General features: G+C 61.8%; 52 protein-coding genes and 2 pseudogenes (2 of these 54 only partly in view). 28 read left to right on the top strand and 26 right to left on the bottom strand.

All coding sequences use genetic code 11. From position 1 onward, the window contains the following. Both BMI86_RS05330 and BMI86_RS05325 read right to left on the bottom strand, forming a co-directional pair. Window positions 1-334, bottom strand: the beginning of a protein-coding gene (locus BMI86_RS05330; RefSeq protein ID WP_078540072.1) for an alpha/beta hydrolase. 569 nt of this gene lie to the left of the window's left edge; only the first 334 of its 903 coding nucleotides appear in the window; it begins with the start codon at window positions 332-334; its stop codon lies off the left edge, out of view. Continuing rightward, on the bottom strand, window positions 331-1038 hold the full coding sequence (locus BMI86_RS05325; protein WP_078540071.1) for a GntR family transcriptional regulator: 708 nt from the start codon (window positions 1036-1038) through the stop codon (window positions 331-333). Before BMI86_RS05325 ends, BMI86_RS05330 begins: the two co-directional genes overlap by 4 nt. Before the next feature lie 102 nt (window positions 1039-1140). On the opposite strand from BMI86_RS05325, the gene ugpC reads away from it, so the two are divergent. Next, window positions 1141-2217, top strand: coding sequence for a sn-glycerol-3-phosphate ABC transporter ATP-binding protein UgpC (ugpC, locus tag BMI86_RS05320; RefSeq protein ID WP_078540070.1), 1077 nt, complete (start codon window positions 1141-1143; stop codon window positions 2215-2217). A gap of 305 nt (window positions 2218-2522) precedes the next feature. Here the strand turns inward: ugpC and BMI86_RS05315 are convergent, their stop codons facing one another. After that, window positions 2523-3230, bottom strand: a complete 708-nt coding sequence (locus BMI86_RS05315; RefSeq protein ID WP_078540069.1) for a GntR family transcriptional regulator — start codon at window positions 3228-3230, stop codon at window positions 2523-2525. A 98-nt stretch (window positions 3231-3328) separates the two neighbouring features. On the opposite strand from BMI86_RS05315, the gene uxaC reads away from it, so the two are divergent. From uxaC to BMI86_RS05260, 11 genes are all read left to right on the top strand, one after another. Beyond that, window positions 3329-4735, top strand: coding sequence for a glucuronate isomerase (gene uxaC / locus BMI86_RS05310; RefSeq protein WP_078540068.1), 1407 nt, complete (start codon window positions 3329-3331; stop codon window positions 4733-4735). A gap of 28 nt (window positions 4736-4763) precedes the next feature. Beyond that, the gene (locus tag BMI86_RS05305) at window positions 4764-5744 is read left to right on the top strand and encodes a TRAP transporter substrate-binding protein (protein WP_078540067.1); all 981 of its coding nucleotides are present in this window, start codon (window positions 4764-4766) and stop codon (window positions 5742-5744) included. A gap of 62 nt (window positions 5745-5806) precedes the next feature. Continuing rightward, window positions 5807-6364 carry a TRAP transporter small permease gene (locus BMI86_RS05300; protein WP_078540066.1) on the top strand — a complete coding sequence of 186 codons (558 nt, stop codon included), beginning with the start codon at window positions 5807-5809 and terminating at the stop codon, window positions 6362-6364. Window positions 6365-6368: 4 nt separating this feature from the next. Continuing rightward, complete coding sequence (locus BMI86_RS05295) at window positions 6369-7649, top strand: TRAP transporter large permease (RefSeq protein WP_078540065.1); 1281 nt, start codon at window positions 6369-6371, stop codon at window positions 7647-7649. Between the two features lie 13 nt (window positions 7650-7662). Then, entirely contained in the window at window positions 7663-7968 is a 306-nt protein-coding gene (locus tag BMI86_RS05290) for a cupin domain-containing protein (protein ID WP_078540064.1), read from the top strand. An 11-nt stretch (window positions 7969-7979) separates the two neighbouring features. Further along, window positions 7980-8804: a 5-dehydro-4-deoxy-D-glucuronate isomerase gene (kduI, locus tag BMI86_RS05285; protein ID WP_078540063.1), complete on the top strand. Its 825-nt coding sequence runs from the start codon at window positions 7980-7982 to the stop codon at window positions 8802-8804. Next, window positions 8801-9544, top strand: a complete 744-nt coding sequence (gene kduD / locus BMI86_RS05280) for a 2-dehydro-3-deoxy-D-gluconate 5-dehydrogenase KduD (protein WP_078540062.1) — start codon at window positions 8801-8803, stop codon at window positions 9542-9544. The genes kduI and kduD overlap by 4 nt, the downstream gene beginning before the upstream one ends. Beyond that, the gene (locus tag BMI86_RS05275) at window positions 9522-10961 is read left to right on the top strand and encodes a mannitol dehydrogenase family protein (RefSeq protein WP_078540438.1); all 1440 of its coding nucleotides are present in this window, start codon (window positions 9522-9524) and stop codon (window positions 10959-10961) included. The genes kduD and BMI86_RS05275 overlap by 23 nt, the downstream gene beginning before the upstream one ends. Continuing rightward, on the top strand, window positions 10958-12142 hold the full coding sequence (gene uxuA / locus BMI86_RS05270; RefSeq protein ID WP_078540061.1) for a mannonate dehydratase: 1185 nt from the start codon (window positions 10958-10960) through the stop codon (window positions 12140-12142). Before BMI86_RS05275 ends, uxuA begins: the two co-directional genes overlap by 4 nt. Then, window positions 12135-13655, top strand: coding sequence for an altronate dehydratase family protein (locus BMI86_RS05265; protein ID WP_078540060.1), 1521 nt, complete (start codon window positions 12135-12137; stop codon window positions 13653-13655). The genes uxuA and BMI86_RS05265 overlap by 8 nt, the downstream gene beginning before the upstream one ends. Further along, window positions 13652-14533: a sugar kinase gene (locus BMI86_RS05260; RefSeq protein ID WP_246831626.1), complete on the top strand. Its 882-nt coding sequence runs from the start codon at window positions 13652-13654 to the stop codon at window positions 14531-14533. The genes BMI86_RS05265 and BMI86_RS05260 overlap by 4 nt, the downstream gene beginning before the upstream one ends. A gap of 234 nt (window positions 14534-14767) precedes the next feature. On the opposite strand, the gene BMI86_RS05255 is transcribed toward BMI86_RS05260, so the two are convergent. Next, window positions 14768-15193, bottom strand: coding sequence for an Rrf2 family transcriptional regulator (locus BMI86_RS05255; RefSeq protein WP_078540059.1), 426 nt, complete (start codon window positions 15191-15193; stop codon window positions 14768-14770). Window positions 15194-15349: 156 nt separating this feature from the next. Here BMI86_RS05255 and hmpA point away from each other — a divergent pair, with 156 nt between their 5' ends. Next, window positions 15350-16531, top strand: a complete 1182-nt coding sequence (gene hmpA / locus BMI86_RS05250; protein WP_078540436.1) for an NO-inducible flavohemoprotein — start codon at window positions 15350-15352, stop codon at window positions 16529-16531. 1262 nt (window positions 16532-17793) lie between these two features. Here hmpA and BMI86_RS21385 read toward each other — a convergent pair. Both BMI86_RS21385 and BMI86_RS05240 read right to left on the bottom strand, forming a co-directional pair. Beyond that, window positions 17794-18048, bottom strand: a pseudogene (locus tag BMI86_RS21385) (transposase); the annotation flags it as partial. Between the two features lie 330 nt (window positions 18049-18378). Next, complete coding sequence (locus BMI86_RS05240) at window positions 18379-19299, bottom strand: LysR family transcriptional regulator (protein ID WP_078540057.1); 921 nt, start codon at window positions 19297-19299, stop codon at window positions 18379-18381. Window positions 19300-19581: 282 nt separating this feature from the next. On the opposite strand from BMI86_RS05240, the gene BMI86_RS05235 reads away from it, so the two are divergent. The 4 genes from BMI86_RS05235 to benD are packed head-to-tail and all read left to right on the top strand — an operon-like array spanning window position 19582 to window position 23272. Continuing rightward, window positions 19582-20934, top strand: coding sequence for a Rieske 2Fe-2S domain-containing protein (locus BMI86_RS05235; protein WP_078540056.1), 1353 nt, complete (start codon window positions 19582-19584; stop codon window positions 20932-20934). Further along, entirely contained in the window at window positions 20931-21431 is a 501-nt protein-coding gene (gene benB / locus BMI86_RS05230; protein WP_078540055.1) for a benzoate 1,2-dioxygenase small subunit, read from the top strand. Before BMI86_RS05235 ends, benB begins: the two co-directional genes overlap by 4 nt. A 12-nt stretch (window positions 21432-21443) precedes the next feature. Further along, window positions 21444-22475 (top strand): benzoate 1,2-dioxygenase electron transfer component BenC, encoded by a 1032-nt coding sequence (gene benC, locus BMI86_RS05225; RefSeq protein WP_078540054.1) that lies wholly within the window; start codon window positions 21444-21446, stop codon window positions 22473-22475. Continuing rightward, window positions 22472-23272 carry a benzoate diol dehydrogenase BenD gene (gene benD, locus BMI86_RS05220; RefSeq protein ID WP_078540053.1) on the top strand — a complete coding sequence of 267 codons (801 nt, stop codon included), beginning with the start codon at window positions 22472-22474 and terminating at the stop codon, window positions 23270-23272. The genes benC and benD overlap by 4 nt, the downstream gene beginning before the upstream one ends. Before the next feature lie 433 nt (window positions 23273-23705). On the opposite strand, the gene BMI86_RS05215 is transcribed toward benD, so the two are convergent. From BMI86_RS05215 to BMI86_RS05195, 5 genes are all read right to left on the bottom strand, one after another. Beyond that, window positions 23706-23915 (bottom strand): hypothetical protein, encoded by a 210-nt coding sequence (locus BMI86_RS05215; protein WP_078540052.1) that lies wholly within the window; start codon window positions 23913-23915, stop codon window positions 23706-23708. Window positions 23916-24067: 152 nt separating this feature from the next. Then, a complete protein-coding gene (locus tag BMI86_RS05210) occupies window positions 24068-29182 on the bottom strand; it encodes a RecQ family ATP-dependent DNA helicase (protein WP_078540051.1) in 5115 nt (1704 codons plus the stop codon). Between the two features lie 392 nt (window positions 29183-29574). After that, window positions 29575-30342, bottom strand: a complete 768-nt coding sequence (locus BMI86_RS20880) for a hypothetical protein (protein ID WP_143594686.1) — start codon at window positions 30340-30342, stop codon at window positions 29575-29577. Then, window positions 30339-31076 carry a metallophosphoesterase gene (locus BMI86_RS05205; protein ID WP_078540050.1) on the bottom strand — a complete coding sequence of 246 codons (738 nt, stop codon included), beginning with the start codon at window positions 31074-31076 and terminating at the stop codon, window positions 30339-30341. The genes BMI86_RS20880 and BMI86_RS05205 overlap by 4 nt, the downstream gene beginning before the upstream one ends. A 1667-nt stretch (window positions 31077-32743) precedes the next feature. Continuing rightward, a complete protein-coding gene (locus tag BMI86_RS05195; protein WP_078540048.1) occupies window positions 32744-33040 on the bottom strand; it encodes a hypothetical protein in 297 nt (98 codons plus the stop codon). A gap of 256 nt (window positions 33041-33296) precedes the next feature. On the opposite strand from BMI86_RS05195, the gene BMI86_RS21380 reads away from it, so the two are divergent. Next, window positions 33297-34202 carry a helix-turn-helix domain-containing protein gene (locus BMI86_RS21380; RefSeq protein ID WP_210402692.1) on the top strand — a complete coding sequence of 302 codons (906 nt, stop codon included), beginning with the start codon at window positions 33297-33299 and terminating at the stop codon, window positions 34200-34202. Between the two features lie 44 nt (window positions 34203-34246). On the opposite strand, the gene BMI86_RS05185 is transcribed toward BMI86_RS21380, so the two are convergent. Together BMI86_RS05185 and BMI86_RS05180 are read right to left on the bottom strand one after the other, a co-directional pair. After that, window positions 34247-34600 carry a hypothetical protein gene (locus BMI86_RS05185; protein WP_078540047.1) on the bottom strand — a complete coding sequence of 118 codons (354 nt, stop codon included), beginning with the start codon at window positions 34598-34600 and terminating at the stop codon, window positions 34247-34249. 7 nt (window positions 34601-34607) lie between these two features. After that, entirely contained in the window at window positions 34608-34802 is a 195-nt protein-coding gene (locus BMI86_RS05180; RefSeq protein WP_078540046.1) for a hypothetical protein, read from the bottom strand. A 301-nt stretch (window positions 34803-35103) separates the two neighbouring features. On the opposite strand from BMI86_RS05180, the gene BMI86_RS05175 reads away from it, so the two are divergent. Together BMI86_RS05175 and BMI86_RS05170 are read left to right on the top strand one after the other, a co-directional pair. Continuing rightward, a complete protein-coding gene (locus BMI86_RS05175) occupies window positions 35104-35328 on the top strand; it encodes a hypothetical protein (RefSeq protein ID WP_078540045.1) in 225 nt (74 codons plus the stop codon). A gap of 100 nt (window positions 35329-35428) precedes the next feature. Beyond that, entirely contained in the window at window positions 35429-35680 is a 252-nt protein-coding gene (locus tag BMI86_RS05170; protein ID WP_078540044.1) for an SMP-30/gluconolactonase/LRE family protein, read from the top strand. 144 nt (window positions 35681-35824) lie between these two features. Here the strand turns inward: BMI86_RS05170 and BMI86_RS05165 are convergent, their stop codons facing one another. The 8 genes from BMI86_RS05165 to BMI86_RS05130 form a co-directional block, all read right to left on the bottom strand. Further along, window positions 35825-36979: a Gfo/Idh/MocA family oxidoreductase gene (locus tag BMI86_RS05165; RefSeq protein WP_078540043.1), complete on the bottom strand. Its 1155-nt coding sequence runs from the start codon at window positions 36977-36979 to the stop codon at window positions 35825-35827. Beyond that, window positions 36976-38040, bottom strand: a complete 1065-nt coding sequence (locus BMI86_RS05160) for a sugar phosphate isomerase/epimerase family protein (protein WP_078540042.1) — start codon at window positions 38038-38040, stop codon at window positions 36976-36978. The genes BMI86_RS05165 and BMI86_RS05160 overlap by 4 nt, the downstream gene beginning before the upstream one ends. A 67-nt stretch (window positions 38041-38107) precedes the next feature. Continuing rightward, window positions 38108-39250: a Gfo/Idh/MocA family oxidoreductase gene (locus BMI86_RS05155; protein ID WP_078540041.1), complete on the bottom strand. Its 1143-nt coding sequence runs from the start codon at window positions 39248-39250 to the stop codon at window positions 38108-38110. A gap of 12 nt (window positions 39251-39262) precedes the next feature. Beyond that, entirely contained in the window at window positions 39263-40024 is a 762-nt protein-coding gene (locus BMI86_RS05150) for a sugar phosphate isomerase/epimerase (RefSeq protein WP_078540040.1), read from the bottom strand. A 34-nt stretch (window positions 40025-40058) separates the two neighbouring features. Next, window positions 40059-41150, bottom strand: a complete 1092-nt coding sequence (locus BMI86_RS05145; protein WP_078540039.1) for an ABC transporter ATP-binding protein — start codon at window positions 41148-41150, stop codon at window positions 40059-40061. A gap of 5 nt (window positions 41151-41155) precedes the next feature. After that, window positions 41156-42043, bottom strand: a complete 888-nt coding sequence (locus tag BMI86_RS05140; protein WP_078540038.1) for a carbohydrate ABC transporter permease — start codon at window positions 42041-42043, stop codon at window positions 41156-41158. Further along, the gene (locus tag BMI86_RS05135) at window positions 42040-42924 is read right to left on the bottom strand and encodes a sugar ABC transporter permease (protein WP_078540037.1); all 885 of its coding nucleotides are present in this window, start codon (window positions 42922-42924) and stop codon (window positions 42040-42042) included. Before BMI86_RS05135 ends, BMI86_RS05140 begins: the two co-directional genes overlap by 4 nt. 104 nt (window positions 42925-43028) lie before the next feature. Then, on the bottom strand, window positions 43029-44273 hold the full coding sequence (locus tag BMI86_RS05130) for an ABC transporter substrate-binding protein (protein WP_078540036.1): 1245 nt from the start codon (window positions 44271-44273) through the stop codon (window positions 43029-43031). Between the two features lie 276 nt (window positions 44274-44549). Between BMI86_RS05130 and BMI86_RS05125 the strand changes: the two genes are divergently transcribed. Both BMI86_RS05125 and BMI86_RS05120 read left to right on the top strand, forming a co-directional pair. Beyond that, window positions 44550-45548 carry a LacI family DNA-binding transcriptional regulator gene (locus BMI86_RS05125; RefSeq protein ID WP_168173787.1) on the top strand — a complete coding sequence of 333 codons (999 nt, stop codon included), beginning with the start codon at window positions 44550-44552 and terminating at the stop codon, window positions 45546-45548. A 264-nt stretch (window positions 45549-45812) separates the two neighbouring features. Next, on the top strand, window positions 45813-46064 hold the full coding sequence (locus BMI86_RS05120) for a UTRA domain-containing protein (protein WP_078540034.1): 252 nt from the start codon (window positions 45813-45815) through the stop codon (window positions 46062-46064). 332 nt (window positions 46065-46396) lie between these two features. Here BMI86_RS05120 and BMI86_RS05115 read toward each other — a convergent pair whose 3' ends face one another. After that, window positions 46397-47530 (bottom strand): Gfo/Idh/MocA family oxidoreductase, encoded by a 1134-nt coding sequence (locus tag BMI86_RS05115; RefSeq protein ID WP_078540033.1) that lies wholly within the window; start codon window positions 47528-47530, stop codon window positions 46397-46399. A gap of 10 nt (window positions 47531-47540) precedes the next feature. Continuing rightward, window positions 47541-48257: a GntR family transcriptional regulator gene (locus tag BMI86_RS05110; protein ID WP_210402134.1), complete on the bottom strand. Its 717-nt coding sequence runs from the start codon at window positions 48255-48257 to the stop codon at window positions 47541-47543. Between the two features lie 92 nt (window positions 48258-48349). Here BMI86_RS05110 and BMI86_RS05105 point away from each other — a divergent pair, with 92 nt between their 5' ends. From BMI86_RS05105 to dctP, 6 genes are all read left to right on the top strand, one after another. After that, window positions 48350-49504 (top strand): LLM class flavin-dependent oxidoreductase, encoded by a 1155-nt coding sequence (locus tag BMI86_RS05105; RefSeq protein ID WP_078540032.1) that lies wholly within the window; start codon window positions 48350-48352, stop codon window positions 49502-49504. Then, window positions 49504-50394 (top strand): aldo/keto reductase, encoded by an 891-nt coding sequence (locus tag BMI86_RS05100; RefSeq protein ID WP_078540031.1) that lies wholly within the window; start codon window positions 49504-49506, stop codon window positions 50392-50394. The genes BMI86_RS05105 and BMI86_RS05100 overlap by 1 nt, the downstream gene beginning before the upstream one ends. Beyond that, window positions 50394-50912 carry a flavin reductase family protein gene (locus BMI86_RS05095; RefSeq protein WP_078540433.1) on the top strand — a complete coding sequence of 173 codons (519 nt, stop codon included), beginning with the start codon at window positions 50394-50396 and terminating at the stop codon, window positions 50910-50912. The genes BMI86_RS05100 and BMI86_RS05095 overlap by 1 nt, the downstream gene beginning before the upstream one ends. A gap of 82 nt (window positions 50913-50994) precedes the next feature. Next, on the top strand, window positions 50995-51582 hold the full coding sequence (locus BMI86_RS05090) for a TRAP transporter small permease subunit (RefSeq protein ID WP_078540030.1): 588 nt from the start codon (window positions 50995-50997) through the stop codon (window positions 51580-51582). Further along, window positions 51582-52871 carry a TRAP transporter large permease gene (locus BMI86_RS05085; RefSeq protein WP_078540029.1) on the top strand — a complete coding sequence of 430 codons (1290 nt, stop codon included), beginning with the start codon at window positions 51582-51584 and terminating at the stop codon, window positions 52869-52871. The genes BMI86_RS05090 and BMI86_RS05085 overlap by 1 nt, the downstream gene beginning before the upstream one ends. 30 nt (window positions 52872-52901) lie before the next feature. Then, window positions 52902-53972: a TRAP transporter substrate-binding protein DctP gene (dctP, locus tag BMI86_RS05080; protein WP_078540028.1), complete on the top strand. Its 1071-nt coding sequence runs from the start codon at window positions 52902-52904 to the stop codon at window positions 53970-53972. Window positions 53973-54041: 69 nt separating this feature from the next. Here the strand turns inward: dctP and BMI86_RS05075 are convergent. The 3 genes and pseudogenes from BMI86_RS05075 to BMI86_RS05065 form a co-directional block, all read right to left on the bottom strand. Further along, window positions 54042-54580: pseudogene (locus BMI86_RS05075) on the bottom strand (IS5 family transposase); the annotation flags it as partial. 185 nt (window positions 54581-54765) lie between these two features. Further along, window positions 54766-55773, bottom strand: a complete 1008-nt coding sequence (locus tag BMI86_RS05070; RefSeq protein ID WP_232621712.1) for an ABC transporter permease — start codon at window positions 55771-55773, stop codon at window positions 54766-54768. Then, window positions 55770-56042 carry the end of a sugar ABC transporter ATP-binding protein gene (locus tag BMI86_RS05065; protein WP_078540027.1) on the bottom strand. 1254 nt of this gene lie beyond the right edge of the window, so only the last 273 of its 1527 coding nucleotides appear in the window; its start codon lies beyond the right edge, outside the window; it ends in the stop codon at window positions 55770-55772. The genes BMI86_RS05070 and BMI86_RS05065 overlap by 4 nt, the downstream gene beginning before the upstream one ends.

The following is a 56042-nucleotide window of genomic DNA, read 5'->3' as shown; positions in this document are numbered from 1 at the left end:
CGAAGGTCAGCACCGGGCAGCCACAGGCAAGCGCGAGCCGGCGCGCTGCGCCTTCGTGGGTTAGCGCAGAGCAAAACGCCCAGCCGCCCCCATGCACATGCAAGATCGCGTGACGCCCGTCGTCGTTCGGCGGCGTCGCAAGCCGCGCGGGCAGGTCACCTATCAGCACCGTGCGCGTCTCCATCGGAGGCAGGTCGGCGTTCCAGCGGGCGTTGGTCATTTCGGCGAGCGCGCGCCCGAGACGCGGCGCCATCAGAGTGGGATCGCCCAGACCGGCATCCTCTTGTGCGAGGCGTTCAAGCACCGGTTCCATCGAGGCGCTGAGGCGTGTCATGACTGCTCTCCGGCATCGCTCGCGCGCAGATCGGGGCCGAAATCCACAATCGTGGTGATGTGGTGATCAAGTAGCTGCCGCAGATGTTCTACGTCGCCTTGGGCAAGAGCCGCGATGATCGGAACATGCCGTTCGGCAGTCTCTTCCAGCGCACGATTGGGTTGCGAATTCAGAATCTTGTAGCGGTGGTTGTGGATCAGGCACCGGCTGAGGATGGGGGTGACGAGCGGCAGATCGGCCGCGGCAAAGAGCCGTGCGTGAAATCCGCGGTCATGGGTCGAAAGCCGGTATTCATCGCCGTCGCGCGCGGCGTTGCGCATCGCGTCCAGCCTTGCGCGCAACTCGCCAAGCAAGGCGGCGTCGGTGCGAGCCATCACCCGGTCGAGATGGTTGCATTCTATTCCGCGGCGGATCTCCAGAAGGGCGCGCGCGTCATCAGCAGCACAGGGGGCCACATGCGTCCCCCGGTTGGGCAGCCGGTTGACCAGCCCTTCTTCGTTTAGCCGCATCAACGCTTCGCGAATCGTGCCTTGGCTGCAGCCGAACCGTTGCGCGAGATCTAGTTCCGTCAACGCGCTTGAGGGCAGCAAGGTGCCTAATACGATTTCCTGCTGCAGAGCCTCGAAAACCTGGTGGCTGCGTCGGCCCGAGGGGCGGACTGCGCCGCCGGTCGACGTGAACGTATCAAAACTTTCCGCGGCCATTCGTCTTTCCCAATTTCGTGGCTTGCCTCAGATTATCAATATCGATAACATGCAAATTATCGATAATGCAAGCGCATTTCGAACGGGAGGAGACAACGCGCCATGGCAGAGATTTCGTTACGCAAGATCGTCAAGGATTACGGGGCCGTGCGGGCGATGCACGGTGTGGATCTGGACGTCGCCGACGGAGAGTTCGTCGCATTTGTCGGGCCTTCGGGCTGCGGCAAGTCCACCTTGCTGAGAATGATCGCGGGGCTCGAAGAAATCTCCGATGGCGAGTTGTCGATCGGCGGTCGCGTCGTCAATGAGCTCGAGCCGCGCGATCGCGATGTGGCGATGGTGTTTCAAGATTACGCGCTCTATCCGCATATGACGATCCGCGCCAATATCGGTTTCGGCCTCAAGATGCGTGGTTTCAAAGCGGCTGAGATCAACGAGCGCGTCGAGCGCGCGGCGGGCATCTTGCAAATTGCTGATTTTCTCGATCGCAAACCCGGTCAACTTTCCGGTGGCCAGAGGCAGCGCGTCGCGATGGGACGCGCTATCGTTCGTGAGCCCTCGGTCTTTCTGTTCGACGAGCCTTTGTCGAACCTCGATGCCAAGCTGCGGGTCGAGATGCGCACCCAGATCAAACGACTTCACGCGATGCTGCGCACGACGATGATCTACGTCACCCATGATCAGACCGAGGCGATGACGCTTGCAGATCGCGTCGTGGTGCTGCGGGGAGGTCATATCGTGCAGCAGGGTGCTCCGATGGAGCTATATTCCAACCCTGAGACACGCTTCGTGGGGGAGTTCATCGGCTCGCCGCAAATGAACATCATGTCGGGAATCCTGGACCGGTCCGGAGATGTTCCGCAGCTGCGTCTGGGCGATCAGGCGATGCCGCTGGGCGCGGTCGCGGCAGCAGACGGGGCGCGCATCGATGTGGGCGTTCGCCCTGAGCATCTGACCCTGGCCGGGCAGGGGGCTGAGATGATCCGGGCCGTGCCCGAAGTGTTCGAGCCGCTCGGATCGGACCTGATGGCGATCTGCAGCTTCAGTGCGCATGAACTGACAGCGCGACTCGATCCGAATTCCCGCCTGACGGCTGGCACGCCGATCCCTCTTAGCTACGCTATGGAGAATTTGCATTACTTCGATGCTGAAACCGGGAAGAGGCTGGCGACTGTTTGAAACTCCGATTTTCGTGTTGGTTGGCTGTCGTGAGAAGTTCGTAACGCATTGAGTTTTAAGGAATTCCCTTGCTCCGATCTATCGGGATGAGAGAGGCGGGTCCGATAGATGGTTTTGACAAGATTGCTCTCTCGCTGTGCGGATCTTCAGGAAGGATGACAGCAAGCGCTTAATTGCCCCTCTGGAGAAAGGGGTGCCCAAGCTTAAGCTTCTTCGAGGCTGCGGCGCCGGCTGATAGCAGCCTCTGTCTTAAATTCGATGGACGACCAAAGGCGGAAGTTCACGGATGCTATAATATCTTGACCTCACTCTTGCCGAGGCGCGACCTCGAAAAGATCAGTGTGATCGTCCTGAATGCGGTCGATCTGGTCGAGGATGCGCGACAGGTGATCGCGCATCGCCTGAGTCGCCCGATCAAGGTCGCGGCTTTCGAGCGCGCTCAGGATCTTCACGTGATCGTCGAACGCATCGCGCGAGGCGAAAGACAGCGACAGCATCCGCACGCGGTCCATGTGCCCCTTGTTCTCGGCGATCAGTTCCCATGTGAAGCCGAGCCCGGCACGGGTGCAGATCTCGCGATGAAACTGATCGTCCAGTTCGTGGAATTTGGTCTTCTCACCCTTTTCCATTGCGGCACGCTGTTGCTCGATCAGATCGCGCAACGCCGCAAGATCCTCATCGGTCAATGCGGCGACCGCGACGCGCACAGTTTCAACCTCGAGCGCGTTGCGAATGAAGCGCGCCTGCAGCACCGCTTCGCGTGAAATCAGCGAGACCGTCGTCGCACGCTGAGGTCGAATCACAAGAAATCCGAGCTTCGACAAACGGTAGAAGGCATCGCGCACCGGCTGGCGCGAAACCCCCATCTGCTTGGCGACCTCCACTTCTGAGAGCTTGGTGCCCGGTGGCAGGGATAGCCCCAGAACCTGTTGGCGCAAATGTTCGAAAACGACATCGGAAACCGACATGCGTGCGTTCTGATCAAGCTGGGTCAAAGGCAGGGGCGCGGGCATCGGAACTCCTCGTTGACGGTCCGGGTATTCTAGCATATTAGTTTATCAGTTCGGTGGTAGTCCACCTAAGAAAATAGCTACAGGGGGAGCGATAGACCATGGCGCTGTTGAATAAAGATCGCCTGCTGCCAGCGGATCCGGGGGTTCGTGCCCTTGCGCGCGATCTCTATGACACGATCAAGGACGCGCCGATCATCTCACCCCACGGCCATACCGATCCGCGCTGGTATGCGCAGGACGAAGCCTTTCCCGATCCCGCCCAGCTTTTCGTGACGCCCGATCACTATGTGTTCCGGATGCTTCACAGCCAAGGCGTGCCGCTGGAAGCGCTTGGCGTGCCGCGCGTCGATGGCGGCGAGACGGAAACCGATGGCCGCAAGATCTGGCGGCTGTTCGCGGAGCATTACCACCTGTTCCGCGCCACGCCCTCGCGGATCTGGCTGGACCATGCGTTCGAGACGATCTTCGGCTTCACCGAGCGGCTCAGCGCCGACACCGCGGACATGTATTACGATCGCATTTCGGAGGCGCTTCAGCGCCCGGAGATGCGCCCGCGCGCTTTGTTCGATCAGTTCAATATCGAGGTGATCGCGACTACCGAAAGCCCGCTCGACGATCTGAAATGGCACCGGATGATCCGCGAAAGCGGGTGGGGCGGGCGCGTGATCACCGCCTATCGCCCCGATCCGGTGGTCGATCCCGATTTCGAAGGCTTCGCGCAGAATGTCGAGACGTTCTGTCAGCTTGGCGGGCAGTCGGGCACATCCTTCGCGGCCTATCTGGACGCCCATCGCGACCGGCGCGCCTATTTCGCCTCTTTCGGGGCGACCTCGACCGACCACGGTCATCCGAGTGCCGCGACGCTCAATCTGGATCGCGCCGCGGTAGAGGCGCTCTATGACAAGGTGCTCGCGGGGAAAGCGGACGCGGCGGAGCGCGAGGCATTCCGCGCCCAGATGCTGACCGAGATGGCGAAGCTGTCCTGCGAGGACGGTCTGGTGATGCAGATCCATCCCGGCTCGTCGCGCAACCATTCCGACCCTATCCTAGCCCGCTTCGGGCGCGACAAGGGCTGCGATATCCCGACGCGCACCGATTATGTCGCAGCCCTCAAACCGCTTCTCGATGCGGTGGGGCAGGACCCCGAGCTGCGCGTCATTCTGTTCACGCTCGACGAGACGACTTATGCGCGCGAACTGGCGCCGCTGGCGGGTGTCTATCCCTGTCTGCGCCTTGGTCCCGCGTGGTGGTTCCATGACAGTTTCGAGGGCATGTGGCGCTACCGCGAGATGACCACCGAAACCGCGGGTTTCTACAACACGGTCGGCTTCAACGACGACACCCGTGCCTATTTGTCGATCCCCGCGCGCCATGACGTCGCGCGCCGGGTCGATGCCGGATTCCTTGCCAACTTGGTCGCCACCGGGCGGCTGACGGAGGAGGAAGCTTCTGAGGTCATTCATGACCTCACACACAGGCTTGCACGCCAAGCCTACAAGCTCTGATTGAGCACTTTCTGGGAGGAGAGAAGTAATGAAGAAGACACTGACACCTATCGCTGCGCTGCTGATTTCGGCCGCCAGCGTCACGACCGCGTCGGCCTGCGACATGACCCTGCGCTCGTCGGACACCCACCCCGACGGCTACCCGACCGTCGAGGCGGTGAAATCGATGGCCAAGGAGGTCGAGGCGAAGACCGATGGCCGGATCTGCATCGAGGTCTACCCGTCCGCGCAGCTGGGCGAGGAGAAGGATACGATCGAGCAGACCCAGCTGGGCGTGATCGACATGGTGCGCGCCTCGTTCGGCACGTTCAACGACATCGTTCCGGAAACGCAGCTGTTCTCGCTGCCCTACCTGTTCCGTTCGGTCGAACATCAGCACCACGTTCTCGACGGCCCGATCGGCGCCGAAGTCGGCAAGGCGTTCGAGGCACATGATCTGGTGCAGCTGGCCAATTACGACGCCGGTTCGCGCAGCTTCTACAACTCCGAGCATCCGATCAAATCGATCGACGATCTTCAGGGCATGAAGTTCCGCGTCATGCAAAACGACGTGTTCGTCGACATGATGAAGGCGATCGGGGCCAATGCCACGCCGATGCCCTATGGCGAGGTCTACTCCTCGATCCAGACCGGCGTCATCGACGGTGCGGAGAACAACTGGCCCTCCTATGACAGCTCGGGCCATTACGAGGTCGCGCCCTATTACACGCAGGACCAGCACCTCATGGTTCCGGAACTGGTGGCGATGTCGCTCACGACCTGGAACAAGCTGAGCCCCGAAGACCAGAAGGTCATCAAGGCTGCTGCGAAGAACTCGGAAACGCTCGAGCGCAAGCTCTGGGCCGAGCAGGAAAAGAAATCCGAGGACAAGGTCGAAGCGGCTGGCGTCAAAGTCGTGAAGGACATCGACAAGCAGCCCTTCATCGACGCGATGAAGCCGGTCTACGACAAATACGTGACCACGCCCGAAGCGAAGGATCTGGTGGCACGCATTCAAGCGACCGAGTGATCTGACCCATCGACCCCCGCCCATAGGGGCGGGGGCACATTCTTTCCGTGGAGTTCCCTCCGATGCGCAACGTTGTGGAGAAACTAGCCGTCTGGACCGGCTGGTTGGGCCGCGCTGCCCTATGGCTATCAGGGATCGGGCTGGTGCTGATGACGGCTTTCGTCTTCGCCCAGGTCTTTTACCGCTACGTCCTCGGCTCAAGCCTGTTCTGGGCCGAACCGGCCAGTGTGATCCTGATGGGTTGGTTCATCTTTCTCGGCGCGGCTGTCGGCATCCGGGAGGGCTACCACCTCAGCTTCGACGTGCTGCTTTTCGTGCTGCCCGAAAAGGTGCGCCTGACCTTCTTCTCGATCTCGGACCTCGTTGTCGCGGCTTTCGGTTTCGGGATGCTCAAATACGGCTGGGAGCTGGCTGACAAGATGGCCGCCACGACGATTTCGGGGCTCGGCGTTTCCGGGGCCTTCCGCTTCGTGCCGGTCGCGGCGGGCGGAGCGCTGCTGATGATCTTCTGCGCCGAGCGCATCCTGCGCCGGCTCGCGGGTCTGTCTACGTCGCGGTTCGGCGACGATCACGACGCGGCGGAGCTCGAGGGCGAAGCTGTAACTGGCGAAGGGAACTGAGCTCATGGAACTCTGGATCTTGTTCGGGACCTTTACCGTCCTTCTGCTGATCGGAACGCCGGTCGCATTCTGTCTCGGCGTGGCCTCCTTTGCGACAGTCACCTATCTCGGGCTTCCCCCGGTGGTGGTGTTCCAGCGTCTGAATTCCGGCGTCTCGGTCTTTGCGCTGATGGCGATCCCGTTCTTCATCTATGCCGGTGACCTGATGGTGCGCGGCGATATCGCGCGGCGGTTGGTCGCGCTGGCGGGCGCCTTGGTGGGGCATATGCGCGGCGGGCTGGGGCAGGTGAACATCCTCGCCTCGGTGATGTTCGGCGGCGTGTCGGGCTCGGCTGCGGCGGATGCCTCGGCAGTGGGCGGCCTGATGGTGCCGCAGATGCGCGAACGAGGTTACGGCGCGGATTACGGCGTGAACATCACCGTCACGGCGGCGATCATCGCGCTGATGCTGCCGCCCAGCCATAACATGATCATCTATTCGATCTCGGCAGGCGGGAAGATCTCGATCGCCGACCTGTTCACCGCCGGGATCATTCCGGGTCTGGTGCTTGCGCTGTCGCTGATGACCGCCGCCTATTTCGTCGCCAAACGCCGCGGCTACCCGACCGAACCGTTTCCCGGTCGCAGGGCCCTCGGCCGGTTGTTCTGGAATGCGATGCCCGGTCTGATCATGATCCTGATCATCTTCGGCGGCGTGCGCTCGGGCATTTTCACGGCTTCGGAAAGCTCCAATATCGCGGTGGTCTACGCGCTTCTGGTGACCGTCTTCCTGTATCGCACGATGAAGCTGTCGGATTTCATCGAAGCGACCAAGGGCGCGGTGCGCACGACGGCGATGGTGCTGATGGTGATCGGCTGCGCGGCCTCCTTCGGCTGGCTGCTGGCCTATCTGCAAGTGCCGGCCAAGCTGATCAATCTGCTCGAGAATTTCTCGCATAATCCGATCGTCATCCTGCTGCTGATCAACCTGTTGCTGCTGGTGCTGGGCACGTTCATGGACATGTCGCCGCTGATCGTGATCACCACGCCGATCTTCCTGCCCGTGGCTCAGGCCTTCGGCGTCGATCCGGTGCAGTTCGGGGTGATCCTCGTGCTCAACCTCGGGATCGGTCTCTGCACGCCGCCGGTCGGTGCGGTGCTGTTCGTCGGCTGCGCAGTGGGCCGGGTGCCGATCACGACGGTGATGAAATCGATCTGGCCGTTCTATTTCGCGACCTTCGCCACGCTGATGCTGGTGACCTACATCCCGGCGCTTTCGCTCTGGCTGCCGTCGGTCTTCCACTGAAAGGAGTTTTCGCATGAGCTATCCGATCGCCTATCCCGATGAGGGCATCGCCCGTCAGGTGCTGACCGAAAACGAGCAGATGATGCTGGTCTCGGTTCGCTTCGAGGCCGGGGCAGAGGGCGCGCTCCACTCCCATCCTCACGTGCAGGCCACCTACTGCACCTCCGGCGAATTTCGCTTTGTCCTCGATGGTGCGGAGCACGTGCTGCGCGCCGGGGACAGCCTGATGATACCGTCCGGCGCCGAACACGGCTGTGTCTGCGTCGAAGCGGGGGAGCTGCTCGACTGCTTTAGCCCGCGCCGCGACGACTTTTTGTGAAAGGACATTCAATGCTCAGCGTAGAAACCCGCCACGCCATCCATCCCGATCACGCCCGCACCATGGGCACGCAAGAGCTGCGTGAGCATTTCCTGGGCACGGGGCTGTTCGCGCCCGGCGAGATCCGCTTGATCTACACGCATTACGACCGGTTCACCCTCGGAGGCGCGGTGCCGAATGGCGCATCGCTGACGCTCGACGTGGTGGACGAGACGCGGACCGCCACCTTCCTCGAGCGGCGCGAAATGGGCGTCGTGAATATCGGCGGCACGGGACGCGTCTCAGCCGCTGGCGAGACCTGGGAGATGGGGCGCGGTGATGTCCTGTATCTGGGCATGGGCGCAGGACCGGTGACCTTCGAGGGCGAGGGCCGGTTCTATCTGGTTTCCGCCCCCGCGCATCGCGCCTGTCCGCATCGCCTGATCAAGCTTGCCGAGGCGAACCGCGTCGAGCTGGGCGAAGCTGCGACCTCCAACAAACGCGTCATCAACCAGTTCATCCATCCGACCGTGATGGAAAGCTGCCAGCTGGTGCTGGGCTATACCCAACTGGTCGAGGGGTCGGTCTGGAACACGATGCCCGCGCATGTCCATGACCGCCGGATGGAGGCCTACCTCTACTGGGGCATGACGCCCGAGGCGCGCGTGCTGCACCTGATGGGCGAGCCGACCGAGACCCGCCACATGATGATCGCCAACGAGGAGGCTGTGATCTCGCCGCCGTGGTCGATCCACTCCGGGGCCGGGATCGGGGAATATACCTTCATCTGGGCGATGGCGGGCGACAATGTCGATTACACCGACATGGACTTCGTGCAGCCGGCGGACCTGAAATGAGCCCGTTTTCGCTAAAGAACCGCCGCGCCCTCGTCACCGGCGCGAACACCGGCATCGGTCAGGCGATCGCAGTGTCGCTCGCCGCGCAAGGGGCACATGTGACCTGCGCGGGGCGGCGCGAATGCACCGAGACGCTGGAGATGATCGCGGATGCGGGCGGGCAGGGCGAGGCGCTGCTCCTCGACTTCGCGGACCCGATGGCCGCGCAGGATGTCTTCACGGATGCGGGCTATTCGATCCTCGTGAACAACGCGGGCATCATCCGGCGCGAAGACAGTCTGGAGTTCACCGAGGCCGATTGGGACGCGGTGATGGACTTGAACCTCAAGGCGCTGTTCTTCACCACGCAAGCCTTCGCCCGCGCCGCGCTCGAGCAGGGCAATACGCCTTCGGCAGTGGTGAACATCGCCTCGCTGCTATCCTTTCAGGGCGGCATCCGCGTGCCGTCCTACACCGCATCCAAGCATGGTGTGGCGGGGCTGACCAAGATCCTCGCCAACGAATGGGCGGCCAAAGGGATCAACGTAAACGCCATCGCACCCGGCTATATCGCGACCAACAACACCGAGGCTCTGCGCGCCGATCCAGAGCGCAGCGAAGCGATCCTTGCGCGAATTCCGGCCGGGCGCTGGGGCGATCCTTCCGATATCGGCGGCACCGCCGCCTTCCTGTGTTCCCCCGCCGCGCGCTACATCCATGGCGCGGTGCTGAATGTCGATGGAGGCTGGCTTGCCCGCTGAACGTCTCACCCGCGAAAGCGCGAAGCTCAAAACCGGTATCGTCCATCTCGGCCTCGGCGCGTTCTTCCGCGCCCATGGGGCGATCTACACGGCTGAGGCTGCTGTGAAAAGCGGCGGCGACTGGGGGATCACCGGCGTGTCGCTGCAATCGTCGCGGATGCGCGATGCGCTGGCGCCGCAGGATTTCGCCTATAGCGGGCTGGAGTTCGGCCCCGAGGGCGAAACGCCCGAGCGCATCGAGATCGTCAGCGATATTCTGGTGGCCCGCGAAAACCCGCAAGCGGTGCTCGACGTGATGGCCGATCCGGATGTGCGCATCGTCTCGCTCACGATCACCGAGAAGGGCTATTGCCATTCGCCCGCGACCGGCGCGCTTGACCCCGATCATCCCGATATCGTGCATGACATGGCCAACGACCTGCCCGTCTCCGCGCCCGGCTACCTGGTGCGTGCGCTGCAGCTGCGCCACGCGCGCGGCCTGCGTCCCTTCACCGCGATGAGCTGTGACAACCTGCCCGAAAACGGCCGGCTGCTGCGCGGCGTGGTGCTGGATCTGGCGCGTCGCATCGACCCGGAGCTGGCGGACTGGATCGCGGCTGAGGGGCGGTTCCCCTCGACCATGGTGGACCGCATCGTCCCCGCGACGAAGCCCGAGGACATCGCGCGGCTCGAAGAGCTCGCCGGCTGGCACGACGCCTTGCCGGTGATGCACGAGCCGTTCCGCCAATGGGTGATCGAGGATGATTTCGTCGATGGCGAGCGGCCCGATTGGGGCGCGGTCGGTGTCGAGATGGTCAGCGATGTCACCCCGTTCGAGCATATGAAACTGCGGATGCTGAACGGCACCCACAGCTCTCTGGCCTATCTTGGCTATCTGGCGGGGTTCGAGACGATTTCCGACACGATGGACGACGAGGTGATGGCCGACTTCGTGCGCTATCTGTGGCGCGACGAGATCATCCCTTCGCTGACCCCGCCGCCGGGCGTCTCGCTCGAGCGTTATGCCGACGCGCTCGCAGAGCGCTACGCCAATCCCGCGATCCGTCACCGGACATGGCAAATCGCGATGGATGGCAGCCAGAAACTGCCGCAGCGCATTCTGGCCACCGTCACGGATACGTTGAAGGCCGGGCGGAGCTGCCCGGGCCTGATGCTCGCGATCGCGGCCTGGATGCGCTACGTCGGCGGCGTCGACGAGAGCGGGCAGCCGATCGAGGTGAAAGACCCGCTGGCCGCTGAGTTGCGTGCGCTCTCCGACAGTGCCGCGGATGCCGAGGGCAAGGTTGCGGCGCTTCTGTCGTTGCGTTCTGTGTTTCCGCCCGAGCTCGCACAATCCCTGCAGGCCCCGGTCACGGAGGCCTATCGCGCGCTCGTCGAAAAAGGCGCGCGCGCCGCGGTGCGGGAGGTTCTCCAATGATCGAGAGCTGGCGTTGGTATGGCCCCGAGCTGGACACGATTTCCCTGCCGCAGATCGTGCAGACGGGCGCATCCGGCATCGTAACCGCCTTGCACGAGGTCGCCTATGGCGAGGTCTGGTCGCGCGAGGCGATCACGGAGCGGCGCGCCCGGATCGAGGCGGCGGGGCTGCATTGGCACGTGGTCGAAAGCCTGCCGATCCATGAGCGGATCAAGCGCGGTGAGAGTGATCTGAGCGCGCTCTTCGCCAATTACCGTCAATCGATGGCCAATCTCGCCGCCGAGGGCATCACCACGATCTGCTACAATTTCATGCCTGTTCTGGACTGGACCCGCACCGATCTGACCGCGCCACTTGCGACAGGCGGTAGCTGCCTGCGCTTCGAGGCCTATCGCATGGCGGCGTTCGAGATTCACATGCTGAAGCGCGAAGGGGCCGAGGACGATTACACGCCCGACGTTTGCGCCCGCGCCAAGACCTGGTTCGAGGGCTCGACGCAGTCGGAGCGCGATGCACTGTTGCACGCGATCATGTCGGGGCTGCCGGGTGCCTATGACCGCTACGACATCGCCGGGCTGCGGGACCAGCTCGCGCTTTATGACGGTATCGATCGCGACGAGATCCGGCGCAATTTCAAACGCTTCCTCGATGAGGTGATCCCCACGGCGGAGGAACTGGGGCTGCGGTTCTGCGTCCATCCCGACGATCCGCCGCGCGACATTCTGGGTCTGCCCCGTGTCGTCTCCAACGCCGAGGATATCGATTGGATCCTGCGGGCGCATGATAGTCCCGCGAACGGGCTGACGCTTTGCACCGGCTCGCTCGGGGCGAACCCGGCCAACGATCTGCCCGCGATCGCCGAGCGCTTTGCGCCGCGTATCCATTTCGCGCATCTGCGTAACGTGCGCAAAGATCCCGATGGCAGTTTCGAGGAGGCCGCGCATCTGGGCGGCGACACCGACATGGTCGCGGTGGCTGCCGCACTGCTCGCCGAGGAAACACGCCGGGCGTCCGAGGGGCGTGCGGACCCACAGATCCCGTTCCGGCCCGATCACGGTCATGTCCTGCTCGACGACGCCACGCGCGGCTCTTTCCCTGGCTATCCGCTGATCGGGCGGATGCGCGGGCTGGCCGAGATGCGCGGCGTGATCGCCGGATTGAGGGGGCGTCGCGATGGCTGAAGCGATTACACTGCATCCGTGCGACACGGTCGCCGTTCTGCCCGCGCGGGCGGATGCCGGCAGCACGCCGCTCGGCACCGGCGAGCCGCTCGCACATCCGGTTTCCGCCGGGCACAAGCTGGCGCGCGTCGCGATGGCCGAGGGTGATCCGGTGATCAAGTTTGGCCAGATTATCGGCCGGGCCAGCGCCCCGATCGCGGTGGGCGAACATGTCCATAGCCATAATGTCAGCTATTCCGAACATGACGAGACCCATCAGATCGGCGCCGATCTCGCTCGCGCCGAGGCAGCGATCCCCGATCTCGCGCCGCGCAGTTTCATGGGATACGCGCGGGACGATGGTCGGGTTGGCACGCGCAATTATATCGCGCTCTGCGCCACGGTGAACTGCTCGGCCACGGTGATCAAATGCGCAGCCTCCGAGATCACGGCCGAGGGTGCGCTCGACCCCTATGACAATGTCGACGGTGTCGTCGCCTTCGCCCATGGCACCGGCTGCGGTATGGCGGCGAGCGGGCGCGGGGCGGACAGCCTCGAGCGTGTCCTCTGGGGGCATGCGACCCACCCGAATGTCGGTGCGGCGATCTTCGTGGGCTTGGGCTGCGAAGTGATGCAGATCGCGCGCATGGAGGCGCATTTCGGGTCAGCCGGGACCGAACGGTTCCATGCGCTGACCATTCAGGAGACCGGCGGCACCCGCGCCACGATCGAGGCGATCAAGGCGAAGCTGCGCGAGATCCTGCCGCAGGTAAACAAGGCCAGCCGCAGCGCCTGCCCGGTTTCCGCGCTGCGGATCGGATTGCAATGCGGCGGCTCGGACGGGTTCTCCGCGATCACCGCAAACCCGGCGCTGGGTGTGGCCTCGGACCTGATCGTGGGGCAGGGCGGGGGCGTGATCCTCTCCGAGACCCCCGAGATCCATGGCGCCGAAGATCTGCTGCTGCGCCGCACTATGCCCGAGGTGGCCGAAAAGCTCCTTGGTTGTCTCGACTGGTGGGAGGGCTATGCCGCACAGGGCGGCGGATCGATGGACAACAACCCCAGCCCCGGCAACAAGCAGGGCGGGATCACCACGATCCTCGAGAAATCCCTCGGCGCGGTCGCGAAGGCCGGGGCGACGCCGCTGCGGGCCTTCTATGACTATGCCGAGCAGGTCCGCACGCCGGGGCTGAGCTTCATGGATAGCCCGGGTTACGATCCTGTTTCGGCGACGGGCCAGATCGCGGCAGGTGCGCAGATCGTGGTGTTCACCACCGGGCGCGGCTCTGCCTTCGGCTCGAAACCCGCGCCGACGATCAAGCTGGCGACTTCGGATCGGCTCATGGAGGCGATGCCCGACGATATGGATATCGGCTGCGGCGACATCCTCAGCCAAGGCGTGTCGATCGCTGACAAGGGCGCGGAAATCTTCGAGGCGATCCTGCGTGTCGCATCGGGAGAGAAAACCAAATCTGAAGACCTCGGGCTGGGCGATAACGAATTCCAGCCGTGGCAAATCGGAGCGGTGATGTGACGAAGAAACCCGTGATCGCATGCGTCGGGGAAGCGATGGTCGAGCTGTCTTTCGATCGCCCCGAGCAGCAGATCGGCTTTGCCGGCGATACGCTCAACACCGCGGTCTATCTTGCGCGCGCGACTGGGGCGGCAGCGCAGGTCGAATTCGTGACCGTGCTGGGGCGTGATGCGGTCTCCGATCGCATGGGCGCTTTCATTGCTGCCCAAGGCGTGGGCTGCGCGCACATTCGTCGCCACCCCGAGCGTCTGCCCGGTATCTACGCGATCGCACTCGACGCAAAGGGAGAGCGCAGCTTTTCCTATTGGCGCGATCAATCCGCGGCGCGCTGCCTGTTCGAGGATGGATTCGCGCAGCTTGAAGGGGTCGATCTGATCTATCTCAGCGCGATCACGCTGGCGATCCTGCCCCATTCGGTGCGCCTGTCGCTCTTGGCACATCTGGAGGCACATCCCGCCCGGGTGGCTTTCGATTCCAACTACCGCCCGCGGCTCTGGGAAGATATCGAGACCGCCCGCGCCGTGACCGAGGCGGCGTGGCGCATCAGTGACATTGCGCTGCCTTCGCTGGATGACGAGATGGCGCTCTTCGGTGATCGCGATGCGCAAGCGGTGCGCGCACGGCTTAACGGCTGGGGCGCGCGCAAAGGCGCGTTGAAGATGGGCGCGGGAGGGGCGATATCGCTCGATCCCACCGCCAAGCCGCTCGACCTGCCTGCCGCGCAAAAGGTGGTCGATACCACCGCAGCCGGCGACAGTTTCAACGGTGCATGGCTCGCCGCGCATTTTCGGGGCGCTTCAGACGAGGGCTGCCTTGTTCAGGCTCATGCCTGCGCGCTCGAGGTGATCGCGCAGCCGGGGGCGATCATAGCTGCGTAGCTACCAAAGAGGGGGCTCGTCTTGCAACTTGCGATGCCGCGATCCCCCGAGTGGCCAAGATTGCCGGTTCCAGCGGCACGCAGCGCGACCCGAGAGGGGATCGGGCTTCAATCTCCATTCTTCACCCCAGTCGTCGGCTCAGCTCTTCGGTCTTATGGATTGATTATTGTTAGTTGCTCAGAGTGATACGGCCTCGGTCAAGATTTTTGATCTTAAGTCCTCAGGATCGCCGCCTCATGATGCTGCCAGCCCGAAATCGCGCGGCGAGATCGCGATATCGGCAATCGTGTAGTTGTCGAGCGTCGCCAAGAAAGCCGCCCGGGCTTCCGCCAAGGGAGAAATCAAACGGCAGGATGCTGTGATCGTGCAATCTCCGTCGCTGCGCATACATTCGACGAGATCGAAATCCGTCTCCATGTGGCGCACAATTGTTCCCACGCCGATCTCTTGGGCGGCACGTGCAAGCCCCAGGCCGCCGGACCGGCCGCGTTGGGCAGTCAGAAATTCGCCTCGGGTCAGCGCGTTGACGACCTTCATGACCGTGCTTCGAGGCGCGTGATAGGCCGCGACGAGATGATCGATCGTGAAGCGGCGGTCTTTCATCGACGCCGCATAGATCATGACGCGCAAGGCAAGGTCCGTAGTGTCGTTCAAGCGCATTCGCAGATCTCTCCTGATCGGGCTCCCAAGCGACGCGTCTCGTATCACGAGGCCGGACAGAATGTCGCACAAGAAAAACATACCTGTGATTGGCATCTTAATTCCCGAGAGAATAGATGCGGTTCATTGGTATGTTTTATAACCCAGGAGACAATGATGGCCAAGCCGCTCTCGGAAAACACACTCGCGATCATCGAAGCCACTGCACCCTTCGTCGCCGAGCACGTCGATCAGATCGTGCCGGTCATGTATCGCAGGCTGCTCGCCGCTCCCGAAATCCGGGCGCTGTTCAACATGTCGCATCAACATGGCAACTCGCCGCAGCACAAAGCGCTCGCGGGGGCGCTGGTGGCCTATGCGACCCATATCCGGAATCCCGGGGTCTTGGCCGATGCGCTGGAACGGATCGCACAGAAACATGTCGGTTTGCAGATCCTCCCCGAGCATTACCCCCATGTCGGCGAAGCGCTGCTGGGCGCTGTCGCCGAGGTGTTGGGCGAGGCCGCGACCCCCGAGATCCTGAATGCCTGGGGCGAGGCCTACTGGTTCCTTGCCAATACGCTCATCGAGCGAGAAGAAGAGATCTACGCCGGTGCGGAAGAACAGGACGGCGGCTGGCGCGGGTGGCGGCGCTTCAAGGTTGGCGCGAAGGACAGCGAAACCTCCGAGATCGCGTCCTTCACGCTCTATCCCGTGGATGGGTTGCCTGTTCTCAAGCATCGCCCCGGTCAGTATCTGAGCTTCCGCTTTGCACCTGCGGAAGGCGAGGAGTATCGGCGCAACTACTCGATCTCCTCGGCGCCGGATGGTCAGTCCTACCGCATCACCGTCAAGCGCGAGCCCGGCGGGCGGATCTCCAACTGGCTGCATGATGCGGTCGAGGTCGGCGCCGAGTTCGACGTGGCCGCGCCCGCTGGCGAGTTCTTCCTCGATCCCGCAGACAAGCGAGAGGTGGTTCTGCTGTCAGGCGGCGTTGGCCTCACCCCGATGATCTCGATGCTGGAGAGCTATGGCGGCGGCGATCTGCGGATGGTCTATGTCCACGCGACGCGGAACGGCCAGTCCCATGCGCTTGCCGCGACCTCCCGTGCGAAGGCGCATGAGAGCCACGTCTTCTACGAGGTGCCGGAAGAGAATGATGTCGCGAATGGTGTCCATACCGGCCGCGTCGATCCGAACTGGCTCGTGCAGATCAGCGATCCGGCCAGGGCGGACTATTTCATCTGCGGCCCGACGGGCTTCATGCAGGAGATGGTTTCCGGTCTGAAGGCAGCAAACGTTCCGGACGCTCGCATTCACTATGAGTTCTTCGGCCCCGCATCCGCGCAGATCGGTTGATACCTCGTCCCAGCGCTCTATCCGTCGAGCGCCGGGCCGCCGCTCTATGTGACCAGAGCTGCTTTGAAGAGATGCCGGTGACTTGAAAAGGGGAGGGGACGATACACGACGGGCCGCACCTAGAACCGCACCCTCTTGCTGTTGAACGAGCTCCTGCGAGCCCGGAGCTTCACCCGCATGTCGATATACGTTCTGAGCATGATGTGTCGTCGATCGAACGTCCTAGCTGCCTAAGCTTCATGGCAATCTCTTCCGGCTTGTGCCGCTTATTCGATGTCTCCCGTCCTCCGTTTTCTGAATAGAACGGTGGGTTCGTGCGACCGGGAGGCTCAAAGCGACGTAATCGCTCTTTGCTTTGGCATGCCTCCGAAAAGATTAGACAATTTGAGCTTCAGAAGCTGACATAGAAGAAGGCCGGGGAAGGCTCAGATGAACGCGAAGCAGCCGGGCGATCGCCCGGCTGCTCCCGCCACCAACCTGACAGCTTGAGGGGCTAACTGCGTCAGGTCACTCGACGATGTGCTTGAAAGGGTGTGGGTGGTTCACGCCGTCGATAGCGGTAGGGTGGAAAAGCCTGGATGGCCTTGAGGGTCTCAAGGCGGGCTGAGAAAACGGGATCACATCTCGGGCAAAGCAGAGATATAAGGTAAGAAAAAGACCAAAAAATATGCATTTTAGGCTCCAAGATAACTATTTGGAGAAAGTGTCGTTCCTTAAATTGAAATGACGACCACTCAACCTTTGAGCGAGAAGGTGGCGAGAGGACGGTGGGAAAGTGACGGATTTGTGTCTGACGTTTTTCTTTCTTGTGCCGACCATGATTTCGGTCCGATTGCGGCGTTTATAATTGCGTTCGCCGAATTCTACGAGGATCTGCACGTCTTTGCAGCGAGAGATGTATGCCCTCAGAGCCCCGCAATCAGATAGGGCGGACTATGAGAGATAGTGGCGCCCCCCATGGCAACTCACGCCTTCAAAGTCCGGTCGAGGTTGCCTCATACGCACCCCGGCTCCCCGCGTCACTCGCCCGTTTGGTCGCCTCTCCGAAGATCGCCGATCCGCCGCTCGATCGCGTCGAGCCGCAGGAGAACTTCATCCCGGTAGGCACCGGTGCGCGTGGTCTCCTCTTCTGAATGAGCGTCCTGCATAGAATCCACGATCAGGCCCACCAGGAGGTTCACCACTGCGAAGGTCGTGACCATTATGAAGGGCAAGAAGAAGGTCCAGGCCAGAGGGTGGGTTTCCATCACTGGGCGCACGAAGCCCATCTCGCTCCAACGCTTCCAGCGGTTGTAGAGTGTTTTGGGTGGACCGTATTCCTGCGGTGCATCGCGCCAGTGCAACCCATTGCGGTTTATGAAGATTATCCCGCTCAGAATATGACGATCATCAACCCGTGGGCGGCCATGGCTCTTCGGAAGTGAGGAAGATCAGAAAACAGTCCATTGGACTGTTTTTCTGACGAACGGCTCGAGCAGTGCCATCTTCTCGTCGCTCAGCCAGAGAAGACTGCTCACCACACGCGCCTATATCTAGTCAAGCGGACGATCGAGAGCGGTCTTCCCTGCTTTTGAGCTGAATTGGTCGTCTCGGCAAAGAAGCTTTCCTCCAGGGGTATGGCTTGCGTCCTTTTGCCGACCCACTCGGTTCGATTTTTGGTAAATCCGGCCCCCCCATCTTTCCCACAGCGGGTATCCTTCGGCGTGGGTGTTTTTCCCTCCGGCAGATCGCGCGGGCACGAGGAACGTATCGCGAGAAAGGTCATGCCCCGACGCGGTCGTATTCCTTCCTCTGACACGTGCTTCATAGGGCCGCGCTCGCTTAGAATGAAACTGCTCCGCAAGGGGTCAGGGTTCGCGCAGGCCCTCAGGCACGGCGTAACCCCAGTCGGGATACATTTCGCAGATGACTTCCTTCATCAGGCAGATGGGCGGCGAGGTGTCTCCTTGCCGGTAATTCATGAAGATTGGCGAAGTGGGGTGTTCCTCGATGGGACGATAGCAGATGCCTTCCATCCGGAGCCTGTCCAGAGAAGCAGGAACGACCGCGATACCCTCCTCGGCCGCGACGAGGCCGAGGGCGATGTGCAGTTCGCGGGCTTCATGGGCGATCATCGGCGTCAGTCCGTGGTCGTGGAAAACCGTCAGAACCTGATCGGCGTAGCTCGGGCGCGGCTTGCTCGGGTAAAGGATCTGCGGCTCTTCGGCGACCCGCGACAGGGGCAGCGGCGCGTCGGTTCCGGCCAGGGGATGCGTGATCGGAAGAGCGACGATCATTTGTTCTTCACGCAGCAGAACGCGCCGGATGTCAGTGTCCTCGAACCGCTGGGTGCCAAAACCCGCGTCGATCCTTCCTTCCTTCAAGGCGTTAATCTGTTCAAGGCTGCTCATCTCGACGAGATGCACTTCGATATCGCTGGCTTTCTTGCGAAAACCTCGGATGAGTGCTGGAAATCGACCATACATCGTCGAGGCGACGAAGCCGAAGACCACGCTGCGCTTGGCGCTCTTGATCGTTCGCGTCATCATCACCTTCGTCGCTTCGGCATGGCCGAGTATCTGTTCGGCCTGCTTCAGGAACAGACGCCCAGCCGGGCTCAGGCGCAACGGACGCACCGAGCGGTCGATCAGCTCCGCGCCCATCTCCGCCTCGAGCATCTGAATCTGCCGGCTCAGAGGAGGCTGTGCCATGTTGAGTGTGTTCGCCGCACGCGAGAAGCTCCTCTCCCGCGCCACCGCCACGAAATAGCGGAGCTGCCGCATTTCCATACTATACCCTCCCGGCATAAAGGCAGACTTACTTGGTCTTGGCCAAACGCCTCTCACTTTGTCAGTTTAGCCGAAGCTTGATTGAGCCGGGTAGAGGAGGACGCTACCCGTCGGGAGGTATCGCTCGATACCTATTAGGTCTGAAGGGCCGCGAGATGGCTCCGAAACCCGATTTTCGGGAACGGCTTTTTGCACCCGGACGGTCGGTCTCCCAGCCGCTCGGCTCGACGATCCAGCCAAGACCCTGCCGTTGCAGGAACGCGCCAGATTGGAGGAGGACCTATGGCAAACGACCTGAAATCCCGTATCGAGAACGCGGTGATCGAGAACCCAGAGACCGGTATTCACCGCTGTCGTCGCGACATCTTCACCGATGAAGAGATGTTCGAACTCGAGATGAAGCATATCTTCGAGGGCAACTGGGTGTATCTTGCCCACGAGAGCCAGATCCCGCAGAACAACGACTACTTTACCACCTGGATCGGGCGTGTGCCGATCATCATCACCCGCGACAAGGAAGGTGAGTTGCACGCCGTGGTCAACGCCTGCGCGCATCGCGGCGCCACGCTCTGCCGTCGCAAGCATGGCAACAAGTCGAGTTTCACCTGCCAGTTTCATGGCTGGACCTTCAACAACGCGGGCAAGCTGCTGAAGGTGAAAGACGGCAAGACCGGTGCCTACCCGGAAGCCTTCAACCGGGATGGGTCGTATAACCTCAAGAAGGTTGCGAAATTCGCCAGCTACAAGGGCTTCCTCTTCGGGTCTCTAAACCCCGACGTGGCGGGCTTGGAAGAGCATCTTGGCGAAACCCGTGTCATCATCGATCAGATCGTCGATCAGGCACCTGAGGGGCTCGAGGTTCTGCGCGGAAATTCCAGCTACACTTTCGACGGGAACTGGAAGCTGCAGATGGAGAACGGCGCAGACGGCTATCACGTCAGCTCGGTTCACTGGAACTATTCCGCCACGATGGGGCACCGCAAGGAAGAGGGCACCAAGGCCGTCGATGCCAATGGTTGGTCGAAATCCACGGGTGGTGTCTACGGCTTCGAGCAGGGGCATATCCTTTTGTGGACCCGGACACTGAACCCGGAGGTGCGCCCGATCTGGAATCACAAGGACGCGCTGGCCGAACGGCTGGGCGAGGAGAAGACGAGCTTCATCGTCAACCAGACGCGAAATCTCGGCCTCTATCCCAATGTCTACCTTATGGATCAGTTCTCGACCCAGATCCGGGTGGTGCGTCCGATCTCCGTCGATAAGACCGAGATCACGATCTACTGCTTCGCCCCCGTGGGCGAGCCGCCGGAAGAGCGCGCGCTGCGTCTGCGGCAATACGAGGACTTCTTCAACGTCTCAGGCATGGGCACGCCCGACGATCTGGAAGAGTTCCGCGCGTGCCAAGAGGCCTACGCCGCCGCGGATGGCGTCTGGAACGACTTGAGCCGCGGGGCCACCCGCTGGGAGAACGGCCCGGATGAAAACGCCAAGGCGATGGGCATGAACCCGATCCTCAGCGCAGAGCGTGCCGAAGATGAAGGGCTTTTCGTTCGTCAGCACGAATTCTGGGCCGAGACCCTTCTGAAGGCGCTTGAGGCAGAAAAGGCAGAGAGCCGCGTGGAGGAACTGGCATGAACGCGCCTTTGACAAATGATCTGACCGCACTCACGCAGTTTCTCTATCGCGAAGCGCGCTTGCTCGATGATCGGGAATGGGATCGCTGGCTCGAATGTTATGCGCCCGAGGCGAGCTTCTGGATGCCGTCCTGGGACGATGACGATCAGCTGATCGAGGACCCGCAAAGCCAAGTCTCCCTGATCTATTACCCCGATCGGGCCGGGCTCGAAGACCGGGTTTTTCGGATCAAGACCGAACGCTCCGGCGCGACAATGCCCGAGCCCCGCACCAATCATATGATCAGCAATGTCGAAATCCTCGAGCGGCGCGAAACGGAGATCGATCTGCGGTTCAACTGGCACACGCTGAGCCACCGCTACAAGACGACGACGAGCTTTTTCGGAACGTCTTTCTATACGGTGGATCTGTCGGGCGACACGCCGCTGATTGCCGCCAAGAAAGTGATCCTGAAGGACGATTACATCCATCAGGTCATCGACGTCTATCATGTGTGATCGGAGGCAATCATGAGCTATCGCGTAGCGCTCAATTTCGAAGATGGCGTGACCCGTGTCATCGAGGTCAAGCCGATGGAAACGGTGATGGACGCAGCCTATCGGCAGAAGGTGAATCTGCCGGTCGACTGTTCGGACGGGGTTTGCGGCACCTGCAAGTGCCGTTGCGAGCAGGGGGGGTTCGATCTCGGGGATGATTTCCTCGAGGAAGCCTTGTCGGAAGACGAGGCGCAGGAGGGGTATGTCCTCTCCTGCCAGATGGTGCCCTCGGGGGATTGCATCGTCTCGGTCCCGGTGCCCTCGTCGAGCTGCAAGCTGACCCCTGCGGAGTTCGCGGCCGAGGTGAGCACGCTCGATCGTGTATCGGCGACGACGATCCGGCTGGGGCTGACGCTGCCTGACCCAGGGACACTCGACTTCCTGCCGGGGCAATACGTGAATATCGCACTCCCGGATGGGCAAACCCGTTCCTATTCCTTCAGTTCGGCACCCGGTGCGTCCGAAGCGACGTTCCTCATTCGCAATGTGCCCGGTGGGGCGATGAGCACGCATCTGACAGAGACGGTGACGCTCGGAGAGAAGATGTCGTTCACAGGCCCTTTTGGGAGCTTCTTCCTGCGGCAGGTTCAGCGCCCGGTGCTGATGCTGGCCGGTGGGACCGGCCTCGCGCCGCTACTCTCGATGCTCGAAGTCATGGCCGAGACCGGGGACGCCTCGCAACCGATTCACCTCGTCTACGGTGTGACGACGGATGACGATCTGGTGGAGGTTGCGCGGCTCGAGGCGCTGTCTCAGCGTTTGCCGAACCTGACATTCGCCTGCTGTGTGGCCGATGAGGGCAGTGTCCATCCGCTGAAAGGTTATGTCACCCATCACCTAAGCGATGCGGATCTGCGTGGCGGCGATTTGGACGTCTATCTTTGCGGGCCACCTGCGATGGTGGAGGCAGTGCGAAAATTCCTCGCGGAAAAGGGTATCGTGCCGGCGAGCTTCCATTACGAGAAGTTCACGCCCGCGGATATCAGCACGTCGGAGGCCGCATGAGCGCCCCGGATCATTTCCCGGGACGCTTTGCGGGGCAGGTCATGGTCGTGACCGGGGCGGCGCAAGGCATTGGTCTTGGCGTCGCCGCCCGAGCCTGTGCGGAAGGGGCCGATGTGCTTCTTGCGGACCGGGCGGAGTTCGTCTCCCAAGTCGCGGCTGAAATCAACGCTGCGAGTCCGGGCCGGGCAAAAGCGGTGGTGGCCGATCTTGAAACCTATGCGGGCGCCGAGGCGGTTATGCGGGGTGCGATCGATGCGTTCGGCGGGATCGACATCCTCGTGACGGGTGTCGGGGGCGCAATCCGGATGCGGCCTTACGCAGAGTTCGAGCCTGCGCAGATCAAGGCCGAGATTCAGCGGTCCTTGATGCCAACGCTTTGGTCTTGCCATGCGGTCCTGCCACATCTGCGCGCGCGGGGTAGGGGCGTTATCGTGAATGTCTCCAGCAACGCCACGCGCGGCATCCATCGCGTGCCTTATTCGGCGGCCAAGGGAGGGGTGAATGCGCTGACGGCCAGCCTCGCGATGGAAGTCGCAGGCGAAAATATCCGGGTCGTGGCCTCCGCTCCGGGTGGAACAGAAGCGCCGCCTCGCCGTATCCCGCGTAATGCCAAAGGCGACACCGAGGCTGAGCAAGGCTGGATGGCGGAGGCGGTCGAACAGGTCAAGAATTCGACCATGATGGGACGCTACGGTTCACTCGATGAGCAGGTCGCGCCTATTCTTTTCCTTGCGTCACGAGAGGCGTCCTACATCACCGGCAGCACTCTGGTGGTTGCAGGTGGCGATACCGGGTGATTCATCGTTTCTCTCGAGGCTGCGGGCTGCTGCTCGCGGCCTTCCTGCGGCTATACGACGACAAAGCGGTCCGGCCACATTGTTCTTTGAGTAACCAACCAGCCGATCACCTTGCCGGCGGCTAGACTTCGCCAAATCCGGGGTGCTCGTTTTACTGTATTTCATAAATCCCGATTTCAAAATATATCAATGGCTTACGGCGGGGTGGGGTGTTCGATAAACGGTATGCCACGGCGTGAACCGCGCACCTCTATGCGGTTTATCGAGCACCTGCACGCGCTGTGCTTTGCCTGCTCGATAATATGCATTTCGGGTGTCATGTGTCGTTTATCGAGCACCGAAGCCGAGTGGCAGCCGCTATTGCGACGGTTCGCAACTTCGGGCAACTGAGGTGTCAGATGCCCGTCCATCCCTGACCTTGCCGCGCGAACTTTTACTCGTCGGTGTCGTCATCTTCGTCTTCGAAGTAGGCATCGTCGGAGATCGGTTGGCTCTTGAGCCATTGCACTTCTTCCTCGGTGAGGCCACCAAAATCAGCCGCGAGACGCTTGTAGTCGCGAGCGCGTTCAATCAAGACAGGAATGATCGCCGCCGCGCCAAAAGCGAGGAACCCGAGCATTCCGACGATCTCATGTGCGCCCATGGCGACCTCCATTGAAGGCGTCAATCTCACAGAGAAAGTCCGGAAAAGTCAAATTTTCCGGACTTTGGCTCTGGCGAGAGAGCGTCCGGAAATAGCCTCTCGGCAGCATGGCCTCCCTGTCTGCTGAGGGGCAGTATAGCCGTTGCGGTGAATTAATTCGCCTCAAACACCAGTTCCGGTATCACCACCTCCCAAGCATCGCGCTTCAGTATATGGTGAAAGGCCTCGTCACCGTTTTCCTTCCGCCAGCGTAGAATTGCGGCGATTTCGCCTCGGGCAAAACGGGTATTCGGCGGCGGAACAAAACTCTTCGACATTCGACCGAGGCTGCGGCCCTGAGCATCCTTTAGATACCAGCGATCATTCTCCAGCGTCAGGGAGATCGCGTTTCCAACATTCGCTTCAAGGATTGCACGCAGGGCGGGGTGACTTGCGCGTTGTCGGCCCGCGAAGGATAGATCGACCATCCGCATCTCTGCCGACTGATAGTAGCGCCGCGGGCCCGGGAAAGCTGTCAAATCCGGGTTTGCCGTCCGGGTCACGATAGAGGTCGACTGGGCGGGCAGATATTCGTGATTGTCGTTGCTCATGACGATCAGGTTGCGGCGGGCTCGCGTCATGGCGACGTAGAACAGGCGGCGCGGCGCATCCTGATCTTCGTTGCGCGACGGGCGTTCCCAACCACCATCGAGAATGACAACATCGTCGAATTCTAGCCCCTTGGCCCGATGCGCTGTCAGGAGCTTGAGACCGCGTTGTTCGCCCCAGGCCTCGCGTGACCATTCGGCGAACCACTCGATCACATCCGGTGCCGGTAGGTTTCGGCCATCCACTTCTCGCGCGAGCAGGCCAAGACCCTCGCCGATGCGATCAGTCCAGCGCGAGGACGGGATCGCATTGAGAATATCGGTGAGATCGCCCAGCGAGACGACGCGCCCATGGTCCGCGCGTAGCGCCTCTATGAAGCTCTGCATCTCGCGCATGCGCCACAGTCCGGGCAGCTTTTCGTTCGCGAACTCGACCGGAATGCCGAGCGCTTCCGCGAAGTCGCGCACTGGTGCGAGTTTGCGCCAGTCACGCGAGATGATTGCGGCCCGCGACCATGTCCAGTCCGGAATCAATTGCGACAGGCGCACCATCTCCTCGAGCGCCGCCATCGCCTGTGCGTCATTTCCTGCCGGGCAACTCAGGATCTGCACGCGCCCCTGTGCCACGGGATCCAGACTCTCCATAACACCGCCCGCTGGGGCTTTGATCCGGTCTTTGTCGACCGTGATGTCGTGACCCAGTTTCATCCTCTCGGAGGCCGCCTCGATCACGGCATTCGCGGCCGTGATGATATGATGGCTCGAGCGATAGTTCTCGGTCAGGAAGAATGGCTTCGCGCTGTAGTCCTGCTCGAACTGTCGGATATGGCGGATGGACGCACCCGCGAAGGAATAGATGTTCTGGTCGTCATCGCCGACGGCAAAAAGGCTGATCCGCAGATCCGGATCCTCTAAGCTCCGTCCGGCCACGGCTGATATCAGCGCATATTCTTCCGGGCCGACATCCTGATACTCATCGACGAGTATCCAGCGGTAGCCTTGAATGAGCGTGTCGCGCAGCGCCTCTGCTTCGACCTTGTCCAGCCCGTCACCGCGAAGCAAGCGCACCGCATCCATCAGGAGCGTGTCGAAGTCTTGGCCCTCCGCACTGGCGCGGCCGGCAAAGCTTGCGCCGACGAGCCGCATTGCGAGCGCATGAATGGTGGAGACGGTCACGAAACGCGCATCGTCGCCTATGAGGCGACGAAGCCGTTCACGGATTTCCGCAGCGGCGTGCCGATTATAGGCGAGAACAAGAATTCCACTTGGATCCTCGCGCTTGATTTTCACTAGATACGCGATGCGATGAACGAGCACGCGGGTCTTGCCCGAGCCTGGCCCGGCAAGAACGAGCACATTCGTCTGTTCACGTTCGTCCTGAACGATTTTTTCCTGCGTGCTGTTGCCCAGGTCTTCAACGATCTGCTTCCAGACCTCTCCCGTGGCTTGCCGCCGAAATTCGGTCCCGCGCCCCGGCATCCAGCGGCGCATGAACGCGTCGCGATCGAGCACGAAGTAATCGGCCGCCAACCGTTCTGCATCATTGATGCTATTGAGACCTTTCTCGCCATAGGCAGCCATCACATGCGTCTGGATGGTCTGTTCGGTGTAATGATCCTCCAGAGGGGCGAAGTGCTGCGTCGTGAATTGACCGCCCTTCGGATTGAGATGCAGGGTTATGGCGGGACGGAAGACGGATAGCCCTTTGCCCAAAGCTACGACCTGCTGCTCGTGCAACCAGAGCAAGGCGCGATCCATCAGCTTGTTCGGATCGTTGACGGAGCTGCGTAGCATCGCATCGCCGGTGATGGCGCCAAGCAGCGCGCCCAAGGTGGTCTCGACGGCGATATCTTTTCCGCGTAGCCCTTTCTGGACCCGGCCGACGAGATGCTCGAGAAGCCGTTCCGCACCAAGCCTTCGAAGTTCTGCAGTCTTTTCGATCACGGACCACGAGCGTTGCAGCCGCACGAACAGACTCGAACGCGAGGCTTTGCGCAAATGCAGGTTGCCCCGCCCGCCTTCCATGTCGCGCCCGTCCTGCGCCATCCCGCGCAGGAGGCTTTCGACGACATCCGGACGGACCGTGCCGTAGCCCTTCTCCCGCAGTGCCTGGCTCGTCGCGGCAAGATTGAATGCGGATGGTTCGCCATTATCGGCATCGGGTGCGTCCTCGCGCATCTGCGCGATCAGGTCGCGCTCCAACCTCGCTGCAGACTCGAAGCGTGCGCGTGATGCGTTCTCTACACCAATGTGAACGTGGATCGTGATGTTGGTATCGTTATTGGCGATCCCGAGCGCTTCGAGATCGGTCATCGCCTTTCGCAATGCCGGCCCGGTGAGGCCGCTTGCGCCGCTCAGTTGATCGGTCGAGATGCCCTCATCCGCTGGCGCGTTGATGATATGCTGGACGATACTCAGAAGCTCTTGCTTCCGCTTTCCCGTGATCTCCGCAGCATCGAGGATCTTGCGGACCTGATCGACGCTTCGTACGAGAAGCGAAGCAGGGAAGACCTGAACGCGGTTTTCTTCCCGCCGGAGAAGTGTCGCCTCTTCGAGCCAGGCCACGGCCGTCTTTACGCGGGTGTCTTCGGTGGTGCTGTCTCGCTGGAAATCCCGGTCCTTTTCCTCGTGGACGATTTCGCCTGGGGTGGCGATGACTTCACCCTTTTTGCCCGATCGAACATCGAGCCTTCGGACTGCCTTCAGGATCGCTCCGATCTCGTGACGGGCGAGGCGAGAGCGAGCGCTCAGATTGAACTGCCGGTCGACATCTTCCGAATTGAATAGGAGGATACATTTCGCAGGATCCCGATCTCGTCCCGCACGCCCGGCTTCTTGCAGGTAATTCTCCAGAGAACCCGGCACATCCCCATGCACGACGAGCCGGATGTCGGGTTTGTCGATGCCCATTCCGAAGGCGTTGGTGGCGGCGATCACACGCAACTCACCCACTCGGAACGCTTCCTGGATTTCGCGCTTCTCATCGGCGGTAAGCCCCGCATGATAGCGCTCCGCCGCAAGTCCCTGCTGTCGAAGAAATTCCGCCACACGTTCAGTGGAGTTTCGAGTGGCACAATAAACAACAGCCCCTGAAACCCCGCTTGCCGGTAAATCTTCTTCGAGCGCAGTAAGGATATCGGCCAGCTTCGTCTGCCTCTGAGTTGGCAACACGCTGAAGCTCAGGTTCGTCCGTGATGCGCCACCGTCCAGCAGCGTGAGCTCGCACCCGAGACGCGTGCTGAAATGTTCACGGATGTCCCGAACGACATCGGGTTTCGCCGTGGCGGTCAGACAGAGAACGGGGGCTACGTCTTCGCCCGAGCTTTCCTTGATGAAACGGCTCACATAGCGATAGTCCGGCCTGAAATCATGCCCCCATTTCGAGACGCAATGTGCCTCGTCGAGAACCCAGAGGCCGACTTCGCGCTGGGCGAGCACCGAGCGGACCGAGGTGCTGCGCAATTGCTCAGGCGAGATCAGCAAGATCGCAGCCTCGCCAAGGCGCACCTTGTCCAAGGCGTCTTGCCGTTCCGGAAGCGAAAGCAGGCCGTTTATGGTGACCGCAGTGGAAATTCCGGCTCGTGCAAGGCCCTGGACCTGATCCGCCATGAGCGCGACCAGAGGGGAAATGACAACGGTCAGCGCCCCGGTCTTGTCGAAGCGCGAAAGGGCAGGGATCTGATAGCAGATGGATTTTCCCGTGCCGGTCGGAAGGATCCCGAGAAGGCTTTCGCGTCGCATCGCAGTCTCGACGATGCGTTCCTGAAGGGGGCGCCCGAATTCATCGACAGGCTCCGGACGAAAGCTTTCGAAGCCGAACCAGCGGCTCAGCGCTTGCTTGGGGTCGTTGTGAGCCGCGCAATATTGGCAGGCAGTGTCGTCGCATCTCGTGTCGCGCAAGGTGCGAACGATCCGCGCGGCGTCGCGGAACTGCGCGCGGACCCAAGGGGGCATCACGGAGTCACCGCCCGCAACCGAGATCCAGGACAGTGCATAAGCCAGGGGCCAGCTGAGCGAGCTATCGTCGAGACCCTTCAGAACTTGTGTCCGCTGCGCAGCGCAGGATGACGCCTCAAGCAGGCGTTCGATCGCGTTGCGGGCCTCTGCCAAACCGGGCGTCGGCGCGCCTCGGATTGCCGTGAAAAGCCGATCGAACCCTTCGCTGCGGGGGATCCGGCTACAGAGATAGTGGTAAGCGACCAAGGCATTGGGGGATTGCCGCCCGATCTCCGCGAAGGCGCCGATTTGATTGCCCAAGACTTCAAAGACGAGCCTCGCATCGCACTCGGGGTCATTCACATGCCCGCTCTGCAAGCGTCCGTCCTGATAATGCTTCACCAGGTGGTGGTAGGGATTACGTGGGAAAGCGAGCGGGTTAAGCCAAAGCGTGTCTATTGGAGCTTGGGTGAGACGCGCGAAGCGAGGCGATGCCGCCATCAAATGGGGCAGGTCGTGGCGCAGGATATTATGTCCGATCACGTGGTCGAAGTCGGCGCAGAATTCCTCGAGCCTGGGAAACCCTGCCTCAACGCGGGGCCCGAGGACGAGTGCCTCGCTGCCGATGACGGCGCTGGCCGCTGCAAGGGAAAATATGCGAGCCGTCGATGGGTCGACCTCGAGGTCGATTGCCACACATCGTTCCAGAAATACTGAACCTGTCTTGTCGTTGCCCCAATGCATGCCCGGATGGGATCCGTCTTTTACACGTTAATGTGACGACCCTATCCTCTTTAGGAAGAAAGGAAAGATGTTCGCGCTTTTTTCGTGGTGACTCACAACTGAGGTTTCATTCATCTGCGCGGGAGCCCGGTTGGCGGTGAGCCACCGCCGCTAGTGTATGGGCAGAGAGGCGACCTCAATCAACCCGATCAGAGGGTGCAACGAGTAGGTTATATTGTGCCAGATTCTGTTCAACCGATCGGAAAGCAGTTCAGCACGAAGCCGATCGAACGACGGAGGAAGCTTGTCAAGCGGCCCGGAGAGCCGCCGCACTGATGGCTAAAAGACAGCTGTGCGCCGACAATCAAACTGAAAAGACTCAGCAGGTTTTTCGAGTGCCAGTTCCATCTGATTTATCGTGCGCTCGATCGTTGCCGGGCAAGCTGATCTAGGAAGTATTGGCGATATGCGGAAGGTTCATCGAATGGTTCCAGATAATTTTCTGTTAAGGCGCTAACGATGCATAGTGCCCAAATGCTTCTTTTATCTTTGGTGTTGTCCGGAATTGCGCCCCTATTGATTGTCCATAGACGGTAGGTGTATTCAAACGGGCTTATTTTGTGAGGTTCTGGTAGCGGAGGCATGAATTTGGAAAGAACATGTTGGGCAAAGGAAATCGGAAGTTTGTAGGGTGAGTTTTTCGGGTCTTTCCATGCAAAATAAGGTAAAGGGTCTCGGTGTTGCTGATTTGAGAGCTTGATTGGTAGGTTGTTGTAGGCGCATATTGTGCTTAATGCGCGTATGCACAGCTTTTCTAGTAAGATGCAAAGTTGATAATATTGTCCTTCATCTCGAATTGAAACGTTATCCTCATTGAAAAAAATCACCTCCGTTCCAAAGCGTTGTTCGCTAATGCTTTGCCGCACTCTTTGATTTAGGTTTTTTGCTCTGCCACAGTAAATTGATCCCCTTCCAAATGGTTCTCTTGTATATATAGCATAAACTCCGGGTTTTGAGGGAATAAGATGCTTATATTTTGCATCAACTGCGTAGACCCTTCCCGTGGAATTGAAATGGATGCCTCCCGGAAAAAGTAAGGGGTAGTCGCTCTCTGGTAGAAAGCCGCTGAACGGTTCTGATTCGGAGAAAGTGCCCCAATCGAATACGTGTGTTCCTGTCATTTTGGATATCCTTTCGAAACATTCTTCAGCTGCGTGCGCCCAACCTGAAATTCCGCAGCATGGTGGGTATGGCCGAAAAGCCATTTCTCGGGCTGGTATTCCTCGATGAGCGCAGTCAGGTCTGAAGCGTAGCACCAAGGCAGCGGCGCGCCCGGAGGGAGTGCAGCCGGGTGCGGGGCATGATGCGTGACGACGACGGTTTCGCCATCGAAGGGCGTCGCCAATTGCCCTCGCAGCCAATCGAGATGTTCATGGTGCTTCGCGATGGTGTCGGCTGGCCGCGCCTTGCGGTAGCCGCTTCCTGCGACGCGAATATAGCGATAGTCATTCATCACCCAGTCGTTGCGGGACGACTTTTCCGCAACGCTTCCCGGTCCGAGCGCGAAGTCAGTCCAGAGCGTGGCGCAGAGAAATCGCGTGCGCTCATGGATAAGCACACGTTTCTGCGCGAGATGAGCGCCGGCTTCACGCGCGAGATCCGCGAGGCGGTCGTCGCCATCGAGCCGGAAATCGTAATAGTCATGATTGCCCGGAATGATATGAATGCGATCGAGATCGACGTGCTGGCCGATCAACTGAAGCGCGGGGCGCCAACGGATCTTGGGCTTATTGGCGAGGTCGCCAGCTATGATGAGAAGCTCAGCGTTCTCGAGCTCAAGGTCGTCGAATGGGTTGCGGTTTTTCTGCATCCAGAGATCGAGATGCAAGTCTCCTAGAATAAGCACGTCGGGCATGATCAGGAGCTCCGATCAGCGCGCAGGAACTGAACGCTAGGAGAAAGCCGTCCATCTCTCTTCAATGTCTCGAAGAAGCCCTCATCGCGTGCGCCCAAGCGATAGAAGCGGTTGCAGCTCCGCGCCCAACCCTCATTCGATTGAAGGTTCATGAGAGGAGATGTCCGAACCCGCGCACCCTCACGCAGATGCGGGTGGCCGGAGACTCGCCCGACAAGCAGGGGCACGGCGTCTTCGACGATCGCGCACCACGAATCGAGCAGAGGCGCGGCTGATAGCTCCCCGATTGACGGCCTTTGGTGACTTAGATCCCTGATCCAGGAGAGCACCAGTGTGGCGTCGAATGCTCCATCGCCGATCGACCCTCCCTGTCCGCCGAGGGCGCGATCAGCGAGATAGGTCTGCAGGAGTGGAACAAGCGCCGGATGTTCTCTAATGCGCTGCTGGGGGCTGCCGAAATCCATCATTGCGGGCGAACCTGGTGGCACTAAGTCATTAATTATTGCAAGGTAAGGCTGTATTGGCGGTTGGGAATTTTTTGTCATCTGTAGGTCTCTCTTGCACATGCGCACACGCACGCGCCTCGAAGTGGTCGGGCAAAGAATTAATATCGCGTCAGGCATTGCGTTTTCGGCAGTGGAGCGCCTCCGGACAATGCTATGGCCAGATTGGTTTCCGTGGCAAAAGGCGCAGGCCGAAGTGTTGTCGATGCTGATGCTGGGCTACTTTTCGGAGCCAAGCGTGGCCGCTATGCGTTTCGAGTGGTGGATTCGACCCACTCGAGCGTAAAGTTTAGATTTCATACATGGGGCGATCCTTGCTTGTGAAGTAGAATGGCGTCGTCGCTATTTATATAGCGATGTTCCTTTTGCGTATAGCGGCGCAAAAAGAAAATTGAGCGCGTTTTTCGCGGAGCCCTTCAAAGACGATAATTCCTTTATTCTGCTCGCTGGGGAGCATTGCGGTCGGCAAAAACACAGAATTTTTCGCACCGATTATAAAAATAAAAATTTTTCGAAATTTTATTGGTGAGGGCGTGTTCGCCACCGATCACGCGAATCATTTGGCGCGTGCAGGGGCTAACCGGGCTGGATAGCATTATGAGGGGGCGTTGGGACCGTGTTGGGGGCGACTTAGTGAGGGATAAATTGGGCGATAGGTGAAGGCAGCGGGCGCACCGAACCTTTTTCGCACGTGGTAGCGAAGCTTCCTCCCAGCCGTGCGAAGGGAGCTGGTCGGACGGTTCGCGGCGAGAGCAGATCGAGCTTTGGGCGGACCATATGAATTGATGCGGTGCAGCAACGGGCATGGCGAGCACCTCGAAATGGCGCTTGCGCTGCGAGAGGCCAAAGTGAAGCTTCGACGTTGCTCGCACAAGTGGGCCTTTGTGTTGCTGGGCCTGGTGGTAGTAGCCTTGCGCCCGGATACGAGGAACGCCTTCTTACAAGAGGTCCCGAATTTCACATGCAATCTAGGAGTTGCCGGCAGCCTTTAGCTGCACGGCCAGGCGATGCTTGTTCGGTCTGCTTGGTATTTTCGAGCATTTTTAGCTTCGTGTTTTTAAGCTAGAGAGCTTTTTTGATTTTTTCCTTTCGTTTTTCACATGACGGCTGAGCTGCCCGATGCATTCAGGATTCTTGCCTCAAAGACGGGTAAGCCAGTAAAACCTACCAAGGCTCAGGCGTATCGTCTTGATCCTCTGAAGGGGAGGTCGCGTCACTTGGCTGTCCACGCAGGATCGCCCTTGCGCGGGCCAGAGGATCTTCGATCCGGCGCGCCTCGACGGCCGCGATCTCGTGTTCCAGTCTCTCGAAGATCGGGGCATAAATTGATTTTTCCAGCATCAGTTCGGCGACCTGCAGCCGGGCTTTCACGAGCCGCTCGAGAAGCTCTTCATCGGATTTGGTGAACCCAGTTGCGCGATGAGATTTTCGCCTATTTGGCGCAAAAGGACGCTGGGCCATGGCATGCATCTCCTGAGACCGCGCGAGCGAGGCTCGGCGGGGACGGGTAAGGTGATCCGGGGCGCGGATCTGCTGATGCGTTCAGTCTAAGTGCCGAGGCTGAAAAAACGGGTTCTCGATTTTTTAGGAAGTAGAGAAAATTTCGCTGGAGCTCATTGCCGCTCGTTTTCGGGAGCGCCTAGGGTGCAGCGCTAGCGGTTGCGCTTTGTCGCTATTTCTTTCTATCTGTGTGCTTTGGATAGAAAGATTTTCGCACATGTCATTTTCCGAGCTCCTGAGGGCCGAACGCGTGGGGCGCGGGCTCACGCAGGCTGACCTTGCCTCCCGCGCCAAAATCAGCATCCCGACGGTGCGCGCTCTCGAGAGCGGGGCGGGCACGATCCTTTCGCTCGAGGCCATCTTGCCGATACTTGGCTTGCGCTGGCGTGTTACCAAGGCGGGTGAGCATATGGGACGCGCGCTCGCGGAGCGGCGGCGTGCGCGCGGTTTTTCGCAGCAGGCTCTCGCCCGCAAGATCGGCTGCAGTCGCGTGACGGTCATTGCCTTGGAAAGGGAGTTTTCCGGACGGGTTGCGACGCTTGCCGCGGCCTTGCGGCTACTCCGCCTCCGCAGCCCACTGGAACGGAGCGATCTCGCGAAAGGACGCGGGTTGGTGCCGCCTAAGAATGACGCGGAACAGGACCGGGTCATGACGCCGCCTGATCTGGCCAAGGCAATCATTGATCATTTTTCGCATGCGATGGAGGGTCGCGTTCTCGATCCGTCGCGCGGAGAAGGGGCATTCTACAATCACTATCCGGATCACGTGGAGCGGCATTGGTGCGAGATCAGTGAGGGGCGCGACTTTCTGGCATGGGGCGATCGGGTGGATTGGGTCGTCACTAATCCGCCCTGGTCCGAGCTTCGGACATTCACGCGACACGCGATGCGAGTCTCAGAAAATATCGTCTGGCTCGCGCCGTTGACCAATCTGACGACGAAGGCGCGGTTGCGGGATCTCGAAGAGGCCGGATTCGGAATTGCGGAATTGCTCTTTGTCGACACACCGAAGAACTGGCCACAGAGCGGCTTTCAGATCGTCGCGGCCCATTTGAAGAAAGGGTATACCGGGCATTGGAAGGTCGCGCAGCTTCGGGGGGGAGGGGGCGCAAAAGCATCTTAGTGTGCCCTGCACTTTGTCTTGTGCCGATCCTCGTCCGAGCGCTTTCAGATCTCGTCCAACTCGTCCGACTCGTCCAGAGATCCCGTATCTTGAGCCGTGCCCCCATGGGGCTCGCGCCATGGACGAATGTCATAGACGTCGCGTCCCTCCTGAAGCTCGATCGATATGCCGCGCTCCAGGAGCCAGGCTGTCGCAAATTTCATGAGCCGCGATCTGCTTTCGTGGTCACCCTCAACGCCATAGAGATGGAGTTGGGCCAATCCGGGGTCGCCATAATGGGCGAGGGCCGAGACGAAGAGATTGAGGTCTGGATTGTCCGCTCGCAGCAGTGTCTCTAGCTCGCCGAGGATCCTTGGGCGTTGAGTTCTTGCTCCCGCCAGTTTCTGATCGATAGACATAGCAGCCTCAAAGGCTGAGGAACTTGACGGATTTCGGCTCGCCGCTCTTCACGAAGCCGACCCGGTCGGCTCGGACTTTCTTGAATACTAAATTCTGATGTTGCAGCTCGCTGGGACTGACCTCGCCTCGCGCCAGGCGCTCTTCATCCTTCGCGCGGCTTCGCGCCTTCTCTTCTTGTCGTTTCCTGAAAAGATCTTCCATGCGGTGCCCTCCCTAAAGCTTTATTATAGCCTGAAAGCCCGTGCTTTGTCTCGTTTGATTGGAGGCGCTGGCTGCGCGTATTTGAGATGCGCACGGGCGCGCTCCTCGTGAGCGGCTATCGCGGTTGTCGCAGACGTGCCGACACGGGGAGGTGATCTGCCCTCAGCGCTGCGGCGACAACTGCGACAAGCATCAGCCTCCCTACGCTTCTTCTCAGAGGCGGTTCTGGTGAAGGAATGATTTCGGGCCAGTTTGACTTATTTAGCCCTATCCGGTCTAATTTCGACGGAAGGAGCGCGGTATGGACTGGAATGTGACAGCCGGTATGATCCTGATGGGCGTGTTCGCTGCGGCGGCGTTCTGGATTGTGATGCGTGAGCGCCGGTATATCAAAGACGTGACAAGCCTGAGTGCGGAAGACATTCGTTGGTTAAATTCGCGGCCTCTGTCCGGCGACGCCTATTTTGGCGAAAAGGCAGATGAAGATGGCGACGAGTGGGATGATCCTTCGAGTGGCGCGACCTGAAAGCGATGCTGATCACGTCGGACGCTTAGCATCTTGATCTCGCAAGATGCATCTTCTCGCAAATATCCAAGCCGCCGCGCAGTTGTAGGGCCATTACTGGATGGCGCTGGTCTATGACGGGCGTATCTGTCGCTTCGCACTGGACGGCACGCTCGACATGGAAACCCCGATGCCAGTGAAGAAGGTCACGAGCGTCCAGTTCGGCGGCCCCGATCTCGACGTGCTCTACGTCACGTCGATGGCGAAGCCGCCGCTGCCGCGTTTCCCCGACGATGGTGTTCAGCGCGGCAGCCTGTTCGCGATCCGCGGTCTCGGTGTGAAAGGCGTGCCGGAGCCGCGCTTCGGCGGCTGAGTAGTCGAAGCCGCCCCCCTCCAAAGCCCTGCGCGCACTCGGCGCGCAGGCGCATCCAGAACGATTGCGTGAGACCGGAGACCGGCCAAACGTGTCGTCGCGCAAATCAGTGTGCAGGCTAACCGTTCGCTGTTCTCTCTTGCCTCAGAGCGCTGTCCAAACACCTCCTGCCTGCGAAGATCGCAACGCCGCCGAGATGAAGCGCATCCCGGCTAGGCCATCCGCCACACCCGGCAGCAATCCAAGCGGCCTGGGCTCGCCGCGCTCATGGGCCAGGATCGCGTCAGCTGTCGCGCTATAGAGGTTGCCGAAGGCCTCGAGGAACCCCTCCGGGTGGCCGGCCGGAACACGGCCCATCTCGGCAACCTCGGGCGTGAGGCCCGGTCCGCCCCGAGACAGGAGATATGGGGGCTCTCCGAAGGGGGACACGCGCAAACTGTCAGGCGCGGTTTGCAGCCATTCGAGCCCCGCCGTCTCGCCATAGATACGCAGCTTCAGACCATTCTCGTTGCCCGGGGAGACCTGGCTGGCCCAGAGCATACCCTTCGCCCCGCTCGCATAACGGATCAACATCTGCACGTCGTCATCGACCGCGCGCCCTGCCACGAAACTGGTGAGTTCGGCGCAGATCTCGCGCGGCTCGAGCCCCGAGACAAAGCTCGCGAGGTTCATTGCGTGGGTGCCGATATCGCCAAGCGAACCCGCTGCACCGGCCCGCGCGGGATCGGTCCGCCAGACGGCCTGTTTCACGCCATCCGTTCCCACCGGCTCGGTGAGCCAGTCCTGCGGATACTCTACCTGAACGACCCGGATGCGCCCGAGCTGGCCGGCTTCCACCATCGCGCGGGCCTGCCGCACCATCGCGTAGCCGGTGTAGTTGTGGGTGAGCACGAAGAGCGCGTTTGAGGCGCGCACCTCTTCGGCCAACGCCTCCGCCTCTTCGAGCGTGCGCGTCATCGGCTTGTCACAGATCACGTGAATGCCCGCGCGCAGGAAGGCGGTCGCGACAGGCGCATGCATATGATTGGGGGTCACGATCGACACCACCTCGATCCCGTCGGGCCGCGCCGCTTCTTCTCGCGCCATCACCTCGAAATCCGCGTAGCTGCGCGTGGGGTCCAACCCCAGTGCCGCCGCAGAGCGATGCGCGCGCGCAGGCTCGGAAGCAAGCGCCCCCGCGACCAGCTCGAACCGGTCGTCGAGCCGCGCCGCAATGCGGTGAACGCCACCGATGAAGGCGCCTTCGCCGCCGCCGACCATGCCGAGGCGCAGTTTGCGATGTCCGTCCGTCTCGTTCATGTCTCGCCCTCCAGCCCGAGAATACGGCGATTGGCACCTTCGTCGGTGCCCGCGCCTGCGAAATCGTCGAACGCGTGATCGGTCACGCGGATGATGTGGCGGGCGATGAACTCCGCCCCCTCGCGCGCGCCGTCTTCTGGATGCTTGAGCGCGCATTCCCATTCAAGCACGGCCCAGCCGTCGAAGTCATGCGCCGCCATCTGCGAGAAGATCCGCCGGAAATCCACCTGCCCGTCGCCAAGCGACCGGAACCGCCCCGCGCGGTCCACCCAGGACTGGTAGCCACCATAGACGCCCTGGCGCCCCGACGGCACGAATTCCGCGTCCTTGACGTGGAAGGCCCGGATACGGTCGCGGTAGATCTCGAGATGCTCGAGATAATCGAGCTGCTGCAGAACGAAATGCGAGGGATCGTAGAGCAGGTTGGCGCGGGTGTGATTGTCCACCCGGTCGAGGAACATCTCGTAGCTGACCCCGTCATGCAGATCCTCACCGGGATGCAGCTCGAAACAGGCATCGACGCCGTTTTCTTCGCATGCATCGAGCAGGGGGCGCCAGCGCGCGGCCAACTCGTCGAAGGCGCTCTCGATCAGCCCTGGCGGACGTTGCGGGAACGGATAGAGGAACGGCCATGCCAGCGCCCCCGAGAAGGTGGGCATCGCCGAGAGCCCCATCCGGCGAGACGCGCGCGCGGCAAGCCGGACCTGCTCGCATGCCCATGCCTGCCGGGCCGCGGGCTTGCCGTGCAGCTCGGGTGGGGCGAAGCCGTCGAGCAGCTCGTCATAGACCGAGTGTGCAGCTACGAGCTGGCCCTGCAGATGCGTCGAAAGCTCCGTCACCTCCATTCCGTGGGCGGCGACTGTTCCGATGATCTCATCGCAGTAATCCTGCGAGCTGGCGGCGCGCTCGAGATCGATCAGGCGGCGGTCCCATGTCGGGATCTGCACGCCCTTGTAGCCGAGCCCGGCCGCCCAGCCGCAGATCGCGTCGAGACTGTTGAAGGGCGCATCATCGCCCACGAATTGCGCGAGAAAGAGGGCAGGCCCCTTGATCGTCTTCATCTGGGAATACTCCTGTCGGGTCCTTGCAGGCCAAGCGCGAGGGGACGTCCCCCGCGCTTGGCCGGGTTCAGTCTGGTTTGCGCAAGAGCGCCCGCGCGCCCGCTGGGTCGAGCGCCGGGGCGCGAGTGCAGGTCGTGGTCATCTCCACGAAGCCACCTTCCTCGCCCGAGCGCAGGATCGCCGTCATGATCTCGATCCCGTGCAGCGCGCGGTCGATGGAACACCGCGCCTCGCGGCCCTCGATCACAGAGAGCGCCATATCGGCAAGGCCCGCCGCGCGGTAGTTGGCGACCATGCCATGCGGGTGCTCCTGGTTGGGCTTGCCGAACGGGTGGGCCCAGGGCTCCACGGGCGCGATCTTCCCGTCGCGCCCCGCGATCTCCACCGGGCCGCCGAAGAAGTTCGGATCCGGCAGAAAGAGCGAGCCCTCGGTCCCGTAGATCTCCATCGGGCCGTGACGGTGCGCCCAGACATCCCAGCTCGTGGACAGGGTGACGGTGGCCCCTTGCGCAAATTCGAGCAACGCATGGATGTTGGTGGGCGTCTCGACATCGATCGTCTCACCATTGCGCGGCTCAGACGTAATCCTGCGCGTGGGCGTCGCAGTGGAGGTCAGTGCCGCCACCCGTTTCACCGGGCCGATCAGGTTGATAAGGTTCGCAAGGTAATAGGGCCCGAGATCGAGCATCGGACCGCCGCCCGGCTTGAAGAAGAAATCCGGGTTCGGGTGCCAATGCTCCATGCCGTGGCTCATCACATGGGCCGTGCCCGCCGTGATCGTGCCGAGGCGACCCTCGTCGATCAGCGCGCGTGCCTGCTGATTCGCGCCGCCAAGGAAGGTGTCGGGCGAACTGCCCACCGAGAGCCCCTTGGCCTGCGCAAGCTCGCGCAGCGCCTTTCCATCTTCGGCCGAGAGAACGAAGGGCTTTTCGCTGTAGACATGCTTGCCTGCCTCAAGCGTCGCTTTCGCGACCTCGAAATGCGCCGCAGGGACGGTGAGGTTGATGATGACATCAATCGCAGGGTTCGCGAGGAGGGCCTCCACGCTTTGCGCCTCGACGCCGTATTCCTCCGCGCGTGCCCTGGCAGCTGCCGGGTTCAGGTCAGCGCAGGCGATGAGTTTGATGCCGCGAAAGAGCGGCGCGAAGCCGAGATAGGTGGTCGAGATATTGCCGCAGCCGATGATGCCGATGCCGAGTTCAGTGCTCATGCTACCCTCCCTTCAGAGCTTGCGCGCGTTGTCGATCGAGCCGCGAGCGAAGCGCGCATCGTCGGACGGGTTGTCATGCTCCATCACGAAATGGGCGGCCTTGCTGTCGCGGCGCAGGGCCTCGAGCAGCCGGGCCCAGTCCATGACGCCGGTGCCCACGTCGGCCCAGCCGTCCTCCTCGGCTTTCTCGCCTTCGGGGGCGATATCCTTCACATGGGCGGCGGTGATCCGGTTGCCATGCCGCGCGATCCAGTCGAGCGGGTCGGCCCCTCCGCGCGTGATCCAGGCGATATCGGCCTCCCAGTCGAGGTCGCCCGCAGCGAGGATATGCTCCATCGGCAGCGTGCCGTCGGCGAGCGGCTTGAACTCGAAGTCGTGGTTGTGCCAGCCGAACCCGAACCCGGCGGCGCGGATCGGGGCGCCAGCGCGGGCGAGCCGAATGCCGAACGCCTCCCAGCCTTTCGCATCGGTGGGCCGGTCCTCGGGCATCAGGAAGGGCACGTAGAGCGCCTCCATTCCCAGTGCGCGGGCGATGGCGACGGCGCGGTCCGGGTCGGTCTCCACGACATCGAGGCTGAAATGCCCCGTCGGCATCTTCAGCCCCGCCGCGTCGAGCTGTGCGCGGAACGCCGCGAGCCCATCCGCATCAAGCCCCTCATAGAGCCCGCCGAACCCCTCGACGCTTGCATAGCCTGCCTGTGCCAGCATCCCGAGCGTCTGGTCGAGTGGACCCGCATTGCGCGAACTGTAAAGCTGGTAACTGAAATCGGTCATGTTTCTCTCCTCCTAGGAAAAATCAGGTGCGCACCTAGAGGCGCTTTTCGCTTTGCGTGTCGAAGATCGACGCGCGCGTAATGTCGAAGGCGATGGGGACACGGTCACCGGGGCGGTAGCGTTTGCCGGAGGCGCAGCGCACCGAGAGCTTGGCCTCGCCATAGGTCAGCCAGACGAGGCTGTCCGCGCCCATCGGCTCTTCCAGTTCCACGACGGCCTCGACCTCTGCCGGTTGGCCTGCCGCATCCCGGTCGAACAGCACGTGTTCCGGGCGCACGCCAAGGATCACGTCGCGATTAACCGGCAGGGGGCCGTTGCCGTCATAGCCCGCGAGACCCGTGGCAAAGCCTTGCCCTTCGAAGATCGGGCCGTCTTGTCCGGCGACCAGACGCCCATCGAAAAAGTTCATGGCTGGTGACCCGATGAAGCCCGCAACGAACATGTTGCATGGTCGGTTGTAGATCGTGAGAGGCTCGTCGAGCTGCTGGATCTCGCCGCCATGCATCACCGCGATCCGGTCAGCCAGCGTGAGCGCCTCGATCTGATCGTGGGTGACGTAGATCATCGTCGAGCGTAGCCGCTGGTGGAGCCGCTTGATCTCCACACGAAGGTCGACGCGCAGCTTGGCGTCGAGGTTGGAAAGCGGCTCGTCGAACAGGAAGACATCCGCGTCGCGCACCAGCGCCCGACCGATCGCGACCCGCTGGCGCTGCCCGCCCGACAGGTTCGAGGGGCGACGCTTCAAAAGAGGCTCGATCTGCAGGATCTCGGCTGCGCGCGAGACGCGCTCCGCGATGTCCTTCTTGGAATGCCGCGCGACGCGCAGCCCGAAGCTTAGATTCCTCTCCACCGACATCTGCGGATAGAGCGCGTAGGATTGGAACACCATGCCGATCCCGCGATCCTTGGGTTCGTCCCATGTGACGTTCTTGCCCGAGATCCAGACCTCGCCGTCGGAGATATCGATCAGGCCAGCGATCGCATTGAGAAGGGTAGACTTGCCGCAGCCCGAGGGTCCCAGCAGCACAAGAAATTCTCCCGGTGTGATGTCCAGTTGAAGATTGTCGATGACGTCCAGCGCGCCATAGCTGATGCGCAGATCGCGGACACTAACAGAAGGTTCCATTGCATTTATCCTTTCACGGCGCCGGCGGCGATGCCGCGGACGAACCAGCGGCCCGAGACGAAGTAGACGATCAGCGGCACGAGTGCGGTCAGGATCGTCGCGGCCATGTTGACGTTGTAGGCTTTGGTCCCGGTGGTGGTGTTGACTACGTTGTTGAGCTCGACAGTCATCGGCAGGTGATCGCGCCCCGCGAAGATCAGGCCGAACAAGAAGTCGTTCCAGATCCCCGTGACCTGCAGGATCGCGGCGACGACGAGGATCGGCCCGGACATCGGGATCATCAGCTGGAAGAAAATCGTCCAGAAACCGCCCCCGTCGATCCGCGCAGCCTTGAACAGGTCGATAGGCACGGCGACATAATAATTGCGAAAGAGCAGAGTCATCACCGGCAGACCGAAGATCACGTGCACGACGATGATGCCGGGCAGGGTGTTGTAGAGCGACACTTTCGAGAGCATCCGCACCAGCGGATAAAGATAGACCTGGTAGGGAATGAACGCGCCGAGCAGCAGCACCGCAAAGATCAGGTTGCCCCCACGCGGTCGCCAGAACGACAGCGCGTAGCCGTTGATCGCGCCGAGCAGGATCGAGAGCGTCGCAGCCGGGATCATGATCTCGAAGGAGTTCAGCACCCCCACGCGGATGCCCTCGCAGTTCACGCCCGTGCAGGCATGGGCCCAGGCCGTGGACCATGGCTTGAGGGTGAAGTCGGTGGGCAGGCCGAAGATATTGCCCTGCTGGATCTCGGGCATCGTTTTGAACGATGTCACGATCATCACGTAGAAGGGGAGTAGGAAAAACGCGGCTGCGAGCACGAGAAAGGCATAGATGCCGATCCGGCTGGCGGTGAGCCGGCGGGGCTTGCGTCCGCGCGGTTGGGTCTCAGCGGTCATGACGCCCTCCGGTCCTGGCGGAAATACTGGTTGTAGAGCCACGGCCCCAGCACCACGAGCACGGCCACGAACATCACCGAAGCGGCCGCGGTCGCGAGCGCGATGTTCTGTCGGTTGAAGAGGTAATCGATGACGAACTTGGCGGGCACCTCCGTCGAGATGCCGGGGCCGCCGCCTGTCATCGCGACCACGATGTCGTAGACCTTGACCACCGCGATCGCGAGCAGCACCACCGCGGTGACGAACATGCTCGAGAGCATCGGGATCACAATCGAGAGGTAGACGCGCCACGGCGGGATGCCGTCGACACGGGCGGCCTTCCAGATGTCTTCGTCCACGCCGCGCAGTCCGGCCAGCAGGATCGCCATCACGAGACCCGCCGATTGCCACATGCCGGCAAATCCCACGAGATAGATCGCCCGGTCACCGCGTGACAGCCAGTCGAAGGTGAAGCCGTGCCAGCCCCAGTTCTGCACCGCCTGCTGGATGCCCAGCGTCGGGTTCAGGATCCAGGCCCAGACGAGGCCGGTGACGATGAAGGACATCGCGTAGGGGTAGAGGAAGATCGTGCGGAAAATCCCTTCCCCCTTGATCCGCTGATCGAGGAACACCGCCATCAGAAAGCCCAGCACGAGGCAGCCGATGACGAAGATCAGGCCGAAGATCGCGAGGTTCTCGACCGAGATCGTCCAGCGGGAGGATTGGAACAGCCGGTCATATTGCTTGAACCCGACGAAGTCGTATTTGGGAAGGATGCCGGAACTGGTGAAGGAAATGCGGATCGTCCAGAGGATCGTGCCGATATAGGCGAAGATGACGATGATCCATGTCGGGACGAGCGCGACTTGTGCGCTCAGGCGGCGCAGTCGAAGCGGCTTCATGTCGTGATGTCCTGTCTCGTGACGGTCTCGGGGGCGAGGGCGCGCCAGGGGGAGGCTGGCGCGCGGGGGCCGCGACCCTCAGGGAAGGATCGCGGCCCGTCCGCTTAGCCACCGATGATCTGGGCGAAGCGATTCACGAAGCTCTCGGGCGTCTGGCTCTTGTCTGTGAAGAATGAGGCCGCGAGATCGGTGATGGAGCCGCTCATGTCGGGCGAGATCAGGATGTCCGAACTGGGCACGTAGTCGCCCTTCTTGAGCAGAGCGAGCCCTTGTTGCGCGCATTGGTCCATATCCTGGCTCGGCACGTCCTTGAGCACAGGCACCGCGCCCTTCTTCTCATTGAAGGCCAGCTGCACCTTGGGTTCGAGCAGCACCTTGGCAAGCAGATCCTGTGCCTTGACCTCTGCCTTGTCGTTCAGCTTGGGGAAGACGAAGACATCGCCGCCGACCCAGTAGGTGTTGTGCCCCAGCGCCGGAATGCAGCCCACGTCCTTGCCGGGCACCTTGTTCTGGAGCTCCATCTCGCCCTTGGCCCAGTCGCCCATGAAGTTGAAGCCGGCCTTGTCGTTGATCACCAGCGCGGTCGCCTGGTTCCACTGCCGACCCTGCATCCCGCTATCCACGTAGTCACGCAGTTTGCCGAACGTCTGAGCGACCTTGAGGAACTCCGGGGATTTCACCGCCGAGACGTCGCGATCCTTGAGCACCTTCATGTAAAGGTCCTTGCCTCCCTCGCCGATCATGACGTTGAAGAACGTCAGGGCTTGCGTCCAGGCGCTGCCCGCCTGCGCGAGCGGGATCACGCCCTGCTTCTTGAGCGCGTCGAGATCGGTGAACAGGTCGTCCCAGGTCTTGGGTGGCTCGACGCCCGCTTTCTTCAGCAGTTCGGGCGAATACCAGAGCCAGATGTTAGAGTGGATATCGACCGGCACGGCATACATGTGCCCATCTTGGCTCACCGCGTTCAGCAGCACCGGGTTGATCTTGTCCTTCCAGCCATATTCCTTCGCCAGCGGATCTAGGTTGCGTAACAGCCCGTTCGAGACCAGCTCGTCGAACTGCTTGCCGGTGTTGAACTGCATGGCGGCAGGCGGATTGCCCCCGATGATGCGGTTGATCCCGTCGGCGCGCGCGGAATCGCCGCCGCCCCCGGCAACCGCGGCATCGACCCATTTGCCGCCCTGCGCGTCGAACGCCTTCTCGAATTCCTTGACCGCGGCATGTTCGCCGCCCGAGGTCCACCAGTGGATCACCTCTGCCTTTTCGGCCGCCTGCGCCTGTGCTGCGGCGAGACCGAGTGCCAGAGATGCGGCGATGCCGAGGGCGTGCCGTCCTTTATGAGCTTGCATGAATTCCTCCCAGAATTGATCGCGACTCCTCAATCGCGCGTCTCGACGTCATCGGGGATCTATCCCGTATGCAATCGATTACATTTTACGCTAATCGCGCATGTAATCGATTGCAATCATGAAATTTCCGAGTAAATACAGGAGGTGTAGCGCTCTGCCACTGGTGAACGCGGACCGGCAGGGCCTATAGAGAATGAAGCGAAAGGGACGAATGTGAGCGGTGAGTCGGGTGAGGGCGGAATGGCGGGGGCAGGGGCGAGTGGCCCGCGCCACACGATGGCCGACGTGGCGCGCCGCGCCGGCGTCTCGACCGCTACGGTGTCGCGAGCGCTCACCCGTCCCGACCAAGTCAGCCCCAAGACTCGCGAACTGGTGCATGAGATCGCCGAGGAGCTCGGTTTCCGCCCCAACCTGATCGGGCGTCAATTGCGCGCCCAGGCGGCCAATTCGCTGCTGATCCTCGTTCAGGACCTTGAAAACCCGTTCTACGCCGAGCTGATCAAGGGCGCGGAGTATGTCGCGCGGGAGCGTCAGTTTTCTGTGGTGGTGGGCGGAACGGATGGGCTCGAAGACGTCGAACGTCTCTACGCCGAACAGTATCTGGGGCGGCGCGTGGACGGCCTGATCCTGCTGACCGGCCATCTGCCCGCGGGCCTCTCGCGCAAGATGGCCGAGCAGGGCCCGGTCGTGCTGGTGTCAGAGGATAATCCCGAACTCGCGCTCTGCGCGGTGCTGGTGGACAATGTCGGTTGGGCCGCGCAGGCGGTGGCCCATCTTCATGCGCTGGGACATCGCCGGATCGCGCATCTGTGCGGCCCGATGGCGCGGATCATCAGCCGCGAACGACGCGAGGGGTATCGGCGCGCCCTCTCGCAGGCAGGACTGCCAGCGGATCCCGCCCTCGAAGCGCCGGGGGATTTCAGCTTCGAGACCGGACGGCGCGCAACCCGCGCCCTGCTTGCCTTGCCGGATCCGCCAACCGCAATCTTCTGCGCCAATGACGAATCCGCCCTGGGTGCGATCCGTGCTGCACAGCAAGCCGGTCTGGACGTGCCGCGCGACCTCTCCGTCATCGGCTTCGATGACACGATGCTGGCCGAGATCTCCGACCCGCCGCTCACTACAATTCGCCAGCCGCGGCAGCAAATGGGAGCAGTCGCGGCCGAGATGGTGATCGACATGCTCGAAAACGGGCCGGGGCAGTGCGCCCGTCGGATCCTCGACTGCGAACTTGTCGAGCGCAGCACTGTTGCCGCCCCGGCCGCGAAAAGCTGAGGCGCGATCCGAGTGTCCTCAAAGCACAGCGATGTCGCTGTCGAATATCTTCAGGCCCAGGCACCAGCTCGCTTGAATGGCCCCGTGTATCGTAGACGTCTTCTTCGCTAATTTTGAGGCAAGGAGGCCGTGCGTTAATCGGTTGGCGCGGGGTCCGCGGATCTAAGCCATTGAAGTCAAATGTTTTATTGACTCTGCGATCGGTGGCTTTGCTGTGGGCGCAACAAATGTATTAAATTCAAACGCTTGCAAAAATTCGGGCCCTTGAGCCCCAAGATCGAAGAAGTGGACCTATCGAAGAAGAACCCGAATGGCTGGCTCGTCCGGCAGACACCCTATACTCCCGGCAGGATGGAATTCCTGGCGGAATCTGCCGGGGCGGCTGCAAAACCTCTTGTCTGCGCGCCCGACGATCCGGTGCTCACGATGCTCCGGGTGACCTGGCTCGATGCGCAACCGATTACCTATGCGCGGCAAGCCTTCTCGCCGTCTCATCGGATGCGCCTGGAGCCGTGAAGGGGGGCGGATCAAACGTTAACTTGTCTTCAATCGCGACTGGGTGAACCGCCAGTGGCTGGTCAGATTCACGAGATGAATCCCTCACAGGATTTGTTCAGCAGAGCCCCACCAATCGGCCCCCCGCTTCGAACGGGCAAGTTTCCGGTGATCAGATCGGGTCTATTCCGCGCTTGCCGATGTTGTGGCGCGGCCTGAGCTCGCAGTGCGGCTATCCAAGTGACCGCGAGCTCGAGGGGTGGCCTCGGTCCGATGTAGCAAGACTTCTCCGCTGTGCCTTCTCGAGGGAGGGCGCAGCGGTTTTCGTTTTCGGGGAGCGTCGCTTGTGGCGTTCAGGCGTCTTGGCTCACGCGCTGCCAAGGCTGGTCGGCGAGGCGCACCACCTCGCTGGTCTCGATCGAGCGCTGCACCGCTTGGCCGATAGCGACGGCAGCCCAGCCATCTTCCAGCGTGACCTCAGGCGCGCTGCGCTCCCCGCGCACGAGGGCGATGAAGCCTACATGCTGGTGATAGGTGGACCCGTTGTGATCGCCCGCGGCGAGCAGTTCCTCGGGCACCGGCATCTCGCGCTCCACCGGGCCTTTCGGATCGCGCGGCGAGATCACCAGTTTCGGCACCGGCGGCGCGCCCAGATGCGCGGGCCAGAACCGGGTCGGGCCGGGCACCAGCGCCTCGATCTTGCCATTGGGTCCGACGGCGGTGACCTCCTCCTGATAGCGCGCGCCCTCGGCATACATGCACAGCTCCAGCATCGCCCGCGCGCCGCTCTCGAATTCGACGATGGCGAAGCCCGCATCGAGGATATCGGGCGCGTCGGCCTCGGTGACGTGGTTCACCGGGGGCGGGGCGGAGGCCATGACGCGCACCGGCTCGGATTTCAGGGCAAGCCGCATCAGGTCGAAGAAATGGCAGCATTTCTCGACGAAGGTGCCGCCCGTGTAGCGGTTGAAGCGATTCCAGTTGCCGACCTTGAACAGGAAGGGGAAACGGTGTTCGCGCACGGTGAGCATGGTGATCCCGCCCGTCGCAGCCTCGGCCTCGTCGAGGAAGGCCGCGATCGGCGGCATGTAGCGATATTCCATCGCCACCCAGACCGGGGCGGGGTAGTTGTCGCGGAAGGCTTGCAGCCGGTCCGCATGGGTCGGGTCGGTAAAAAGCGGCTTTTCCACGAGAACCGGCAGCGGGCGGGTCGCGGCGATCTCTTCGAGCTGTTCGAGATGGCGGAAATTCGGGCTGGTGATGACGAGGCAGTCGAGCGTCTCAACCGCCAGCAACTCGGCCACCGATCCCACCATCCGCGCCCCCGGCGCGAACGTCTGCGCCGCCTGCGCCATCTCCGCGTCGGGCTCGAAGATCGCAGCGACCTCCGCCCCGTCCAGCAGTGCGATATTGCGCAGGTGTTCCTGTCCCATCATGCCGCAGCCGATCATGCCGTAGCGAACGGGTCCCGTCTTGGTGACGCTCATCCGAGCCTCCTCATCTCATGCGTTGAACGTAATGTGCGCGGCTGGTGTCGAACCATGTGCGCGAAAATTCGACCGGGGCAGGGCCGTCGGCCCAGCTGAAGCGCTCGATATAGCCAGCGGTCTCACCGGGGCGGCAGTCGAGCTCCGACGGCCCCCAGTCCGGCATCGGCGCGAAGCTGACCCGATCCTCGGCGCTCGCGATCCAGAAGCCGAGCGCGCGTTGGTAGTAGGCGTAAAGCGAGTCCTCGAGATCCTCGGCTTTCACCTCGCCTTTCGCGGCGTCGAGCCAGATTTCCTCCGCTGCGACCGGCGTCTCGTCGAGAAAGCGCAGGCGGCGCACCCGGCTCGCGCGCTTGGACGTGCCAAACTCCGGCAGGTCGGCGGGCTTGTCCATCACATCGACCGAGAGGATGCGGGCATTCGGAAATCCGCCTCCCGACAGGAGCTCGATCCGCAGCATGGAGTAGAAATGGTCGCGAAGGTTGCGGGTGCGGATGTAATTGCCCGAGCCCTGAACCCGCTCCAGTAGACCTTTCTCCTCCAGATCCTCCAGCGCGCGCCGCAAAGTGCCCACCGCGATCTTCAGCTGCGCGGCCATCGTCCGTTCGGGGGGAAGGCGCTCCCCGTCGGTCAGTCGGCCCGCCGCGATATCTCGAATCAGCACTTCGGAAACCTGCTTGTAGATCGGCAGCCCGGTGCGCTCTGACCCTTGATTTGCCTGTGTCACTTGGTCGCCCCAAAAATTGATACAGTATTGATCTATATCAAGGCGACTGCTAAGTGAAGGGAAATCGAACGGGAATCGCGAGGGAGGAACGCATGACTGTTGTGCCGGTGAGATCGGGTGATCTCGATGCCGCGGAGGTGTCCTGGTTTTCTGCTCTGTGTTCGGATGATTACCGCTATCTCGGCCAGCCCGAGGGCGATCTCCGCTCCAGCTGGGCGCATTGTTCCGATATCGTGCGAGAGGCCGAGCGGCAGGGCTTCCGTAACATCCTGTGCCCGTCGAGCTATCAGGTGGGCCAAGACACGCTGAGCTTTGTGGCCGGCGCCAGCCAGATCACCAACCGGATGAATTTCCTCGCCGCCGTGCGCTGCGGGGAAATGCAACCGATCATGCTGGCGCGCACCATCGCGACGCTCGACCACATGCTCGAAGGCCGTCTGACGGTGAACATCATCTCGTCGGATTTCCCGGGCGAGAAGGAAGAGAGCGAATTCCGCTACCAGCGCTCGCGTGAAGTGGTCGAGATCCTCAAGCAGGCCTGGACCCAAGACGAGATCAATTACGAAGGTCAGGTCTACAATTTCAAAGGCCTCACGACCGACCCGGCGAAGCCCTATCAGCAGGGCGGCCCGCTTCTCTATTTCGGCGGCTATTCCCCGGCGGCGGTCGAGCTGTGCGCAGAGCATTGCGACGTCTACCTGATGTGGCCCGAGACGAAGGAAGAGCTGGAAGGCCGGATGAAGGTGGTCAACGAGGCCGCCGAGCGGCACGGGCGCGTTCTCGACTACGGGCTGCGAGTCCATGTGATCGTGCGCGACACCGAGGCCGAGGCGAAGGAATACGCGCAGGAACTTGTCTCGAAGCTCGATGACGAGGAAGGCCGGAAAATCCGCGAGCGGGCGCATGATGCGGGCTCGCTCGGCGTGTCGAAGCAGGCGCGCAACCGCGAGATCGCGGATGAGAGCGGCTATGTCGAGCCGAACCTCTGGACCGGGGTGGGGCGCGCGCGTTCGGGCTGCGGCGCGGCGCTGGTGGGCTCGGCCGATCAGGTGCTCACGAAGCTCGAGGAATATCGCAAGATGGGCATTCGCGCCTTCATCCTGTCGGGCTATCCGCATATCGACGAGGCTCGCCAGTTCGGCCGTCTTGTGATGCCGCATCTCGACACGGTCTCGCTGCCCGAAATCTATGGTCGCGTCCCGATGGGGCCGCCGGCAACACCGCTCGCAGAAGGGGAACGCCGCTAATGGAAAAGATCGACCTTACCTCGGATGTCGCGCTCAGCCGGATCGTCTATGGCATGTGGCGACTCGCCGACGATGCCGATACCTCGCCCGCCCATGTGCGCGCCAAGATCGACGCCTGTCTGGCGCAGGGGATCACCACGTTCGACCATGCCGATATCTATGGCGGCTACACGGCGGAGGGGGTCTTCGGCGCGGCGATGCGCGAGGATCCGTCGCTGCGCGATCAGATGGAGATCGTCACGAAATGCGACATCATCGTCGCGGCGGGCCGTCATTCGCATCGCAAGGTGAAGCATTACGACACCTCGCGCGCGCATATCGAAGCCTCGGTCGAGGCCTCGCTGCGGGAGCTGGCCACCGACCGGATCGACCTGCTGCTGATCCACCGCCCCGATCCGCTGATTGATCACCACGAGACTGGGGCTGTGCTGGATGATCTGGTCGCCTCGGGCAAGGTGCGCGCGGTCGGCGTATCGAACTTCCGCCCGTGGGACTGGGAGTTGCTGCAATCGGGGATGAAGACGCCGCTGGTGACCAACCAGATCGAGATTAGCCTCGGTTGCCTGCAGCCCTTCACCAATGGCGATCTGGCCTTTCACCAGCGGCAGTCCCAGCCCGTGATGGCGTGGTCGCCACTGGGCGGCGGCGCGCTGATGACGGGAGAGGGTCGCGTGCAAAGCGTTCTTGATGAGATCGCGCAGGCGCAAGGCGTGGATCGTGCAGCTGTCGCGACCGCTTTCCTGCTGGCGCATCCGGCGCGGATCATCCCGGTGATGGGGACGAACAATCTCGAGCGGATCGCGAAGCTTTCCGATGCGATGAAGGTGCAGATCGACAGGGAGACGTGGTTCCGCCTCTACGAGGCCGGGCTCGGTCAGGAGGTCCCATGATGAACGCAACCCGCCAGTTCACCCCGCGCACTTTCGTGCCGGGCCCAGAGAATACCCGCTTGCTGCGCGACGCCTTCGGGCGGTTTGCCACGGGCATCACCATCGTGACCGCCGCCAGCGAGAACGGCCCTGTCGCGATCACGGCGAACAGTTTCTCTTCGGTCTCGCTCGATCCGCCGCTGGTGATCTGGGCCCCGGATCGCAACTCGCGCCGCTTCGTGCATTTCGAGAACGCGGAGCATTACGCGATCCACGTGCTCGCCGCCGATCAGGACGATCTGTGCTTTGCCACGACAAAGAATGCCCATGCGCTGCTCGATCACGCCTATCACCTCAACGATCATGGCGTGCCGCTGATCGACGGCTGTCTCGCGCGCTTCGAATGTCATCGCGTCGCCTGCCACGAGGGCGGCGATCACCTGCTGGTGCTGGGTCAAGTCGAGCGCGCGGTGATGCGCGACGATGGTGACGCGCTGGCCTTCTACCGTGGGCAGGTGCGGCGGATCGAGATGAACTGAGGCGCTGACATATCCGGCCCGGACCGCGCAGGAGGAGCGTGGCGCCGGGCCTCCAAGGGATCGCGAGGGAGGAAACGCGCGCATGACCCTGCTGACAATTCTGGCGAGACCGCTCGTCCGGCTGAACGACATCCTGCTCGCCATCGGACGGTGGGCGGGTGTCTTTGCCGTGGCGGCGATGGTCATCGCGATCCTGATCCAGATTTGGTTCCGCTATGTGCTCAATAGCGCGCTACCCTGGCCCGATGAGGCGGCGCGGTTCTGCATGTTGTGGATGGCGGGGCTGATGGCGCCCTCGGCGTTTCGCTCTGGCGGCTTCGTGGCGATCGACATGCTGGCGGTGATGCTGCCCAAGCTGGTGGGGCGCACGCTGACACTGGTGCTGCTGGTGTTCTCGCTGCTGGTCTCGGTCGCGGCTTTGAAACTCGGCTGGGCCGGGATCACCGGCTTTGGCGGGAAATTCGCAACCGCCTCGCTCTGGGTGCCGGAAAATCTGGCCTTCGACGCTTGGATTCGCGTGCCGCGGAGCTGGATGATGGCCTCGCTCGTGGTGGGCTTCGCGCTTCTCGTGCTGGTCAATATCGAGCTGATCCTGCGCAATCTGCTCGCCTTCCGCACCGGAGACGATCCGCTGCCGCCGGTCTGGTCCGTCGCCGGAGGGGCCGAGTGATGCTGGTCTGGTTCCTGCCCCTTTTCCTCGTCCTGATCCTGATCGGCTTCCCGATCTTCTTCGCGCTTCTGGCAGCGCCCGGCGCGATGCTGCTCCTGAACGGGCAAGAGCGCGATTTCGCGCTGCTTTACCGCAACCTTTACAACGGGATGGACAGCTTCCCGCTGCTCGCGATCCCGTTCTTCATGCTGGCGGGCGAGATGATGAATTCGGGCGGCATCACGCGCCGTCTGGTGGAGTTCTCGGAAGCGATGATGGGCCATCTGCGCGGCGGGCTCGCGCATGTGAATGTCCTGTCCTCGATGCTGTTCGCGGGGCTTTCGGGCTCGGCGGTGGCCGACACTTCGGCACTGGGTTCGATGCTGATCCCGGCGATGGAACAGCAGGGCTACACCCGCAAATTCGCCGCCGCCATCACCGCGGCCAGCTCGGTGATTGGCCCGATCATCCCGCCTTCGGGCATCATGATCATCTACGCCTATGTCATGGGCCAGTCGGTCGCGGCGCTGTTCCTCGCGGGGATCGTGCCAGGGGCGCTCGTCGGTATCGGGCTGATGCTGATGGTCAAGTTCATGGCCAACAAACACGGGTTTCCCCCCGCCTCGAAGAAACACACCTGGCCCGAGCGCGGGCAGGCATCCTTGCGCGCGTTTTTCCCGCTGATGACGCCGGTGATCATTCTAGGCGGTATCTTGGGCGGTGTCTTCACGCCGACCGAGGCGGCGGCAATCGCCGTGGCCTATGCGCTGATCGTCGGTCTCTTCATCCTGCGCACGCTGCGCTGGGGCGACCTGCCGCATATCCTGATGCGGGCGGGGCTGACCTCTTCGGTGGTGCTTTTGCTGGTGGGCGCGGCGATGGCGTTCAAGACCGTCGTCAGCCTTGCGCACGCCCCCGAGGCGCTGGCGGAATTCATCCTCGGCCTGTCGCAGAACCCGCTGATCCTGCTGTTCTTGATCAATATCCTGCTGTTCATCGTGGGCATGTTCCTCGACGCGGGCCCGGCGATCATCGTGCTGGGACCGATCCTCGCGCCGATCTTCACCGGGCTCGGCGTCGATCCGATCCATTTCGCGATCATCATGAGCGTGAACCTGACCGTGGGCCTCGCGACGCCGCCGATGGGGCTGGTGCTGTTCGTCGCCGCCGCCGTCTCGAAAGAGCGGGTCGAGACCATCGCCCGCGCGATCCTGCCGTTCCTCGCGGTCGAAGTGGCCGTGATCTTCCTGATTACCTATTTTCCCGCGATTTCGATGACCATCCCCCGCCTGACGGGGTTCGCCAACTAAGACAAGACTGAAGCATATAGGGAGGAAACGATGCTCAGAACTTTTGTGAAATCGCTTGCGCTGGGGGCCGTGCTGGCCTCGGGGCTCGGCATGGCCGCGCAGGCTCAGGACGATACGATCACGCTGCGCGCGGTCGCCAACTCCAACACCAATGACGAGGATTACGACGGTCTCGTCGTGTTCAAGAACTATGTCGAGAATGCCTCGAACGGGAAGATCAAGGTCGACCTCTTCATCGGCACGCAGCTCTGCTCGAACGGGGCGGAGTGCCTGCAGGGCATCGCGGATGGCTCGCTCGATATCTACATCTCGACCTCGGGCGGCGCCGCGGGGATCTTTCCTTACGTGCAGGTCCTCGACCTGCCGTATCTGATGCCGAACGACCGGGTGGCCGAGGAAGTGCTGACCCATACCGACTTCACCTCGGAGCTGCGCAAGATGGCGCTGGCGGATAGCGACGACATGATCCGCCTGATGACGATCGGGAATACCGGCGGCTGGCGCAACTTCGCCAACACCAAGAAGACGGTGAAGACGCCCGCAGATCTGAAGGGGATGAAGATCCGCACCATCGTCGCCGACCTGCCGCAAGAGTTGGTGAAGGCGATGGGTGCTTCGCCGACCCCGATCCCGTGGCCGGAGCTGTTCACCGCGATGCAGACCGGCGTTGTGGACGGCACCAAGAACGGCATCACCGACATCATGAACATGAAATTCCCCGAGGCCGGGCTGAAGCATCTGACGCTCGACGGGCATGCCTACATGGCGGCGCTGTGGTGGATGAACAACAAAAAGTTCAAGGAGATGTCGCCCGACATGCAGCGTGTGATCGTGGACGGGTTCGCGGCGCTCCAGCAGGCGACGTTCGCCTCGCCGAAGCGCAAGTCGATCGCGGCTTACGAGGAGTTCAAGAAGGACGGCGGCGAGATATACGTGCCGACGCCCGAGGAAAAGCAGCAGTTCCAGGACGCGGCGAAGCCGGTCTATGGCTGGTTCAAGGACAACGTCCAGAACGGTGGCGAAGTATTCGATGATCTGCAATCAGCCGTCGATCAGGCATCGAACACCGTCGATGCAGAGCGTGCGACCGAGCTGAACTGAGCCTTTGCTCCCGATGAAGAGCGAACCCGCGCCTCGTGGCGCGGGTTTGTCATTTTCTAGGCTTAGGATTCATAACCAGTAGATGACGAGAGCCGCCAGGGCGATGGCGGAAAGGAAGACCTTCGGAGATCGGTCATAGCGAGTCGCCACACGCCTCCGGTCTTTGAGACTGCTGAACATTATCTCAATCCGGTTACGGCGCTTGTAGCGGCGTTTGTCATATTTGATGGGCGTCTTGCGTTGCTTCCGGCCCGGGATGCAGGCGCGTATCCCTTTGTCCTGAAACGCGTCTCGGAACCAGTCGGCATAAGCCGCGGTCCCCGAGGAACCAGTCGACCTTGGGTAGGCTGCTCAGCAGCGCCCGCGCACCGATGTAGTCGCCGACCTGCCCAGCGGTGACGAACAGGCTGAGCGGTCGCCCTTGGCTGTCGCAGATGGCATCCAGTTTGGTATTCCGTTTTCGGGCGAAACTGTCCCCCGGACAGTTTCTTTTTCCCTCAAACTCCTTGGTTCGCCCGATCAGGCGACCGCGCCCCCTTTTTCGCGGCCAGGCTGGTCGCGGTGCGGTGTGCCTTCAGGTAGGTTGCGTCGATCATCACGGTCTTTTTTCTTTCCGTTTTCGGAGCCGTGAATCACGCGACGCAACACAAATCAATGAATTCTGACCCTAGGCCTCGGTCGTGTTCGACCGGCAGCGCGCAACGAATGTCGGCTTCGGGCCATATCGCTTCGACCGACCGAACAGACAAAAGCCGGGAGGCGCAAGACGCGCGCACCCGGCCAGGCTGGTCTCTTAGCCCTTCACGATCATCCGGTAACGTAGCTGGTCGAAGATCACGGCGCAGATGAGCAACAGACCGATGAGCACCATCTGCATGTAGGAGCTGACCTGCGCGAGGTTCATCCCGTTTTGCATCAGGATGATGAAGAACGCGCCGAGCACGACATTCTCCACCCGGCCGATCCCGCCGCGCAGCGAGACCCCGGCGATGACGCAGGCCGCGATGCTCTCCATTGCGATCGTGCCGCCAAGGTTCGCATCGCCGCTCTCGACGCGCGCGGTCAGCAGCAGGCCGGTCAGGGCCGCGATCACGGCGCAAAGCCCATAGACGAGGATCAGCGTGCCGCGGGTGTTGATCGCCGACAAATGGGCCGCCTTGATGTTGCCGCCGACGGCATAGATCCGGGCGCCGACGCGGGTGCGGGCCATCAGCACCCACATCACGATGATGGCGATCACGGCGATCACCACGGGCACGGGAACTCCGAACACCCGACCGAAGCCGAACGTGTCACCGAAGGCGAAGGGCAGGCCCGAAACCGGCACGCCCCCGGTCAGGAACAACGCAAGCCCGGTGCCCACGGAGGACACGCCCAGCGTCATGATGAAAGGCGAGACGTCGAACAGCGCGACGCCGATCCCGTTCACCGCGCCCACGATCAGCGCGACCGCGAAGCCTGCGAAAGCCCCGATCAGGATCACGAGCCAGATCGCATCTGGGAAAATCTGCGCGGCCCATGTCATCGCCAGTGCCGAGACGACGGAGCTGAGCGCGATCACCGTGCCGACCGACAGGTCGAAGCCTCCCGAGATCAGCACCAGCATCTGGCCCAGCGACACGAGCACTAGATAGACCGATTGCCGTGCCACGTTGATCAGGTTCTGCGGCGACAGGAAGTTCGGCGCGGCGAGGGTGAAGATCACGACGGCCGCGATGAGGAAGAACGGCAGCACGCCGAGCTTGATGAAGATACGCAGCGGCAGCGCCGCCAGCGAAGGCTTGGAATTGGCCTGCATCATGCGGGGCTTCCTTCTGTGTCTTGGAGTGTCTGTTGGGAGGCGCCGGGCTGGTCGAAGAAATAGCGCAGGACGATGTCCTCGCGCAGATCCTCGCGCGGCAGCTCGGCGGTGATCTTGCCATTGGCGAGCACGATGGCGCGGTGGGCGAGGTTCATCACCTCGGGCAGATCCGACGAGATCACCACGACGGCTTTCCCGGCCTCGGCCAGTTCCGCGATCAGCCGGTAGAGCGCCGCGCGGGTGCCCATGTCGACGCCCACGGTCGGCTC

The organism is Thioclava sp. DLFJ5-1, from assembly GCF_002020115.1.
Taxonomy (GTDB): Bacteria; Pseudomonadota; Alphaproteobacteria; order Rhodobacterales; family Rhodobacteraceae; genus Thioclava; species Thioclava sediminum.
The sequence above is the reverse complement of the archived record's forward strand: the minus strand, read 5'-3'. Positions and strand labels throughout refer to the sequence as shown.

Bases quoted from the DNA above. Each gene is read 5' to 3' on its own strand.
- BMI86_RS05325 (WP_078540071.1), bottom strand. From the start codon at position 1,038: ATGGCCGCGGAAAGTTTTGATACGTTCACGTCGACCGGCGGCGCAGTC.
- ugpC (WP_078540070.1), top strand. From the start codon at position 1,141: ATGGCAGAGATTTCGTTACGCAAGATCGTCAAGGATTACGGGGCCGTG.
- BMI86_RS05315 (WP_078540069.1), bottom strand. From the start codon at position 3,230: ATGCCCGCGCCCCTGCCTTTGACCCAGCTTGATCAGAACGCACGCATG.
- uxaC (WP_078540068.1), top strand. From the start codon at position 3,329: ATGGCGCTGTTGAATAAAGATCGCCTGCTGCCAGCGGATCCGGGGGTT.
- BMI86_RS05305 (WP_078540067.1), top strand. From the start codon at position 4,764: ATGAAGAAGACACTGACACCTATCGCTGCGCTGCTGATTTCGGCCGCC.
- BMI86_RS05300 (WP_078540066.1), top strand. From the start codon at position 5,807: ATGCGCAACGTTGTGGAGAAACTAGCCGTCTGGACCGGCTGGTTGGGC.
- BMI86_RS05295 (WP_078540065.1), top strand. From the start codon at position 6,369: ATGGAACTCTGGATCTTGTTCGGGACCTTTACCGTCCTTCTGCTGATC.
- BMI86_RS05290 (WP_078540064.1), top strand. From the start codon at position 7,663: ATGAGCTATCCGATCGCCTATCCCGATGAGGGCATCGCCCGTCAGGTG.
- kduI (WP_078540063.1), top strand. From the start codon at position 7,980: ATGCTCAGCGTAGAAACCCGCCACGCCATCCATCCCGATCACGCCCGC.
- kduD (WP_078540062.1), top strand. From the start codon at position 8,801: ATGAGCCCGTTTTCGCTAAAGAACCGCCGCGCCCTCGTCACCGGCGCG.
- BMI86_RS05275 (WP_078540438.1), top strand. From the start codon at position 9,522: ATGGAGGCTGGCTTGCCCGCTGAACGTCTCACCCGCGAAAGCGCGAAG.
- uxuA (WP_078540061.1), top strand. From the start codon at position 10,958: ATGATCGAGAGCTGGCGTTGGTATGGCCCCGAGCTGGACACGATTTCC.
- BMI86_RS05265 (WP_078540060.1), top strand. From the start codon at position 12,135: ATGGCTGAAGCGATTACACTGCATCCGTGCGACACGGTCGCCGTTCTG.
- BMI86_RS05255 (WP_078540059.1), bottom strand. From the start codon at position 15,193: ATGCGCTTGAACGACACTACGGACCTTGCCTTGCGCGTCATGATCTAT.
- hmpA (WP_078540436.1), top strand. From the start codon at position 15,350: ATGGCCAAGCCGCTCTCGGAAAACACACTCGCGATCATCGAAGCCACT.
- BMI86_RS05240 (WP_078540057.1), bottom strand. From the start codon at position 19,299: ATGGAAATGCGGCAGCTCCGCTATTTCGTGGCGGTGGCGCGGGAGAGG.
- BMI86_RS05235 (WP_078540056.1), top strand. From the start codon at position 19,582: ATGGCAAACGACCTGAAATCCCGTATCGAGAACGCGGTGATCGAGAAC.
- benB (WP_078540055.1), top strand. From the start codon at position 20,931: ATGAACGCGCCTTTGACAAATGATCTGACCGCACTCACGCAGTTTCTC.
- benC (WP_078540054.1), top strand. From the start codon at position 21,444: ATGAGCTATCGCGTAGCGCTCAATTTCGAAGATGGCGTGACCCGTGTC.
- benD (WP_078540053.1), top strand. From the start codon at position 22,472: ATGAGCGCCCCGGATCATTTCCCGGGACGCTTTGCGGGGCAGGTCATG.
- BMI86_RS05215 (WP_078540052.1), bottom strand. From the start codon at position 23,915: ATGGGCGCACATGAGATCGTCGGAATGCTCGGGTTCCTCGCTTTTGGC.
- BMI86_RS05210 (WP_078540051.1), bottom strand. From the start codon at position 29,182: ATGCATTGGGGCAACGACAAGACAGGTTCAGTATTTCTGGAACGATGT.
- BMI86_RS20880 (WP_143594686.1), bottom strand. From the start codon at position 30,342: ATGACAGGAACACACGTATTCGATTGGGGCACTTTCTCCGAATCAGAA.
- BMI86_RS05205 (WP_078540050.1), bottom strand. From the start codon at position 31,076: ATGCCCGACGTGCTTATTCTAGGAGACTTGCATCTCGATCTCTGGATG.
- BMI86_RS05195 (WP_078540048.1), bottom strand. From the start codon at position 33,040: ATGGCCCAGCGTCCTTTTGCGCCAAATAGGCGAAAATCTCATCGCGCA.
- BMI86_RS21380 (WP_210402692.1), top strand. From the start codon at position 33,297: ATGTCATTTTCCGAGCTCCTGAGGGCCGAACGCGTGGGGCGCGGGCTC.
- BMI86_RS05185 (WP_078540047.1), bottom strand. From the start codon at position 34,600: ATGTCTATCGATCAGAAACTGGCGGGAGCAAGAACTCAACGCCCAAGG.
- BMI86_RS05180 (WP_078540046.1), bottom strand. From the start codon at position 34,802: ATGGAAGATCTTTTCAGGAAACGACAAGAAGAGAAGGCGCGAAGCCGC.
- BMI86_RS05175 (WP_078540045.1), top strand. From the start codon at position 35,104: ATGGACTGGAATGTGACAGCCGGTATGATCCTGATGGGCGTGTTCGCT.
- BMI86_RS05170 (WP_078540044.1), top strand. From the start codon at position 35,429: ATGGCGCTGGTCTATGACGGGCGTATCTGTCGCTTCGCACTGGACGGC.
- BMI86_RS05165 (WP_078540043.1), bottom strand. From the start codon at position 36,979: ATGAACGAGACGGACGGACATCGCAAACTGCGCCTCGGCATGGTCGGC.
- BMI86_RS05160 (WP_078540042.1), bottom strand. From the start codon at position 38,040: ATGAAGACGATCAAGGGGCCTGCCCTCTTTCTCGCGCAATTCGTGGGC.
- BMI86_RS05155 (WP_078540041.1), bottom strand. From the start codon at position 39,250: ATGAGCACTGAACTCGGCATCGGCATCATCGGCTGCGGCAATATCTCG.
- BMI86_RS05150 (WP_078540040.1), bottom strand. From the start codon at position 40,024: ATGACCGATTTCAGTTACCAGCTTTACAGTTCGCGCAATGCGGGTCCA.
- BMI86_RS05145 (WP_078540039.1), bottom strand. From the start codon at position 41,150: ATGGAACCTTCTGTTAGTGTCCGCGATCTGCGCATCAGCTATGGCGCG.
- BMI86_RS05140 (WP_078540038.1), bottom strand. From the start codon at position 42,043: ATGACCGCTGAGACCCAACCGCGCGGACGCAAGCCCCGCCGGCTCACC.
- BMI86_RS05135 (WP_078540037.1), bottom strand. From the start codon at position 42,924: ATGAAGCCGCTTCGACTGCGCCGCCTGAGCGCACAAGTCGCGCTCGTC.
- BMI86_RS05130 (WP_078540036.1), bottom strand. From the start codon at position 44,273: ATGCAAGCTCATAAAGGACGGCACGCCCTCGGCATCGCCGCATCTCTG.
- BMI86_RS05125 (WP_168173787.1), top strand. From the start codon at position 44,550: ATGGCCGACGTGGCGCGCCGCGCCGGCGTCTCGACCGCTACGGTGTCG.
- BMI86_RS05115 (WP_078540033.1), bottom strand. From the start codon at position 47,530: ATGAGCGTCACCAAGACGGGACCCGTTCGCTACGGCATGATCGGCTGC.
- BMI86_RS05105 (WP_078540032.1), top strand. From the start codon at position 48,350: ATGACTGTTGTGCCGGTGAGATCGGGTGATCTCGATGCCGCGGAGGTG.
- BMI86_RS05100 (WP_078540031.1), top strand. From the start codon at position 49,504: ATGGAAAAGATCGACCTTACCTCGGATGTCGCGCTCAGCCGGATCGTC.
- BMI86_RS05095 (WP_078540433.1), top strand. From the start codon at position 50,394: ATGAACGCAACCCGCCAGTTCACCCCGCGCACTTTCGTGCCGGGCCCA.
- BMI86_RS05090 (WP_078540030.1), top strand. From the start codon at position 50,995: ATGACCCTGCTGACAATTCTGGCGAGACCGCTCGTCCGGCTGAACGAC.
- BMI86_RS05085 (WP_078540029.1), top strand. From the start codon at position 51,582: ATGCTGGTCTGGTTCCTGCCCCTTTTCCTCGTCCTGATCCTGATCGGC.
- dctP (WP_078540028.1), top strand. From the start codon at position 52,902: ATGCTCAGAACTTTTGTGAAATCGCTTGCGCTGGGGGCCGTGCTGGCC.
- BMI86_RS05070 (WP_232621712.1), bottom strand. From the start codon at position 55,773: ATGATGCAGGCCAATTCCAAGCCTTCGCTGGCGGCGCTGCCGCTGCGT.